This is a genomic window from uncultured Zhongshania sp. (assembly GCF_963975605.1).
In the GTDB taxonomy this organism is placed as follows: Bacteria; Pseudomonadota; Gammaproteobacteria; order Pseudomonadales; family Spongiibacteraceae; genus Spongiibacter; species Spongiibacter aquimaris.
Genome location: NZ_CAXBHN010000010.1, coordinates 57,672 through 114,890, shown reverse-complemented (window position 1 = coordinate 114,890; position 57,219 = coordinate 57,672). Strand labels below are relative to the sequence as shown.

Here is a 57,219-nt window from a genome sequence, read left to right as displayed (position 1 = left end):
GTGGTGATCGCTGGCGGCGGCATGGTCGGCGCTAGCTTGGCCCTGTGTCTTGATAAATTTAGTCAGGCGGGACTGCGCGTTTTGGTGGTAGAAAATTTCCCGCTGCCGCCGCAGGGCGAGGGTAAGCCCGCTTATCGGCCCAGCTTTGATGCGCGCTCTACGGCCTTGTCTTTTGGCAGCGCGCAAATTTATGAAGAGCTGGCGGTGTGGTCGCTGCTTGCGGAACATATTTGTGCCATCTCACAGGTTCATGTGTCTGACCGCGGCCATTTTGGCAGCGTGTTAATGAGCGCAGAAAGCCAGGGTTGGAGTGCCTTAGGTTACGTTGTTGAAAATGCCTGGCTTGGCAATGTTTTGCTCAATCAATTGCGCCAGAACACGGCGGTGGAATTTCTGTCACCGGCCTCGGTAGAGTCTGTGGTGGTGTCGCAGTCCTATGCGACTTTGAGTGTGCGTGAGGGCGATTCACTGCGAGAAGTCACGACCCAGTTAGTTGCCATTGCCGACGGCGCTGATTCTGGCTTGCGCACTCAGCTTGGTATTGGCGCAAGTGTTGACGATTATCACCAGGTCGCAGTGATCGCGAATGTCGCGACGGAAAAGCCCCACAAAGGCTGTGCCTACGAGCGTTTTACCGAGCGCGGGCCGCTGGCCTTGTTACCGCTGTTAGCCGATGAGTCTGGTATGTCCCGCTCTGCATTGGTGTGGACCTTTCCCGAAGCCATGGCTGATGAAGTTGCAACGTGGTCGGACGAGGAATTTTTAGCAGAGCTGCAGCGCAACTTTGGCTATCGCTTGGGCCGCTTGCGCAAAGTCGGCCAGCGCAATGCTTTTCCGCTGCGCTTAATGCAAGCCGATGAGCAGGTTCGTGGCCAAGTAGCGGTGCTGGGTAACGCTGCCCACTCACTGCATCCGGTGGCTGGGCAGGGCTTTAATTTAGCGCTGCGCGATGTGGCGTGCCTGAGTCGCTTGGTGGCGACTGCGCACAGTCGCGGCGAGAATCTCGGTGATTTAAAATTATTGCAGAAATATATCAATAGTCAGCGTGGCGACCAGTTGGTGACCACGACTTTCTCCGATCAGCTCACCGGCATTTTCAGTAATCGTAAGCCGATGCTCAGTTTGTTTAGAAATCTCGGTCTTTCTATGCTGGATGTCACCCCACCGGCAAAATCACGTTTTGTAGCCAGAGCAGCGGGCATTTTGCCCGGTGCCGCAGCGGAGTAATGCGGATGTCGGCAGAGAATATTGCTGATTTTGATTTAGTGATTGTGGGGGCGGGCATGGCGGGTGCCGCGCTGGCGCTGGCGGTGGCGGATTTGCCGATAAAAGTGGCGCTGCTTGAGGCGCAGCCGGTGCGCGAAGGCTGGCCGAAAATTGAAGACAGCGTTTTCGATTTTGACGCCAGAGTCAGCGCGCTTACCGAGGCCTCACGCGGTTTTTTAGACGAGCTAGGTGCCTGGTCCGATATCGTTAGTCGGCGGGCCTGTGCATACACCGATATGGAAGTGTGGGATGGAGAAGGCACCGGCCGCATCCATTTTGCGGCCAGTGAGGTTCGGCGTCCCGCCCTCGGTCATATCGTTGAAAACCGCTTAATCAATGCCTCTCTTATTAATAATCTGCGCGAAAACGGGCGCGTGAAGTGCTACTTCGGCGCTCCTGTCGAAACCATGGACCGGCAGCCAGGCCTCGTAAATTTGAGTCTGGCGGGTGGCAAACTTATTCGCAGTCCGGTGGTGGTTGCCGCCGATGGCGCCAATTCTAAGATTCGTGATTGGGCTGGCTTTGTTACCCGCGAGTGGGATTACCATCACCACGCAATTGTGGCGACGGTTGAAACCGCGCAGCCGCATTGTAAAACCGCTTGGCAGCGATTTTTACCTGAGGGGCCGCTGGCATTTTTGCCCCTGCCTGATGCCGCTGGTGAACAGCGTTACTGCTCCATTGTGTGGTCGGTAAAACCTGAGATTGCAGCACAATTGATGCAGCTTGATGACGATGATTTTTGCCGCGAGCTGGCCGCCAAATTTGAACATCGATTGGGAGCGGTGGTGGCGAGTAGTCGCCGTTTTAGTTTTCCGCTCAGGCAGCGCCATGCGGCGGACTATGTCTGCGACGGGGTAGTCTTACTTGGCGATGCTGCGCACACGATTCATCCTCTAGCCGGCCAGGGCATTAATCTTGGCTTTCAAGACGCGATGGTCTTCGCCGAAGAGTGTCGACGCGCCTGTGAGCGTGGCTTGTCGCTGGCAGATAATGCGGTGTTAAGTCGCTATCAGCGCCGGCGCAAGGGCGGCAATTTGGCAATGATGGCCTTGATGGAAGGCTTTCAGCATTTGTTTGAAACCCCTGCCATGCCCCTGCGATTGCTGAGAAACACCGGTATGCGCTGGCTGGATGCGGCCCTGCCACTTAAAAGACAAATCATCGCAAAAGCGATGGGTTTGTCTGACAAGCCGTAAGGTTTTTCTTAAGCTATTGCACCAACTCCCAGTGACGCCTTGATTAATTTGGATCTTAGGCGGCATTTAGTAGTAATAAATCGTGGAATACATTGAGATATTTAATGATAATAATTATCATCTACGCCCGAAATTTTTGTGTAGAGGCTTGGATAATGCATAAAATCGCGCTGCTTTTTTTGGCGACACTGGTATTGGCCGCCTGCGGTAATAGTGAGCCGCCTGCCGCAAAAGGACCGGAACTGGTTGTTTATAGTTCGCGTATTGAACAGCTTATAAAGCCTATTTTTGATGATTTTACTAAAGAAACGGGCATTTCTATCCGCTATGTGACCGATGAGGCGGGCCCGTTATTGGCGCGTTTAAAAGCAGAGGGAGAGAACTCGCCCGCCGATATGTTAATCACTGTTGATGCGGGAAATCTTTGGCACGCTGCCGATATGGGAATTTTGCACGCGGTTCAGTCTGAAACACTGTCGGTAAATATTCCGCCTGCCCTGCGTGACGAGCAGGGACGCTGGTTTGGTGTGTCTATTCGCGCCCGCACCATTGTTTATGCAACTGACCGCGTTAAGCCGGAAGAGCTGGCGGGTTATGAAGATCTTGCCGATGAAAAATGGAGTGGGCGTTTGTGCCTGCGTACGTCTAAGAAAGTGTATAACCAGTCGCTTGTTGCCAGCATGATTTCGGCCTTCGGTGAAGAAAAGGCTGAGCAAATTGTCGGCGCGTGGGTAAATAACTTGGCGGTGCCACCGTTCTCAAACGATGTAAAAGTGGTCGAGGCTATTGAGGCGGGGCAGTGTGATGTTGGCTTGGTGAATACCTATTATCTCGCCCGCATGCTAGTTGAAAACCCCGAGTTGCCGATAGGTTTGTTCTGGGCTAATCAGGGTGGAGAGGGTGTTGCAGCGAGAGGCGTACATGTGAATGTTTCCGGGGCGGGAATCACCAAGGCGAGCAAGCATAAAGAAAATGCCCTGCGATTACTGGAGTGGTTGTCTGGGCCTTCGGCGCAGTATGATTTTGCGCACTTAAATCAGGAGTATCCGGTTAACGATAAAACCGCGCCTTCTGAACTTATCAATCAGTGGGGCAGTTTCCGCGCCGATACGATGCCTTTGAGCGAGGCGGGTCGCTTGCAGGGCGACGCCATTAAATTGATGGATCGCGCGGGATATCGCTAAGTGCCCGATAAGCCACGGCCATTGTTCGCATCCCAAGAGTTTGCTTTGTCAGAGGCCGGTGGCGCACCGCGTCGATCGGCCGCTGGTCTATGGTTATTGCGATTAATTGGTGTTGCCGCTGTGCTCGCAGTGATGGCGCCGATCTTGGTCGTGGTGATGAGTTGGGGCTCGGCGCAAACTGAGGTTTGGCAGCATTTAATTGCCACTCAGTTGGCCAGCTTATTATTCAATACCTTGGTGCTGTTGGTGGGCGTGGCAATACTGGTCAGCGTGTTGGGTATTGGCTTGGCGTGGCTGACGGTGATGTGCGAATTTCCCGGCCGCGCGTGGTTTGAATGGCTGCTAATGTTGCCCTTGGCGGTGCCGGCCTATGTGATGGCGTTTGTTATTCTTGGTGTTTTTGATTTTGGTGGGCCGCTGCAGAGCTTTTTGCGGCTGCAGTTTGGTCAGCAATACGGCAGCATGGATGTGCGCAATGCACTGACTGTCATTATCGTTTTCTCTTTAGTTTTGTATCCCTACGTTTACATGCTGGCGCGAAGTGCCTTTCTTTCGCAGAGCAGCGATACCACCGAGGCGGCGCGGGTACTGGGTTGCAATCCTTGGCAGGCGTTTTATCGCGTTGCGCTGCCGATGGCGAGACCGGCCATTGTGGCGGGCGTGAGCTTGGCGATGATGGAGACCTTGGCGGATTTTGGCACCGTCGCGGTATTTAATTACGACACCTTTACCACCGCCATTTACAAGTCGTGGTTTGGTTTTTTTAATATTCAAGCCGCCGCACAGTTGGCCTCGATACTGCTGTTGTTTGTGGCGTTAACCTTGTTTGCGGAGCGTCGCTCCCGCGGTGGCCGCCGTTTTGTGCAGGGTGGACGTTTGCAGCATCGCTACCGTTTTGCCGTGAAGCCGGTAAAAGCGTGGGCAATGACCATATGCTGTAGTGTGGTGTTGGCGCTTGCGTTTGTGTTGCCGGTTTTCCAGTTGCTGGTGTGGGCGGTCGATGAAGGCGTCGCGCAACTTAATCAGCGGTTTTTTGAATTGCTGCAACACACGGTGTTATTGGCTGGCCTCGCCGCAGCGATCACGGTATTTTTGGCGCTAGTGCTGGCTTTTAATCGTCGCCAATTTAAGCGCGGCGGTTTTTTTAGCGTGGCGCAGCTGGGGTACGCCCTGCCGGGCTCGGTCTTGGCGGTGGGTATCATGCTGTCGTTTACGTTTATTGATAACCAAGTTTTTATCCCTGTTCAGCGCTGGTTAGGCATGTCACCGGTGCCGGTGCTAGTGGGGTCTATCGCAACCCTGTTGGCTGCTTACTGGATTCGCTTTTTAGCCGTCGCTAGCGGCCCCTTGGAATCGTCTTTAGAGCGTATTCGTCCCAGTTTACCTGAGGCGGCCCGCACCTTGGGTGCCAATGGCAGCGAGCTCGTGTGGCGCATTTATTTGCCGATGCTGAGGCCCGGTTTATTGACGGCGATGGTCTTGGTGTTTGTGGATGTGATGAAAGAGATGCCCGCGACTTTATTGCTTCGTCCCTACGGATGGGACACTCTAGCGGTACGAATTTACGAGATGACGGCAGAGGGCCAGTGGCAGCTTGCGGCATTGCCCGCCTTGGCCTTAGTAGCGGCTGGATTAATCCCGGTAGTAATCAGTATCCGTCGCAGTCGTCATTGAGCACTTTGTATTTGTCGAGCGCGGCGTTAAAATGCGCAAATCTAACGAATCGTCAGCAGAGGACGGCCATTAAATGAGCAATACCCCCAGCGAATTAAAATATGCTAGCAGCCACGAGTGGGCGCGCCTTGAGTCAGACGGCACGATTACTGTAGGAATTAGTTACCACGCTCAGAACGCCCTTGGTGATGTGGTGTTTATTGAATTGCCAGAAGTAGGTGCGGAGTATTCGCAGGGTGATGAGGCGGCGGTGGTCGAGTCCGTCAAAGCGGCATCGGATATTTACGCGCCAGTATCTGGTGAAATCATCGAAGTGAACGACGCTTTGGATGAAAGCCCTGAAACGGTCAATGAATATCCCTACAGCGACGGTTGGTTTTTCCGTATGCAGCCCTCTGATTTAAGTGAGCTAGATAACCTGCTTGATGCAGAGGCTTACGACGATCAGTGTGAGGAGTAGTTTCAATTTTGCGCGAAAAGCCCGGCATTGACCGGGCTTTTTTGTGGGCGAAATTAATTTCTAAGGCTGATAACCGGCCAGCCAGCTGCTAACGCTGCTGCGCGCAGCGTATCGTCAGGGTCAACGGCGACGGGGTGATCAACTGATTTTAACAGTGGTAAATCGTTGTGGGAGTCACTGTAAAAGTAGCTGCCGCTGAGTGAGCGGCCTGTGTCTGAAAGCCAATGTTGCAGGCGGATCACCTTGCCGTTTTGGAAGCAGGGTATACCGCTGGGTTCGCCGGTGTAGCGCTCGTTGATAATTTCGCCTTCGCTGGCTAGCAGCGTGGTTACACCTAAGGCTTCGGCAATAGGTCTGGTGACGAAACTATTGGTGGCGGTAATAATCATAACAAAGTCACCGGCATCGCGGTGTTTCTGGAGTAGCGCATCTGCCTTTGGCAGCCTGAGAGGTGCAATGTATTCAGCCATAAAATTGGCGTGCATCGCGGCCAGCTCTTGGCGATCGTATTTGCTTAGCGGGCTTAGGGCAAAACGCAAATAGGCGTCTATATCGAGCCCGCCTTGCTGGTATTGTTGATAAAACTTGTCGTTTTGGGTTTTAAACTCGCCGCTGTCGACAATACCTTTGGCTACTAAAAACTCGCCCCAAGCATGGTCGCTATCGCCGGCGAGTAAGGTGTTGTCGAGATCGAAAATTGCCAGGGCCATGTAAATCTCCAAAAAGGCGGCTTGCCAAGGCGGCATAGCATAGCGTTTGGCGAAAGCATTTTCATCTTTCTATCGTGTTGTTGGTAGAGTGAATTCCCAGGGTCGGGAATTTGTGGAACAATAGAAAATGGAAATAAAATCAAAACAATAGGTGATGTAGTGATTGACTCGGATGGATTTCGTCCCAACGTTGGCATCGTGCTTGCAAATGAGCAGGGTCAGGTGTTGTGGGCGCGCCGTGTTGGTCAAAGTGCGTGGCAGTTTCCGCAGGGCGGTATTCACGAGGGCGAATCGCCAGAGGCGGCCTTGTATCGGGAGTTGTACGAGGAAGTTGGTTTGCGTGAGGATGACGTAAGCCTACTCGCCTGCACACGCGGTTGGCTGCGCTACCGTCTGCCTCAGCGCTTAATTCGGCGCGACAATAAACCGCTGTGTATTGGCCAGAAGCAAAAATGGTTTTTACTGCAAATGAAGGCCGCTGACACCAAAGTCAGTTTTAATTGCGGCGACAAGGCCGAGTTTGATCATTGGCAGTGGGTCAGTTACTGGTATCCTCTGGGTCAGGTGGTTGCGTTTAAGCGAGAAGTGTATCGGCGCGCCATGAAAGAGCTGGCCCCGCGACATGCTCGCCTAGTGAAAGATGCCATGACTGGTGAATTACTATGATGCTAGAGGCGCTGCGCAGTATTGTTCAGGCAGTTAATGCTGCCGGTAATTTGCAGTCAGCCTTGGACATTATTGTAAGTCGCATCGCTGAAGTAATGGGCACTGAGGTATGCACGGTATATTTGCGAGACCCTGACTCTGGGCGCCTGATTTTTATGGCAAACCAAGGTTTAAATCCGGATCTCATTGGTAAAGTCAGCCTTGGTCCCGATGAGGGTTTGGTGGGGCAAGTTGCCCGTCGCGAAGAGCCGGTTAATTTGGATCACGCGGAAAAGCACCCCAATTTCCTATATTTGCCCGGCATAGGTGAAGAGCAGTATCACTCCTTTTTGGGTGCCCCCATTATTCACCAGCGTACGGTGATGGGCGTTTTGGTTGTCCAGCAGAAAGACAGCCGTCGCTTCGATGAAAATGAAGAGGCATTTTTAGTTACTATGTCGGCGCAGCTGGCGGGTGTTATCGCTCATGCTCGCGCGACCGGCTCGATTACCACCTCTCAGAATGCCGTCGGCGCAACGGCGTCGTTTAAAGGTATCGCCGGTGCAACCGGGATAGCCATTGGGCGCGCCGTGATCGTTGCACCAATAGCAGAGCTGCACTCGGTGCCGAGACGGCAGAGCGATGACCCACAGCTTGAGTTACAGGCATTTCAGGCCGCTTTGCAGGCAGTGCGAACAGATATTCACGCGCTGAGCGAAAAATTACTTACCCAGTTACCCGCTGATGAGCACGCCCTGTTTGATGTGTATTTACGCATTATTGATGACGGTACCTGGGCTGCTGAGGTCGTTAAAAAGATCAATGAAGGTGAGTGGGCGCAGGGCGCTCTAAGCCAAGTGATGTCTAGTCATATCCGCACCTTTGAGATGATGGAGGACGCCTACTTCAAGGAGCGCGCCACCGACATCAAGGATTTGGGGCGGCGGGTGTTGGCGTATCTGCAGACCAGTGATGTTGAGCCAGCAGAGTATCCAGATAAAACCATTTTAGTTGGCGAAGAGTTAACCGCTTCGATGTTGGGAGAGGTACCGCGAGAAAAACTGGTCGGCATGGTGTCGGTGCGTGGCTCTAGCAATTCTCACGTCGCTATTTTGGCGAGAGCAATGGGTATACCCACGGTAATGGGTGCCGCTGATTTGCCATATACCCAAATTGAAAATGCCAATCTGATTGTTGATGGCTATTCCGGGTATGTGCACTACAACCCATCCGCCGAGGTTTACGAGCATTTTCGCTCGGTGTCGGAAGAAGATCAGGTTCTCACTCAAGGCCTAGAGGCATTACGCGACCTGCAAAGTGAAACCCTGGACGGTCATCGTATGCCGCTATGGGTGAATACAGGTTTGATGGCGGATGTGGCGCGCTCATTAGATCGCGGCGCCGAAGGCGTTGGCTTGTATCGAACTGAAATTCCATTTTTATTGCGCGAACGTTTTCCTAGTGAGGAAGAGCAGCGGGCAATCTATCGCGAGCAATTAATCGCCTTTGCGCCGCTGCCCGTTACCATGCGTACCCTCGATATCGGTGGTGATAAGGCCTTGCCGTATTTCCCCATCGAAGAGGAAAACCCCTTTTTAGGCTGGCGCGGCATTCGCGTTACCTTGGATCATCCCGAGATATTTTTGGTGCAGGTTAGGGCGATGCTCAAGGCCAGTGAAGGGCTGAATAATCTGCGCATTATGTTGCCGATGATTAGTAATGTGCAGGAGGTGGATGAAGCCTTAGAGCTTGTGCGGCGAGCCTACGAAGAGCTGGTTGAAGATGGCTGGGATATCACTTTGCCGCCTATAGGTGTCATGGTTGAGGTTCCGGCCGCAGTCTATCAGGCGCGGCAATTGGCGCGGCGGGTTGATTTCTTGTCAGTGGGTTCAAACGATTTAACCCAATATCTATTGGCGGTGGATCGCAATAATACCCGGGTCGCAGATTTGTATCATGCCTATCACCCCGCGGTGTTGAATAGCCTGCAGCAGGTGGTGGATGCGGCGCATGCGGAAGGTAAGCCGGTGGGTATTTGCGGTGAGTTGGCCGGTGATCCTGCGGCGGTTCTGCTGTTGATGGCGATGGGCTACGACATGCTGTCTATGAATGATAATAGTTTGCTCAGGGTGAAGGCGGTAATCCGAAGTTGCCGATTTGATGACCTTGAGGGGTTATTGGGCGCAGCTATGCAGGTCGATACTGCTGACGAAGTAAAAGCATTGCTGCGTAGCGCGATGATTGATATTGGTATGGAGCGCCTGCTGCAACCGGTTGGTGCTTAGCTTTAGCCATTCGGGCGCGCTGTAAAGTGAAAATGTTGGAGCGTTTCTTGTTGTGAAGCGCTTATCGCATACTGTTTTTCCCAGACATCCCAGCGGCCATTGTCACTCGCGATCACAATGCTGCTTGAGCGGGTGCCATAGCCGTCAAAACTAACAAAGCGACAGGACAATGCCTTGTGTATCTCGTCGTCGCTAACGATGGTTGGTGTCTTATCTTGCAGTAAGTTGAGTAGTTTTTGAGGGCTGACGTGCTCTGCCATCAATTCGCTCATGTCCTCGCGACCTTTTATGGTTTTCGCATTTTCATCGCTGCGCGGAATATTGCCAATGGCGTAAACTCCCGGGGCTAATGTTTGCCAGCCCGCCTCGACATTGTTGATATAGCAAAATGAATTGCCGTCGCTGGCGATGAAGTTAAAGGGGCGGTATTGGCTTTTCTCAGACTCTAGTTGCTCGGCAAATTGACTGCTGCTTTGTGTGCTCAATAGAAAGTCTTTTACTAAGTCACCGCGGCTGCGGTCGCCGCTGGCGACAACTTCGCGCAGGTTAGTCACCGCTGCAAATCGACCTAGGCGGCTGACACCCAACCAGCTGCCGCCGAATTCTAAATCTCGACCCGCTAATATTTCAGGGTGCTCGGGCCAAAAGTTGGCGGCGAGGGTGGGGCGCTGGAAGAATTCGTCCCGGTTGGCTGCGACGATGAGTGGGTGCTCGGGATCATTTTGCCAGCTTAATAATATCAGGCACATTGCTTCATTCGCTGTTTTTTGTAGGGTTTGGCCGTCATAATAGCAGCTTTGCGCGAGACTTCGGCGGCATGATTTTATTGGTTTATTTGACCGTTGGCGCGTTTGCGGGCTTGGCCGCTGGCTTGTTCGGTGTTGGCGGTGGCTTGGTTATTGTTCCCGCATTGGTTGTCTGTTTTGGTTTATTGTCGGTGGCGCCAGAGGTGTCAATGCAATTGGCGGTGGGTACCTCGCTCGCAACGATTGTGGTGACGTCGATTAGTTCGGTGCGGGCCCACCATAAGCTGGGCAATGTTGATTGGCTGTGCTGGCGAAGTTTGGCTCCAGGTATCGCGATTGGTGTGGTGTTTGGTGTGGCTACCGCGGCAACGCTTTCTGGTGCGGCGTTAAAGTTAGCCTTCGGCGTATTTAGTCTTATTATTGCCGCTTACATGGGCTTGGGTGCGGTGCCGGCGGCATCGCGCCAGCTTCCTGAAGCCTTGGGTTTGGCTGCAGTTGGGGGTGGTGTAGGCTACGTTTCTGCGCTGTTTGGTATTGGCGGAGGCGCCTTAACTGTGCCGTATTTGACGTGGTGCAATGTGCGTATGCAGGCGGCGGTGGCAACCTCCGCCGCTTGCGGCCTGCCTATTGCTTTGGTGGGGTCGGCAAGTAATATGGTGGCCGGTTTTGGTCATCAAGATTTGCCCGCCTACAGCTTTGGGTATGTCTATTTGCCGGCGTTTATCGGTATTGTGTTGTTGAGTGCGCCCTTCGCTAAGCTAGGGGCGATATTGGCGCAACGACTTTCGGCGCGACGTTTGAAACAGTGTTTCGCGCTGTTTTTGTTATTTGTTGGTGGTCAGTTCATTTGGGGAGCGCTATAAGGCATGTTGATACATCCGGGTTTTGATCCTGTGGCGGTAGAGATTGGCCCGTTGGCGATACATTGGTATGGGCTAATGTATTTGGCGGGTTTCGCCGCGGCGTGGTATATCGCCAAAAGTCGAACAAAGCAGGCTTGGAGTCCGGTGAATGAGGCTCAAGTTGAAGATCTGATTTTTTACGGCGCGGTGGGTGTTATCGTTGGTGGCCGGTTTGGCTACGTGCTGTTTTACAATTTCCCGCAGTTTTTACAAGACCCTCTCTGGTTGTTCCGCGTGTGGGAAGGGGGAATGGCTTTTCACGGTGGCTTGCTAGGTGTGGTTGTGGCGGTGGCGTTGTACGCCCGCCGAATTCAGGTGCCGGTTGCGTCGCTTTGGGATTTTATAGCGCCGTTAGCGCCAATCGGTCTCGGTTTGGGGCGCCTGGGGAATTTTATTGGTCAAGAGTTGTGGGGGCGTCCCACGGATCAACCTTGGGGCATGTTGTTTCCGCGCGATCCAATGCAGCTGCCAAGGCATCCGTCGCAGCTCTACCAATTTATGCTCGAAGGCGTCGTGTTGTTTTTGATTATATTTTTGTTTACCCGCAAGCAGAGGCCCCCCTATGCTGCCGGGTCTTTATTTTTGCTGTGCTATGGAAGCTTCCGCTTTCTAGTGGAGTTTGTTCGAGAGCCGGATAGCCATATTGGTTTTGATATGCTTGGTTGGATGACGCGTGGGCAGGAATTGTCGCTGCCTATGATTGCAATTGGTGGCGGTCTGCTGATTTGGACTTACACGCGCTCAACCGTGAAAGGTGGGAGATAGTATGCAGCAGTATTTGGATTTATTGCGCGATGTGCGTGATAACGGCACTGACAAGGGTGATCGCACCGGGGTGGGTACGCGATCGGTGTTTGGTCGACAGCTCCGGTTTGACTTACAGCAGGGTTTTCCGCTGTTGACCACCAAGAAAGTGCATTTGCGCAGTATTATTAATGAGCTAATTTGGTTCCTTGCAGGCAGTTGCGATAACAATTGGCTGCAAGAGCGCGGTGTCAGTATATGGAATGAGTGGGCATTAGAAAACGGCGATCTTGGCCCCATTTATGGGAAGCAGTGGCGCAGTTGGGTATGTCCGGATGGTTCAACTATCGATCAGATTAGCGAGGTGGTGGATATGATTCGCCGTAAACCCGACTCTCGCCGCCTGTTGGTCAATGCGTGGAATCCTGCCGATCTTCCGGATGAGTCGCTTAGCCCCCAGGAAAATGCTCGGCGCGGGAAAGCCGCATTACCACCCTGTCATACCTTGTTTCAGTTTTACGTGGCTGAAGGGCGCTTGTCTTGCCAGCTCTACCAGCGCAGTGCAGATTTGTTTTTGGGGGTACCGTTTAATATAGCCAGTTACGCACTGCTGACCCATATGATTGCTCAGCAGTGCGACCTTGGGGTGGGTGATTTTGTGCACACTTTCGGTGACTGCCACCTGTACCAGAATCACCTCACCGACGATATTGTAGAAGAGCAGTTGCGCCGCAAGCCTCGGTCACTGCCCCAGCTCGTCATCAAACGGCGTCCGGCATCGATTTTCGATTATACGGCAGAGGATTTTGAGTTTGAGGCTTACGATCCTCATCCGGCCATAAAAGCCCCGATAGCGATATAAGAAGAGGACGAGTAGTGGTTACTGTTTCACTTATTGTCGCGATGGCAAAAAACCGCGTAATTGGTGTAAATAATCAGTTGCCATGGCATTTGCCGGCGGATTTAAAGCATTTTAAGGCCACAACGATGGCAAAGCCTATTGTGATGGGGCGCAAGACGTGGGAGTCGATAGGTCGGCCACTACCTGGGCGCTCTAATATTGTGATTAGCCGTCAGCCAGGGTATGTCGCAGAAGGCGCTGCGGTGGTCGATGATTTAGCCGGTGCTTTAGCGCTGGCGCGCCGCGAAGCCGAGTTGGCGGGGCTTGATGAGGTGTTTGTTATTGGTGGTGAGACCATCTACCGGCAGGCCTTGCCGGAGGTCGCCAGAATGTATGTAACTGAGGTTGATGTCAGTCCGGAAGGGGATGCTTGGTTTCCAGAAATTGAACTAAATCAGTGGGCAGAGGTCGTTCGCGAGTGTTACCCAGTAACGGAAGATGGCAAGCCGGCCCATTGCTTTCTGACATTGCAAAGAATTTGAATAAATAAGTTATATTTAAACGGTCACAGTACATGCTTGTTTTGCTCTCGATGGCAATTTCCACTTATTGAGCGTTACTTAGTTAGTGGGCGACGTTACCGCTCTTCACGAAAACGTAACTCTTCAACACATAAAACAGGCAAGAAATTTTATATTACGAAACATTTAGTTTTGTCGTTGATTCTTACGTTTGCACATGATTAAAATAAGCCCCGCTGTATGAAAGCACGGTCTTACGACTGGCCGTACGGCTGACAGAAGATAATAAGCTCTGCTTTCACTAAACGTCCCAAATAGGAAAAGCAATTCCCATGAAAACGCAACGATTGAAAACAATCGCGCTGGCGGTCAGTGTGGCTGTAGGTATGCTGGCGGGATCGCCGGCCTATTCAGCTGATAAGACTGCTGGGCAAGAACCTGCCGCGGCGCCAGTTAAGCCCTTAATTCCAGTAAGTACCGTTCTTGATGTTGGTATCAAGAGAACTTCAGCAGCAAAGCAGTCACAAGTTAAAATTGATCGCCTTGCAGCCGAGACAGGTGATTTGCTGCAAGACTACAAAACAGTGATGAAGCAAGTAGACGGCCTACGCGTTTACAATGCCCGTCTTGAAAAGCAGATCGCTGGTCAGTTGAAGCGTATTGCCGGTCTGGGTCGCTCTGTTGATGAGGCGACTATCATTCAGCGCCAAATCACCCCATTGTTGATCCGCATGATTGACGGTCTTGAGCAGTTTGTTGCTCTGGACGTGCCATTCCATAAAGAAGAGCGCGAAGAGCGTGTTGAATTCTTACGCACCAATATGGATCGCTCGGATATCACTATCGCAGAAAAATTCCGTCAAGTTCTCGAAGCCTACAAAATCGAAAACGAATACGGTCGTAAAATTGATAGCTACAAAGGTGTTGCTTCTGTAAACGGTGCAGACCGCGAAGTTAACTTCCTGCGTATCGGTCGTATTGGTTTGATGTATCAAACAACTGACGGCGAGCAATCAGGTGCTTGGGATCAAGACAAGCGTGCATGGGTTGAGCTGGATTCAGGCGATTACCGTGGTGCTATTCAGAAAGGCCTGCGTATCGCTCGCAAACAAGCGTCGATCGATATCATGAAACTCCCGATTCCGGCTCCGGAGGCTGCTAAATAATGAAACGTAATCTATTAAAAGCTGCTGTGCTGGCTTTCAGCGGCGCGATTGCCGTTGCAGCTATGCCGGCGATGGCTGAAGATGCTAAATCGCTCGACGAATTGTTGAAAATGGTTAAGCAGGGCTACGCCACTGACGCTCGTGAAAACAAAGAGCGTGAGCAACGTTTTGCCGCTGCTCGTTTCGATCAGCAGAAAACTCTTGAGGAAGCTAAGCGTACTTTGGCTGCCGAAGAAAAGCGTTCTTCTGATCTGGAAAAAACATTTGAAGAAAACGAATCAGTTATCGTTGAGAAGCAGCGTCAGTTGAAAGAGCGTCTAGGTACATTGACTGAACTGTTCGGTCACTTGACGTCTACAGCGGGCGACCTTCGTTCAAACTTCCTATCTTCTATCATCAGTGTTCAGTTCCCTCAGCGTGAACAGTTCGTTGACGATTTGATTAATAAAATGGCTGGTGCTGAAGAGCTGCCAAGCATTGAAGAGATCGAGCGTGTATGGTTCGAATTACAGCGTGAAATGACTGAGTCTGGTCGCGTTGTTAAATTCAAAACGCCGGTAACTAGTGCTGGCGGAGAAAGCGCAGAACAAGAAGTGGTACGTGTTGGTACCTTCAATATGGTTAATGCGGACGGTGAATACTTACAGTACATCTCAGAAACGGGTGCACTTGCGGTATTGTCACGTCAGCCTAGCGGTCCATATATGGGCTGGGCTGAAGATCTCGCGGGATCTACTTCAGGCATGAGCGCGTTCGGTGTTGACCCTACAGGTCCGACAGGTGGTTCTTATCTAGCGGCATTGATTGATAGCCCGACTCTTACCGAGCGCTGGCATCAAGGTGGTGTGGTTGGTTATGTAATTACTGCAGTTGGTGCCTTAGCGATGTTGATTGCTATCTGGCGCCTGATTGTTCTGTCTATCGAAGACATGAAAGTTGCCAGTCAGTTGAAAACCACCAAAGCAAATACTAACAACAGCCTTGGCCGTGTGTTGAAAGTGCATGAAGATAATCCAACTATGGATCCAGAAACGCTTGAGCTGAAGCTTTCAGAAGCAATTCTGAAGGAAACTCCACGCTTGGAGAACTCGCTCAACTTGCTGAAGATCATTGCTGCGGTAGCGCCTCTTCTTGGTCTGCTCGGTACTGTAACCGGTATGATTATTACCTTCCAAGCTATTACTATCTTCGGTGCAGGTGATCCGAAAGCAATGGCCGGCGGTATTTCTGGTGCACTGGTAACAACAGTACTCGGTCTGGTGGTTGCGATCCCAACAGTTCTGCTGCACACCTTCGTTAGTGGTCGTGCCAAGAAGATTATCCATGTTCTTGATCAGCAAACTACGGGCATCATTGCCGAACACACGGAAGGTCACGCGGGGAATTAAGCGATGTACCTACTGAATGAATGGATCGAGATTATCCGTAGATTCATGGATTCGGGCGGCGACGTACTTTGGGCCATCGCCGTCCTAACTTTCCTGATGTGGACGCTCGCTCTAGAAAGACTTTGGTATTACAAATTTAGCCTGTCGAAAGACGTCAATGGTGCTATTGGCACTTGGGAGAAGCGTACAGAGCGCAAATCCTGGAATGCCAAGCAGATTCGCGAGAAGTTGGTATCTCAAGTATCACTTAAAATTAACGCGAGTTTGCCAATGATCCAAACAATGGTGGCTCTATGCCCATTGTTGGGATTGCTGGGTACAGTTACCGGTATGATTGAAGTGTTTAACATCATGGCGGTAACCGGTGGCGGCGATGCGAAGTCGATGGCTGGCGGTGTTTCAAAAGCAACAATCCCGACTATGGCGGGCATGGTTGCCGCTTTGTCAGGTGTCTTTATCAATACTTATGTAAAGAGTATTGCGGACCGTGAAAGCGAACTTTTGAAAGACCATCTGACAACAGATCATTAAGAGAGCTAACATGAGAAGGAATAAAAGAGGCGGAACAGAGGATAATCCCTCTGAAATAGACTTGACGCCGATGCTCGACGTTGTGTTTATCATGTTGATCTTCTTTATTGTAACGGCGTCCTTTATTAAGGAAGCTGGTGTCGAGGTGAACCGCCCTGACGCGTCAACATCAACTAAGAAAGAGAATGTAAATATTCTGATTGCTGTAACAGCAACCAATGAAATATGGATTGATAAGCGCCGGGTTGATAAGCGCGCAGTTCGCTCAGTAGTTGAGCGTATGCACGCAGAAAATCCTAAGGGTGCCGTAGTTATTCAGGCTGATAAAGCCTCGAATACTGAAACGGTTACTGCGGTTATCGACGCCAGCCGGTCGGCAGGTGTATACGATGTTTCATTGGCCACTGAAGACAGCTGATCAATATGAATATTCGACTACTTATAGGTGCTGCATTGGCATTTGTGGTGACGGCATCGCTGTTCATCCTCATGCCGTACCTTATCGAGATGGCTGATAAAACGCTGGACGAAAAGCCGCGTACAAAGCTAGCCGATATACAAATGCCTGACACCAAAATTGAAACAATGAAAGACAACAAGCCCGATAAGCCGAAGGAGCCTGACGAGCCGCCACCGGATATGGAGCAACCTGAGATGGAAGACATCAATCCGAATTTGGATGTTGTCAATATGACGCCTTCTCAATCTGTTGATTTGACTAATACTGCCGGCGGACTTTCTGCTTCCGATGGTGAGTATTTGCCGATCGTAAAAGTTGCTCCAATTTATCCGCGACGCGCGCAAAGTCGTGGTGTGACAGGTTATTGCACAGTTGAATACACTGTGACAAAAGCTGGTACAACTCGGGATATCGTTGCGGTTGATTGCCAGCCTGCGGGCTATTTCGAGCGCGCTTCTGAGAAAGCCGCAGAGAAGTTTAAGTACAAACCGCGTGTGTCCGACGGCGAGCCTATCGAGGTGCCGGGCATACAAAACCGGTTCACTTATGAGTTGGAAAAATGATGTCTGATTATCACTCGAGCACTAAATCGTTGCGTCCAGTGTTGGTCAAGCTGGGTTGTTCTATCGCTCTCGGTGTAGCTACCGTGTTTGCCATGCCAATTGTAAGTTCATCCTTACAGCCAATGCTTGGCGGACAGAGTGTGGGCATTGCTCACGCTGCTGAGAGTAAAGATAAACCCAAGCGGAGCACACGTAGAACGCCAGCTATCCGCGCTAAAATTTATGAAAAATTAAATGCAGCGCAAGAAGCGGCAGACGCGAAAAAATATAACGAAGCCGTCAAGCTACTCAACGACCTTCGTGATACAGAAGGGCGGAACTCGCTGAATAGCTATGAGCTTGCCAACCTCTATAATATGTATGCGTTTATCTACTTTACTCAGGAAAAGTATGATTTGGCGCTTGATGCATATCGTAACGTGGTAAAGCAGCCGGATATTCCGGAAGCGATGGAGCTAAATACAAAATACACCATCGCTCAGCTTTACTTTGTTAAAGAGGATTACAAGGGCGGCGTAAGCACTCTGTTAGAGTGGTTTAAGGCAAAGCAGGCTCTAGGCGAAGATCCGGGTGCTGGCGCGTATGCGCTTTTATCTCAGGGTTACTACCAGCTCAAAGATCTTGACCGCGCCCTAAAGTACATTGAAGTTGCTATCAATGACTACACTAGCCGCGGAAAGATACCTAAAGAGCAGTGGTGGGGTTTACAGCGCTACTTATATTATGAAAAGAATGATATCAAGCGCGTAACGGCGATTCTTGAAGAAACGCTCAAGCATTACCAGAAAAAAGCCTACTGGCTGCAGTTGTCTGCAATGTACAACGAGCTGAAAATGGACGAAAAAGCGACTGCAGCAATGGAGACCGCTTACACCGAAGGTGTTCTGGAAAATGATAAAGAGCTAATTAATATGGCCTACCTCTTCCTATCTCAGGAAGTGCCATATAAAGCAGCTAAAGTGCTTGATAAGGGTATTAAGAAAGGCGACATCCCTGCGACTTCTAAAAATCTTGAGTTACTTGGTAATGCATGGCGCCAAGCGCAAGAATTGAAGAAGGCTATTCCAGAGATGGCAAAGGCCGCGGAGAAATCGGATAAGGGCGAGTTGTGGTCGCGCTTGGGTAATATCTACCTTGATAACGATGAGTTCGATAAGGCTGAAAAAGCCATAGAGAATGCATTTAGAAAAGGTGATATTAAACGACCAGACAATGCTTATCTTGTACTTGGTATGGCTCGCTTTAACCTTCAAGAGTATGAAGGAGCGCGTAAGGCCTTTAAGGAAGCGGCAAAAAGTGAAAAGTCTGCAACTTACGCAAAACAGTGGATGGAGTTCATGGCGAAAGAGCTTGAACGCCAAGAAGCTCTAAAAGATGGCTAATTTAGCATCAGCGTACGTCGAAAAGGCACCTTAGGGTGCCTTTTTTATGCTCGATAGATAGACGAATCTGTTTTCACTTCCTATAGTTTTAATACAGCATCTTTCTTTGTCAGAGCAATAAGTTGTATGCATCATCAGAAGGCTAAGGTTATAAAATTGTTGTGGGCCGCCCTGGGGCTGTCGTTGGCTGCTGGGCTGCAGGCCGAAGACGCTCTGGACTTGGATGAGCCTGAAGCTGGGTTTTTTAGCCGTACCTTTGATCGAGCGGAAACGACTAGGGATAATTGGTCTGAGCGCTGGATTGACTTTGCTGAGGGTGTTGACTACTACTTCAGTAAAGAAAACTCACCTCCGGAATATAAAAACGAAAGCTATGTGAAGCTCCAGCTTAGAGAAACGTGGGAGGAGCACGGCGAGATACAGACAGATGTCAGAGTGAAAGCTAAATTTGATCTTCCTAATACTCAGCGTAAAGCAAAAGTCTTTTTCAGTAGTGACGAATACACCGAAAACTCCTTAGAAGAGCGAGTGAGAAGTAATTCAACAGGCGAGCGATTTCGGCGGAAAGAGTCGGTGTCAGGCATCGAGATAACGCCGGATGATGAATGGAATAAGTGGAAGCGATCAGCGCGAATCGGTATTAAGCTTCGCGCGCCGCTGGTGACGTTTGGACGATATAGGTTAAGGCGCCCGATGGAGCCGTGGGGGGAATGGCTCCCTGAGTTCACCCAGGAGGTCTGGTACTTTAGTGACCGCGGTTGGGGTGAGACCAGCGAGCTTGAAATATTAAGGCCAATAAATGAGCGATTTGGTTTAAAGTATTTTACGGTGCTCGAGTTTGAGGATCAGAATGACTATTTTGAAAATGTCCATGTACTATCTTTAAATCAGGGGCTTTCGGATAAGTCTGCCTTGGAGTACAGGGTTGGCTCAGTTTTTTCGACGGAATTCCGAACCCAAATGACCGCGTATTTTTTTGGAAGTAGTTATAGTTATAAGCTACACGAAGACTGGGTATTCCTTACCGCTAGCCCTGAGGTGTTCTTCCCTAAAGTCGACGGATGGAATGCCGAAGCCAGTTTTACGATTAAGTTAGACGTATATTTTTCACAATAAAAGCACATACTGTGCTTATGAGCTTGTATGTTGCTGGTGTCGCGACTTCGACCTTGTTGTATATTGCTCGTCACAGCGCCTTTGTTCTTAGTTGGCGCGATGTATGCTAGGTAAGCAATCAACGAAGTTATCGCTTATTTCTCAAATTGAATTACACAGGCTTGAGGCTTGGCTCATACGTAAGTAACGCGTAGCGAGTCTGTAAAGTAAGCCATCTACATTGGTGTGTAGCCAATTTTCCCTATGTTCCGTTGCGGGAGGTGGGCTTCGAAATTTTTACATGGTATTTGAAATATAAACGGACGTTGACGTATATGCGGTTTTCGCAGGAGAAGTAATGACAATTCGAGTGGCCATTCATCACAAGACGTATTACACATTTGATCGTCTGGTAAATCTTTCGCCGCATGTAATACGCTTGCGTCCTGCTCCACATAGCAGAACGCCGATTCATAGCTATAGCATGAAAATTGTACCCGAGGCACACTTCTTAAACTGGCAGCAGGACGCGTTCGGCAACTACCTCGCGCGGTTGGTGTTTCCTGAAAAAACAGATAAATTTTCGGTCGAAGTTGAAGTCCTCGCGGACATGACGGTTATAAACCCATTTGATTTCTTCGTGGAAGAATACGCTGAAAAATTTCCGTTTTACTATAAAAAGCAGCTTAAAAAAGAGTTGGCCCCTTACCTAGCCAAAGAAAAACAGGGGAAGTTATTCAATAAACTATTGAAATCAGTTTCTACCACAAAGCGCCCAGTTAATGATTTTTTGGTTGAGGTGAATCAGGTTCTCGAAAAGAAGATTGAATATTGCCTGCGTTTTGAGCCCGGTGTGCAAGAGCCAGAGGAAACACTCGAGCTTGCGAAAGGTTCCTGCCGGGACTCCGCTTGGTTGGCAGTACAGTTATTCAGGCATTTGGGTATCGCCGCACGATTTGCCTCTGGGTATTTAGTGCAGTTAACGTCGGATGAGAAGTCGCTCGATGGGCCTAGTGGTCCGGAGGAAGACTTCACTGATTTGCACGCTTGGTGCGAAGTGTATATTCCAGGCGCTGGCTGGATAGGTCTTGATCCAACGTCGGGCTTGTTCGCCAGCGAAGGACATATCCCCTTGGCTTGTACTCCTGATCCCGTATCTGCTGCACCAATTGAAGGTTTCACCGACGAGTGTGAGGTTGAGTTTGACTACTCCAACGTCGTTGAGCGTGTTCATGAAGATCCGAGGGTCACTAAGCCATACAGCGATGATCAGTGGGCGGATATTTTGCTGCTCGGAGAGCAGGTGGATAAAGATCTAGTGGCAAACGATGTCCGCCTGACGATGGGCGGTGAGCCTACTTTTGTTTCCATCGATGATATGGAGTCAGCGCAGTGGAATATTGATGCCCTTGGTGCTGAAAAGCTAAGCTTGGCAAAAACCTTATTATTGAAGTTACGGAATCACTTCGCACCTCAGGGCTTGCTGCATTACGGGCAGGGAAAGTGGTATCCGGGTGAAGAAGTGCCGCGCTGGGCGCTGGGTTTATTCTGGCGCAAAGACAATGAGCCGCTGTGGACAAGCCCAGAACTGTTGGCGCGGGTAGATAAGGATTATGGCCACAGTGTAGCAACGTCTGAGCAGTTTGCATTGGGCTTGGTCGACAAATTAAGTTTGGCCTTAGATTACGTGCAGCCGGCTTATGAAGACGCTTTACACTATCTTTTACAGGAGCAAAAAATACCCAAGAATATTGATATTCTTGCCGCCAAGATTAGTGATGATTTAGGTCGACGCCGATTGGCTCGGCTGTTAGAGCAAGGTTTTAAAGATCCAACGGGTTATATTTTGCCGCTGGCTTGGGAGCCAGTCGCGGGTGAGTGGGCAAGTAGCATTTGGAATGTAAAGCGTGAGCGACTTATTTTATCGCCGGGTGACTCGCCAATGGGCTTGCGATTGCCGCTAGGTGATTTGCCTGAATTAGAAGAGCCTGATATACAGCCGGATCGAGATCCTTTCGAAGAGCGCAGCCCCTTGCAAGCGCGTCATGAAATTCACTTCCCTAGTGAAGGCAAAAGCCCAACGCCCCAACGGCTGCAAAGCGCGTCTAAAACTGTGGCAGAAAAGTTGAAGTACGCTCAACCCTTGATTCGAACGGCGATGTGTATTGAGGCAAGAGGTGGAAAGGTTCATATATTCATGCCGCCATTGCACAGTCTCGAGCACTATGTCGAACTAGTAGCCGCGATTGAAGAAACGGCTAAAGAGCAAAGTGTGCCAGTAATTCTGGAGGGCTATGAGCCGCCACGTGATCCGCGGATACAAAAGCTGCTTGTCACGCCGGATCCTGGGGTTATTGAGGTGAACGTGCATCCTACCTCTAGCTGGAGGGAGTTGGTGGACAACACCACCGAACTGTATTCGGCGGCGCGTGAGTCTCGTCTCGCGGCGGAAAAATTCATGCTCGATGGCCGTCATACCGGTACCGGTGGTGGCAACCATATTACTTTGGGGGGGGTAACGCCGAGTGATAGCCCGATTCTGCGGAGACCTGATTTACTGCGCAGCTTAGTGACGTTTTGGCAGCATCACCCAAGTTTGTCGTATATTTTTTCCAGTGCCTTTATCGGGCCGACCAGTCAGGCGCCGCGTGCCGACGAAGGTCGAGATGAAATGATGTACGAGATGGAAATTGCCTTCCAGCAAATGCCCGATGGTCTGGCAGATCAGCCTTGGTTGGTGGATAGGTTGATGCGCAATTTGCTTATTGATATCACGGGCAACACCCATCGCGCCGAATTTTGTATTGATAAATTATATGCGCCGGGGAGTGCGACTGGGCGTTTAGGCTTGCTTGAGTTTCGTGGTTTTGAAATGCCACCGCACAGCCGTATGTCGTTGGTTCAAGCACTTTTGATCCGCACCTTGGTTGCCCGATTCTGGAATGAGCCTTACAAAAAGCCACTGGTTCGCTGGGGCACGGCTCTGCATGATAAATTTATGTTGCCACACTATTTGTGGCAGGACATGAAGGACGTCGTCGCCGATCTAGAGCGGGCAGGATATCCTTTTAAAGCGGATTGGCTGCTGCCTTTTGAAGAGTTCCGTTTTCCGCACTACGGTCGTGTCAAACTCGACGAGATTGAAATCGAATTGCGTTGGGCGGTTGAGCCTTGGAATGTGTTGGGTGAGGAAATCGGTAGCTTTGGTACAGCACGCTATGTGGATTCCTCGGTTGAGCGCTTGCAAGTCAAGCTAACGGGTTTAACGGATAGTCGCTACGTGCTGGCCTGCAATGGTCGTCGTGTGCCATTGGCTAACACTGGGCGACACGGAGAGTACGTTGCCGGTGTTCGCTATCGCGCCTGGGCGCCACCGTCGGCACTGCACCCAACTATTGGTGTGCATACGCCGTTGGTATTTGACTTGATAGACACTTGGACTGGCCGCTCGGTGGGCGGTTGTAGTTATCATGTTTCGCATCCCGGTGGTCGAACATACGAAACCTTCCCGGTGAATGCCTTTGAGGCAGAGTCTCGCAGAGGGAATCGTTTCAGTACAGTGCAGCATACGCCGGGGCCTTATACGCCAAGACCGGATCTAGATGCTGTGCGTGAGTTTTTCCCTGAACCACCTCGGCCTATGGCGCCACCGCCGGAAGAGTCGCCAGGCGAATACCCGCACACACTAGATTTACGCCGCAAGCCTAATTGGATCGGCTAGATTGGTATGCCGCGTTAAGTTGCCGCAGCGTCGAGTCTGGCGCTGTGGCAGGTTTTTACCTTCCCCTCCAGATGGATGACTCTCTGCGCCAAGGAACTCCGGTACTATCACTTAGTTGTTACTAGCGAGAATAATAATATGTCTGACAAACTCGATTACGTGAAAACCCGGCGCGAAGACGTCGATGAGATTCCCCTGAAATGGCAGCGGCTTATTCAGCGGGTGGTGAAGCATTACACTCGATTCAATGTCTGGGTTTATAAAAAGAGCAATGGACGGTTATTAAAGAATTTTCCGGGCGGCTACCCAATTTGTATTGTCGGGATGACTGGACGTAAGAGTGGTGAGCGGCGAGAGATTGCTCTCATACATCTGCCCTGGGGTGACAAAAAGTTGTTGGTTGCGTCGCAGGGTGGGATGGAAAAGCACCCTCAGTGGTATTTTAATATTGCGGCTAATCCAGAGATCGACATTATGGTTGGTGGCGACCAGCGCTCGTATGTTGCCAGCCAGGCAAGCGATGACGAAAAACGCGAATTGTGGCCGCATCTATTAAGTCTCTACCCTGATTTTGATGAATACCAAGCTCGCACTGATCGCGATATTCCGGTTTTCATTTGCTGCGAAAATTAAAGAAATAATAAAAATAAAGGAAAGACGATGCTTGAATCTTGCGAACAAAATGCGCAGCAAACGCGGCTGGCATTTCACGGGATTGTTATTTTATTTCTCGGCTTGCTATCGGGTATAGGATTTTCCTATGCGGCGGCCACGACGGACGTTAGCTCCGGCGCATATGGCGCCTGGCGATTTGCGCATATGGAAGGCATTCTCAACGGCTTGCTAGTCCTTGCAATCGCCGGTGTATGGCTAAAGTTTGAGCATGGTGCGAGGTCTATGACGGTGGCCCGCTGGCTTTTGGTGTTGGGTTGCTATGCCAATATTATTGGGCCGATTATCAATGCGCTATTTATTGCCAAGCGCCTAATTGTTCCAGAAACTGGACTAGAAGCTTTTGTGGTTTATGGCTTTTATATTCCGGGAACCTTGCCGATTTTTGCACTCGTGATTTTTCTTGAGAACCTGTTTAGGCGTATTCGCAGTTCATAATGGTCAATCGGCCACGTTTTAAAATTGCGTGCAGTGAAAGACCTGCGGGCGTTCAATTTTATTAATGGTGTTGTCGCGCTGCGTTTATGCCCAGATTGCCTTTAGTCATGGACAGAAATTAAGCGGTAGCTCACATTTCCAGCTTGTTTGTCTTTATCGATGCGCCAGTTGCTTGGCAGTGCGGGGAGTGGCTCGTCGGTGGCGGTCTCAATGTAAATAAGGGTGTCATTTGGCAAAGATTTGCGCCCGAGGGTCGCGATGGTCGGAGCCAGTAAATCTTTATGGAATGGTGGATCCAAAAAGATAACCTGGTGATTTAGCGCTGTGTTGGCAAGATATGCCTCTGCGGTTTGGCAGTGTACGGACGCTGTCGTGCATTTTAGGGTGCCGAGGTGTTCGCGTATTTGTCGGCAAGTGATGGTGTCGGTTTCGATAAAATCGCAGTGGGCCGCGTGGCGGGACAGGGCCTCTAGTCCTAGTGCGCCGGAGCCAGCGAATAGGTCGAGGCAGTTTGCGCCGTGGAGATGGGGGCCTAGCCAATTGAAGAGGGTTTCGCGAATTCGATCACTGGTCGGACGAAGTCCTTCCGCCGCCTGAAAGTGCAGTTTTCTGCTGCGCCACTGCCCGCCAATGATTCTCAGCATGCCTTGTGCTTCTTTACTGTGATGGCCTTGCGGTTTGCGCATGGGTATTCCGGTGCCAGTTACTCAGAGAAATGGTAGGATAAGGCTTTTATTTTTGCTGTAAACCTTACCTCGGAATTTAAATACCCGCATGACAGATAACGCCACACCCTCTGAACTAGAATCGGAACAAAAAAAGAAGGGCTTATTTGCCCGTTTTAAAGAGTCTTTTATTGGCTCGGAAGAGGATCAGGCGGCACTGGCGGCGGCTGAAGGCTTTATCGACGATGCCGAGATAGCCCCGTGGCAGCACCTTGAATTGTCGCCAGAAGAGCAGGCGTCCTTGCTGGTTCGTTTCCGCGAAGGCCTCAGTAAGACCGGCGCGCAGCTTGGCGAAGGCATGGCCAATTTGTTTCTCGGTCGCAAGGAAATCGATGATGAGCTGCTGGAAGAAATCGAAACCCATTTGCTGATGGCGGATGTTGGCGTCGATGCAACTCAGCAAATTATTACTAGCCTGACTAGCCGAGTGTCGCGCAAAGAATTGAATGACCCAGAAGCCCTGTATGTGGCTTTGCAAGAAGAGTTGAGCGTTATGTTAGCCTCAGCTGAGGAAGAGCTAGTCATCCCCATTAGTGATAAGCCCTATGTGATCTTGATGGTGGGTGTTAACGGCGTGGGTAAAACTACAACCATCGGCAAGTTGGCTAAGCAGTTTCAGGCCGGCGGCCGCTCGGTTATGTTGGCGGCGGGCGATACCTTTCGTGCGGCAGCGGTGGAGCAGCTTCAAGTGTGGGGCGAGCGCAATGAGGTCCCTGTGATTGCACAGCACACTGGGGCGGATAGCGCATCGGTGTTGTTTGATGCGTTGCAGGCAGCGCAGGCCAGGGATGTTGATATTTTAATAGCCGACACCGCCGGTCGTCTGCACAACAAAGACAACTTGATGGAAGAATTGAAGAAGGTGGTTCGGGTGCTCAAGAAGCTTGATCCCGATGCGCCTCATGAAGTGATGTTGGTATTGGACGCCGGTACCGGTCAAAACGCGCTGTCGCAGGCTAAACATTTTCAGCAGGCGGTTGGGGTCACAGGTCTGACCTTAACCAAGCTGGATGGCACGGCCAAGGGGGGGATCGTTTTTGCGATTAGCAAACAGCTTGGTATTCCAATTCGTTTCATCGGCGTTGGCGAAGGTATTTTAGATTTACGGCCCTTCCGCGCTAATGAGTTTGTCGGTGCCTTATTTGGGTGGCAGCAAAAGCAATGATTGAATTTGATCAGGTCTGCAAGCGTTACGAAGGCGGTTATGAAGCGCTTACTAACCTGAGTTTCCATATTCCCCGTGGCGAAATGCGGTTTTTAACCGGCCACAGTGGCGCCGGTAAAAGCACCTTGCTAAAGCTGATTATGGTGATGGAGCGGGCGAGCTCGGGGCAGGTGATTGTCGGTGGCCGCAATTTATCGCGCCTGCCAGCGCGTCGTATTCCAGAGGTACGCCGAGAGGTGGGGGTGGTATTTCAGAATCACCAATTATTGTTTGATCGCACGGTATACGACAACGTCGCTTTGCCTCTGATTATTGCCGGTTATGGGCATCGCGATGTAGGCCGTCGTGTTCGGGCGGCCTTAGATAAAGTGGGCTTGCTGGATAAAGAGCGCAAAAACCCTATTACTCTTTCTGGCGGTGAGCAGCAGCGAGTGGGTATTGCCCGCGCTGTGGTGAATAAGCCCGCCTTATTACTTGCTGATGAGCCGACTGGTAACCTCGATCCGCAATTGTCAGCAGAAATTATGCACTTGTTTGAGCAGTTCAAGCAGGTCGGCGTAACGGTGCTCATTGCCACCCATGATTTGGGGCTGATAGCACGCATGCCATATCGGCTACTGACCTTGCGCAATGGGCAGTTAGTGACGGCAGGGGGAGATAGTGATGTCCCCCAATAAGCAGAATAAAATGAACAAGCGTCGTTTGGGCAAGCTAACAGCGCCACCGGGTAAAAAGGACGTGAAGGGCGCGCGCAAGCACAAAACCAGTATCGGTGATCGCTTTGCGGGCTACCGCAGTCATCACCAGCAAGTGGCGCTGGATAGTCTGCGGCGCTTGGTAGCGCGACCTGCGACCTCATTAATGACGACCCTGGTAATTGCCATTGCCCTCGCATTACCGGCGGGCTTGTATATAGGGTTGAATAATATTGATGCGGTGAGTGATGGCTGGGAAGGCGCTGCCCGTATTTCTTTGTTTTTAAAGCCCTCTGTCAGTGCTGAGCAGGGCGAAGGTTTGCGGCGTAATATCGCCGAGCGCGAGGCAGTGCTGTCGGCAGAATATATCTCTCCCGCCAGTGCCTTGGAGGAGTTTCGCGCCAGTTCCGGTTTTGGTGATGTACTCGATCAGCTCGACACCAATCCGCTACCGGGTTTGATTGTAGTAACGCCGCGGGAAGCCAATGTGTCTGCCGATGCTGTCACGGCCTTGCAGGCCGAGCTTAGTCAGCTGGCTGAGGTCGACCTCGCTAAGCTCGATATGGAGTGGCTGCAGCGTCTGAATCGCATCACAGAGCTAGGTCGACGTTTAACCTTGGCGCTGGCTGCGATGCTGGCAGTGGGTGTGCTCCTTATCATTGGCAACACCATTAAATTGGCGATTGAGGGGCGGCGCGACGAAATTCTAGTGGTTAAGCTGGTCGGTGGCACCAATGCCTTTGTGCGTAGGCCCTTTCTGTATACGGGGCTTTGGTACGGCTTAGGTGGCGGATTGATGGCGTGGCTTTTAGTGCAAAGCGGGCTGTTGTGGCTGCGCGGGCCGATTGCCGATTTGTCGCTTTCTTACCAGAGTGACTTCCACCTATTGGGTTTAGGCTTTATAGATACTATATTACTGTGGTTATTTGCGTCGCTGTTAGGCCTGCTGGGCGCGTGGCTGGTGGTGGGGCGAGAACTGCGTGCAATCGAGCCGCGCTAGCGCCATTTGGGCTGGGGACTTGAACTTTACTGCGTTTGGTACTCTAATAAGCAGCGGTGTAAAACCGCGATTCATCAATAAATTCTAGGAGGATGTGCAATGAGTAGTCATTTACAGCCGATACAACAGCTTGTACCGGGTGGTGATCTCTCTGCATATATTCAGTCCGTTGGCAGTATCCCTGTGCTTAGCGCAGAGCGTGAGCGTGAGCTGGCGGAAGATCTTTTCTACCACGACAGTGTAGAGGCTGCGCGTCAGTTAGTTATGTCGCACTTGCGCTTCGTGGTGCATATTGCCAAGAGTTATAAAGGCTATGGTTTGGCGCAAGCTGACCTAATCCAAGAAGGCAATGTTGGTTTAATGAAGGCCGTTAAGCGTTTTGACCCCGAAAAAGGCGTGCGCTTGGTGTCATTTGCTGTCCACTGGATTAAAGCTGAGATTCACGAGTACGTTTTGCGCAACTGGCGCATTGTGAAAATTGCCACCACCAAGGCACAGCGCAAATTGTTCTTTAATTTACGCAGCGCAAAGAAAGAGCTGTCTTGGCTGAGCAATGATGAAGTGCACTCTGTTGCCGCGGATCTAGGCGTCGATGTAGCGGAAGTACGCAGAATGGAAGGGCGTTTAAGCTCCGTTGATGTGGGTTTTGATGCCGACACTGACGACGAGCGCGGTCCAGTTGCACCGGTTCACTATCTTGAAGATCGCAGTGCAGACCCTGCTTTACTACTGGAGTCTGACAATCTGGAAGAGAGCAACCACCAGAGCCTGTCTTTGGCATTGTCTGATCTCGACGAGCGCAGCCGTGATATTCTGCAGAGCCGCTGGTTAACTGACAATAAGGCGACCTTGCACGATTTGGCAGATCGCTATGGGGTTTCAGCTGAGCGTATTCGCCAGCTAGAGCAAGCGGCGATGAAAAAGCTGCGCGTAGCCATGGAAGCTTAGCGCTAAATACCCTCTTTAAGTTGCAATAAAAGCCCCGCACTGCGGGGCTTTTGCATTTTTAAGCCTTTAATTCCAATGCACTTCGACAGCTGGCTTTTTTAAGACCGCGGAGATCCGTACAATAGCGACCATTAATGGATAATCTGGGCAGACATATGGCATCCCTAACGCTTTTGCTAGCGGCGATTCTTGGATTTCTTGCGGTTGGCTTGGGTGCCTTTGGCGCCCACGGATTAAAGGCGAGTTTGTCTGCGGACATGATGGCGGTTTATCAAACCGCCGTTCAGTACCATTTCTATCACTGCTTCGCACTATTAATTGTTGGGGTGCTAATGCACATCGGTGTTCAGCATACGTCATTAAAAATATCGGCTGTGCTGTTCTTTGTGGGCGTGCTGGTATTCAGCGGCAGCTTATACGCCTTGGCATTAACCGGCACACGCTGGTTGGGTGCAATTACCCCAATCGGAGGCTTAATGTTTTTAGTGGCTTGGGCGTGTTTGGCCTATTCAGCGTGGAAAGCAATGTAATGACAGAGAATGCCGCACCCATCCGTCGCAAGATTAAAAGTTTTGTTCTTCGTACCGGTAGAATGACTGACGGCCAGCGCCGCGCCTATGAAATCAATCTGGCTGAATTAGGCCTGCAGCGCAGTAGCGGTATGCAAAGTTTTGAGCACACATTTGGGCGCGTAGCGCCGGTGGTGCTAGAGATTGGCTTTGGTATGGGAGACTCCCTAGCTGAAATGGCTGCCAACGCCCCCGAAAATGATTTTATCGGCGTAGAAGTTCACACACCCGGTGTGGGACGCCTGATGTACTTGGTGCAAGAGGCCGGTCTGACGAATGTGCGTACTTACGAAGATGATGCGGTGGAAGTGCTGGCGCAGTGTATACCTGACAATAGCTTAAGCCGCGTTCAGATCTATTTTCCTGACCCGTGGCACAAAGCTCGCCATCACAAGCGCCGCCTAATTCAGCCACAGTTTGTTCAGACCTTGCGCAATAAGCTTACAGTCGGCGGTGTGCTGCACTTGGCTACTGATTGGGAGAATTACGCTGAGCATATGATGGACGTCATGGCTGAGGCCGAAGGCTATCGCAATATGGCGGGTGCTCGTCAATATTCGCCGCGACCAGAGTATCGTCCCATTACTAAATTTGAAAAACGCGGTGAGCGTTTAGGTCACGGCGTTTGGGATTTGTTGTTTTCTAAGACTGAGTAGCAGAGCTATACGCTCTCCATAAGCATCATTTGTTTGTGATTTAAGCGTGCGGCGTTGTAACAAGCGGGGTGTGGCTTGGTCTTTTTGATGGTGTAGCGCATTTAATAATAACAATGAGAGCCGAGATCATGACAAATCCATTACTATTTTTTGTTGAATTGTCGCGTCAGCCTAAGTGGGTGGTTGTGTGGGTTGCCTTACTTTTAGCAGTAAATATAGCGAGCCTGCTGTTTTGGGACGAGTATGTCGCGAAGATTATATTTGCCACATTTTTAATATCTGCGACCGCGATGATGTTGATGTTCAGTATGGTTGGGTATCAGCGCGTGTTGGGCTTGGCGCACATTTTATGGATACCATTGCTGTATTTTGTCATTAGAGAAATTTCCCTCGCGGAGGGTAGCTACCAAACGTATTTGATCTTGCTCGCCGCCTGTAACAGCATATCCTTGGTATTTGATGTCCGCGATGTCTGGCTTCATTTTCGGTCGGTAGACTAACTTCCCTCATTTGATGATTCACAAGGCACCCATAAACCGCTAGACATAATCACTTTGCAGCGAGCCCATTGTCTAAATGCGCGTCGTGAACAATAGTGTGCTTTGTCAGTGCTGTCGTCACTACCCGCCGCGGTGCGAAATTGTATGCGCCGACCGTCTATGGCCAGCACTTCTCTTACTGCCCAATCACTTCCTCGTTCAGCGTTGCTGTAGTAAAGACCGGCTTCAATTTTTAAAGGTGTTCGTGCCCGCCGCCGAGCGCTTCGCGATGCGAGTTCAAATAAATCGCTTAGATCGTCGGGCGTGATATCAATAAACGAATTCATTTGATGCAGCGCGGCGGCGAAATCCTCCTGCGCAATATCGGGACTAATATGCCGAAATGAGGCCTTAGCGCCAGCGGTCGATGGTGTTTGATGGCGGCGAAATAAGTGGCTGGGATAGCGACGCCATTGAAATAGCGCATTAAATAATATGCCACAGCTGACCAGGGCGATGGTATTTAGCAGCACCGGGAAAACCAGATAGTTATAGCCTAAGTCGATAACGTGACTGCCGCCCGCCACTGCAAAAAGTGCCGTAGCGCCACCCGGCGGGTGCAGACAGCGCAGATGGTACATGGCAAATATGGCTAAACCTACCGCGGCTGCGGCCGCAAAGTCGGGGTTGCCAAGATGCTGCTGGCAGTACACACCAATACTGGCGGATATAAGGTGGCCGCCGATGACTGGCCATGGTTGCGACAGTGCGCCGTGGGGAACGGCGAAAATAAGCACTGCAGAAGCCCCTGCAGAGGCGACGATGAAGAGTGTTGCTGGCCCTGTTAGATAGATATTGGAGATTAGGTAACACAGGGCAATGCCGAAAAAGCCGCCCAGGCCAGACAGCAGCTTTTCGAGCTGACTGGTGGTGTTCTGCTCAATGCCGATGGCCTGGCCGACCTCATTTATAAATTTGCGCATCTGATTTTTACAGCTTTAGGGCGATTATGGTGCGCATGCACCATAGTGAGCCTTATATTGGGGCGCCTATAGTAAAGACTTGCTTTAAATTCGCATAATGAATATATATGATCCTTAATATCAGAAAATCGGAATTAGTGCGTGTTCGTAGCTAGCGTGACCGTTGGAGACCCAGATGGACATTGAGTTAGCTCGCACCTTTTTAGAGGTGATGAGTGCGGGAAGTTTTTGCGGTGCAGCTGAGCGGCTGCATGTAAGTCAGACAACGGTGACTGCTAGGCTGCAGTCGCTAGAAGAAATAGTGGCCTGCCAATTATTTGTTCGCAATCGAAGTGGTGCGCGTTTAACAATCGAGGGCGAGCGCTTTGTTGCCTATGCAACGACCTTGGTGCAAACCTGGGAGTGCGCCAAGGGCGAAATGAAATTGCCACGTGGTCGCGAATCGCGTTTGCGCATAGGCGCTGAAACAAGTTTGTGGAATCCGGTGCTGACTAATTGGGTCGCGTGGTTGCAAGAGTACTGCCCTAGCATCGCGATTAATACCGACGTCTCGGATGCAAAAACACTGCTGACTAAATTAGAAAAGGGCTTTCTCGACGCAGCGATTGTGCATAGGCCGAATTACTTTTCGGGATTTATGGTTGAGCAGTTGTTAGAAGAAAAATTGGTTCATGTGCAAGTACCGACAAAAAACACGCCCAATCTATTTGTCGATTGGGGGCCTGAGTTTAAGGCGCAATACGACGCCGTTCTTCCCCAGCCAAGGCAGGCGGCACTTACCTTTAATTTGGGGCCGCTAGCGTTGCGAGTGATGTTGCACAGCGGCGGGAATGGCTATTTTAGAACGCGTGTTGTAGAGCCGCATTTACGAAGTGGCGAACTAGAGCGAGTAGCGGATTCCCCAGAGTTTACTCATCCGGTCTATTTGGTTTATCGCTCTACGGAACCGTGTCCAGATTTGCACTCTGCGCTAGACGGCTTGCGAGCAGTCGTTCGCGAGGACAGTGAGTGGCATCTTTGATTTTTTAAAATGTAAAAAAATGTAATGCCGTTTTGGTATGGAGTAGGTTTTTATGAGCACGATGTTTCAAGCGCTGAGATTTCCCTGTGGTAAGGAGATGCCAAATAGATTTTTCTTATCGCCACTCACGAACTCTCAAAGTTTTGCCGACGGCTCTCTGTCGGATGATGAAATTAACTGGTTAGAAATGCGTGCCAAGGGCGGCTTTGGATTAACAATGACAGCCGCCGCCCATATTAATAAAGACGGTCAGGGCTTTCCGGGGCAGCTGGGAATTTTTAGTGACAGCCAATTACCTGGACTAAAAAAATTGGCTAAGAAAATAAAATCGCATGGCAGTCTTGCCGTTGTGCAGCTGCATCATGCGGGCTTGCGATCTCCGCGCGAATTGACGGGCTTGGCACCTGTGGCGCCGACGCCATCTGAAAAGTTCGCGGCGAGAGGCTTAAGCCACGGTGAGGTGAAACGTCTAATTGAAGATTTTATACAGGGTGCGGAGCGCGCAAAGAACGCGGGCTTCGATGGTGTCGAGTTACACGCCGCACATAATTATATTATTTGCCAATTTTTAAGTTCTGAATTTAATCAGCGTACCGACGAGTATGGCGGCTCTTTGCAAAATCGCTCAAAGGTACTGTTCGATATAATCACTGGAATTCGCAAGCGCTGCGGTGCAGGATTTTTACTTGGTGTTCGCTTAACGCCCGAGCGTCATGGTATTGAATTAGCGGAAGCGGTAGCAACCGCAAAGACGTTATTTGAAAAGAGAGAAATTGATTTTCTCGATATTTCGGCATGGGATATTTATAAAGAGCCTGCCGATGAATCGCTCCGGGGTCGTAGTTTGTTGTCTTATTTTACCGAGCTAGACCGTGGTGATATACGCCTGGGTGCGGCAGGTAAAGTTTATACTCCAGCAGATATCAAATTTGGTTTAGATGCCGGTTTAGACTTTGTATTAATGGGGCGGGCAGCAATGCTGCATCATAACTACCCATCACTACTTAGTGCGAATAGTGAATTTGCTCCCAATCGCGCACCGGTCAGCAGAGACTATTTGCTGGCTGAAGGTTTAAGTGCTGCGTTCATTGATTATGTAGGCGGCCAGTGGCCTGATTTTGTTTCGTCTTAGCAGGAGAATCGTTGCCCGATATGGTAAGCCTTACGTCTGTAAGTGCTTCAGTGCAATAACCGCTGCCGCCGTTCTGTTTTCAACGTTCAGCTTGCGGAAAATTTGCTCTAAATGTTTATTTGCAGTCCGCGGGCTCATGCTCAGAATGGTGCCGATTTCTCTATTGGTTTTACCGTGGGCAATCCACAGTAAAACCTCTGACTCGCGGTCAGTTATAGGTAGAGCGGAGCGCAGCCGATCAACGTCGGATGGTCGCTCCAAATCGATGAGTTGAAGCAGGTATTCGTCGTTACCGGTTTGGCTTATATAGCGTATTTCCAGTGGTTTATCTGTCGCTTTAATCAATAACCCTTTTTCTTTATTAAAATGCGGTGCCAGCAATTGGCGTAATTGTGTCGGTAAATTTTCGTTTAGCCAGTCGCTGTCTAAACCGGCCTCTTCAAGTAGGTGATAGGCTTGCGGTGTTGCCCATAAGAGGCTGCCATCGGAGGCTGCGGAAAATAGAAATTGTCCGGCGCTATCTAAAGCAACTCTTGCGCTTAAGGTTAAGCGGGCGTTATTTAAATGTGCGCGCATTCTAGCGATTAACTCATCGCCTTTGACCGGTTTGGTGATGTAGTCGACACCGCCGGCGGCAAAGCCCTTAACAATACTTTCGGTATCGCTAAGTCCGGTCATAAAAATTACGGGGATATGCGCTAAATCCCGATTTTCTTTTAATCTTCGGCAGGCTTCAAAGCCGTCCATATTCGGCATCAAGGCGTCCATCAGAATAACGTCTGGCGTAATATTGGCCGCAATGGTGAGTGCTTGAGCACCTTCTAACGCAACCAATACAGTAATGCCTGCTTGATCTAGGGTGTCGTTAAGCATGCTCAGTGTGTCGGGTGAGTCGTCAACAATGAGTACGACATCTTTCTTTCCGCGAGGTGTATTCATGACGTGCTGTTTTCCAATGCATTAATTAGAGCAGTAAACTGAAATCCAGCGGCAAGCCCTTGTAAGGTGTTTAGCGTGGCAGGATCTGCGTTGCCTTGTTTGGAAATATTTTCTAGGCAGTGCTTGATGCCTTTGGCGTAGCCTATTTTTGCTAGCTGAATAAGTTCTCGGCGGTGTTCGTCGGAGAGTGGTGCGTTCAGGCTAACTAGTTGGCCCGCAGCAGAAATCGATGCGGCTCGGTGCTCTTCGGATTCATGCTGCCAGACTATGCCGGCGTGTTTGGCGATGTAATCGAGTACCTGCGTAATTCGAATTGGTTTGAATAAATAGGCATCGTGGGGTGGCACGCCGCTACTTTCTGGTGTCACTTCGGCAGCGTTTGCCGAGATCATAATAATCGTGGCGTGATGAATGCGCTCGCGAATAGCGGCGGCAAGTTCCCATCCACTCATGCCTGGCATGGCGATATCTAATAGGAATATCTTTGGTAGGGGGTCGCAGTAGCGCAGCATATCTAGACAGGTATTGCCGTCAGGTGCTGATATAACGTTAAAGCCCAGCGGGTTGAGCATGTCGCTAAGTAGGCTGCGATGAGTAGGTTCGTCGTCCACAATAAATAGGGTCTGCTCTTCGCCCTCGTAGCCGATGATTTTTCGTTCGCTGGGTGTGGAAACAGCGAGGCGATCGGTGCTGCTCAGCATAAGCGAAACCTTAACTTCACTACCCACGCCGACCTGGCTGTGTATGGCAATGTCGCCACCCATAATGTCGGTTAGCAGGCGAGTAATTGTGAGTCCTAAGCCGGTGCCGGCAATATGCGGTGAACCGGGTTTGCGAACACGTTCAAAGGGCTTAAAGACGCGCTCTATATCGTCGGCGGCAATGCCGATACCGGTATCGTTTATCAGGAACTCGGCGACTTGGTTGCGATAGCTCACTGTGAAATTAACACGTCCTTCCGGCGTATATTTGATGGCATTGGAAATAAGGTTTATCAGAATCTGGCGCAGGCGCTTTTCATCTGTTTTGACGGTTTCGGGGAGTGGCGTTAGGCGGTCAAAGCTAAAGCCAATACCTTTTGCCTGCGCCTGAACTTGAAACATACTAATAATTTGATCTAGCAAATTGCCCAGGTTCACGTCTGACGTTGACAGTTCGAGTCGGCCCGCTTCGATGCGGGAAATATCGAGTAGGCCTTCTATCAAGTCAGCTAAATGTTCGCTGCTGCGTCTAATAACTTTAAGTGCATCAAGTCTATTTTCAGGAATGTTTGGATCTTTTTCTAATAATTGTGCATAGCCCAGTATGGCGTTTAGCGGTGAACGCAGCTCATGACTAATACCGGTGAGATAACGAGTTTTTGCTTGGTTGGCAGACTCTGCAATTTCTTTGGCTTGCTGTAATTGCATATCGGTTTGTTTGTGGGCTTCTATTTCAGTCATTAATAATTCGGTTTGACGCTGGGACTCTTCCTGCGCAACACGCCGGCTATCGTGTACTAAGGCAAACATCCACGCGAGAATTCCCGAGACAATGAGCAGAATAAAAAAGACATTGCTCAGCGCGCTGGCGGCGAGGCTTCGCTCCATACCCTCATCGATGGTGATTTGTACATAAACCAGTGCCAACACACTGGCGATCATAAAACTAATTAAGGTAAAGAGACCGATAAAGTGACCGGTGCGAGTATTGAGTGAGCGAATCCATGCATTGGGTATAAGAAAGCTTAATGCGTTTGTTAGTTGCTCCGCGATGCGTGAGTTTGTTTTGCACATATCATGGCAGCGACTGTCCAGCGAGCAGCACAGTGAGCAGATTGCGCCAGCGTACGCCGGGCAGTGGCTCATGTCTTCACTTTCAAATTGGTGGTAACAAATGCAGCAGCGCAGTGAAATTTTACTGCTGGCCAGCACCGGTTCTCTGGCGATATAGAACTTGCCCTTAGTGAGCCAGCAAATAAGTGGAGCGCAAATGAATGTGCTGCCTAGCGCAATAAAAGACGCTAGCGCCTGTGCGGTTTCTCCGAACTGACCTAGGTGAGCGAGAAAACCTAAGATTGACGAAATTACCATAGACCCCACACCGACAGGGTTGATGTCGTATAGGTGGGCGCGTTTGAATTCCATTGCCGCGGGTCGCAGGCCGAGTGGACGATTAATAACGAGATCGGCGACAAGTGATCCAACCCACGCCAAAGCAATAATAGAGTAGGCGGTAAGTATTTCCTCTAGAACGCGGTAAATGCCAAGCTCCATTAATAGTAGAGCGATGGCGACATTAAATACCAGCCACACAACTCGGCCAGGGTGGTTGTGAGTCAGGCGAGAAAAGAAATTTGACCATGCAATGGAGCCGGCATAGGCATTTGTGACGTTAATCTTCAGCTGCGACAAAATAACAAAAACACCTACTAAGAACAGTGTTAGCTGGGGCGAGCTGCTTAGATAACTAAAAGCAGTTAGGTACATGCGATTGGGGTCAGAAGCTTCGCTAAAGGGGATGCCGTGGCTTAGCGCGAGTACCGCTAAAAACGATCCGATTAAAATTTTAACTGAGCCGCTTATAATCCAGCCCGGCCCCGACGCTATCAGCGCGAGCCACCACCGCTTATTGGGTTTTTCTTGGTGGGGTAGAAAGCGTAGGAAATCGACCTGCTCCCCAATTTGCGCAATCAGCGAGAAAATTACCGCAGAGGCAGCACCGAAGGCGAGAATATTGAAATTGGCGTCACCATCTGGTGGCGTAAAGGCCACCCAATTATGAAAGGCGTCCTCAGACTGAAAAACGATACATATGAGTGGCAAGACCTGCAGTATCACCCACAGTGGCTGAGTCCAAACCTGAAAACGACTGATAAGAGTGATGCCGTGGGTAACTAGCGGTATGACAACAACCGCGCTTATGAAGTAACCATATTTAAGCGGTATATCTAGTGTTAATTCCAAGGCCAGCGCCATGATGGCGGCTTCCAGCGCGAAGAAAATAAACGTAAACGACGCGTAAATTAGCGAAGTAATGGTAGAGCCGATATAGCCAAAGCCTGCTCCGCGGGTGAGCAAATCTATGTCTACCCCGCGCCGGGCCGCGTGATAGCAAATGGGAATGCCGGTTAGAAAGATAATAATACCAACCGCGATTACGGCCGCCACGGTGTTGCTGAACCCATAGCTCAGAGTGATTGCGCCGCCAATCGCCTCGAGCGCAAGAAACGAAATTGCACCCAGCGCCGTATTCGATACCCGCGCCAAAGACCAGCGCCGAGCACTTTTGGCGGTAAAGCGCAGCGCGTAGTCTTCCAGTGTTTCATTCGCAACCCAGCGATTGTATTTGCGGCGAATGCGGAATACCCGTTGCTGGGGGTTCATAAGGGCAAATTCATTTTAATAGGTTCATTACGTTGTTTTGGTCAAGCCAGTTGGCTTTGAGTAAAGCTAACTAGTTAGAAATACCGCTTTGCGGCGTCGGGAGCAGTGCTTTAATTGCCACGCATACATTCCTAAGCAGGATCGATGCCACCATCAGTTAGCAGCGGGCTGCATTCTCGCCAATACAAAAACATACTCACAAGTTTGCCCCAAGAATCTTGACGCTATCTCGACCACCAAGCTGACGGTATACGTCATTTAACTTAGCGGGGGGGAGCATTCGCCTCATGGTGCAGCGGGGAACTTCTAAGGAGACTGTTTGCTGTCAATCAAGCAACCGTAGGGTAGGAGAAGTAACGATGAGTGATAAATCCGATAATCAGCGTTCTTGGGGGCGCCGCAAGGTAGTTCGTGCCCTTGGCGCACTACCGCTGGGTATTATACTAGCATCGCAGTTAAGTTGGGCGGCACCTGCCACCACCACTGGGCAGGCGGTTACCGATGACACTGTCACCGTGGGCATTTTGCACTCGCTGACGGGGACCATGGCGATCAGTGAAACCGGTGCTCAGGAAGCCGAAAAACTGGCCATCAAACAAATCAATGAATCAGGCGGTATTTTAGGTCGTCAAATCAAAATCATTCAGGAAGATGGCGCCAGCGATTGGCCAACTTTTGCTGAGAAAAGTCGTAAGTTATTAGTGAACGATAAGGTGGCAGCCGTATTCGGATGCTGGACATCAGCTTCGCGCAAAGCTGCGCTGCCCGTATTTGAGAAAGAGAATGGCTTGCTTTACTACCCGACTTTTTACGAAGGGTTAGAGCAGTCTAAAAATGTAATTTACACCGGCCAAGAAGCAACCCAACAGATTCTAGACGGTTTGAACTGGGTGGCTAAAGAGAAGGGCGCTAAAACCTTCTACCTAATTGGCTCTGACTACATCTGGCCACGTACTTCCATGAAAATTGCCCGTAAACACATAGAAAACGTGTTGGGTGGCAAAGTTGTGGGTGAAGAGTACAAGCCGCTGGGCGATACCCAGTTTGGTTCGGTGATCAACAAAATCCGCTTGAAAAAACCTGATGTGATTTACGCCGCAGTGGTAGGTGGCAGTAACGTAGCGTGGTTTAAACAGCTTAAAGCGGCGGGTATCCCCTCCAAGAAGCAAACTTTACTGACCATCTCGGTAACGGAAGATGAAGTGTTGGGCATCGGCGGTGAAAACCTCGAAGGCTTCTACTCCATCATGAAGTATTTCCAAAGCCAGGATAATCCTAACAACGTAGCCTTTGTTAAAGCCTTTAAAGAAATGTGGGGCGAAGACAGTGTTATCGGTGACGTAACACAGGCTGCTTACCTAGGTCCTTGGTTGTGGAAAGCGGCAGTCGAGAAAGCCGGTACCTTTGATGTTGATGCGGTTGTTAAAGCATCAGAAGAAGGCGATATCGAGCTAACTACCGCACCAGAAGGTTATGTGAAGCTGCATCCTAACCACCATCTTTGGAGTAAGGCGCGGGTAGGTATGTGGAAGAAAGATGGCCAAGCAGAAGTGGTCTACACCTCTGAACTGATCGAGCCAGATCCATTCCCAGAAGGTTATCAATAAGCCCTAGGGCTTCTCAGAAAAATCTTAGCAATACCGGCGAGCAGCAATGCTCGCCAAGCTCTTCACCGAATTCATGCAGTGGAACAGCAGCAGTGAAAAGAATATTGAATTACTTTTTAGCGGAGGCTAAGTAATGGGCGGTTATAGCTACGACGAGTTAGGCGCGATCTTCGCAATGCAGGGCTTCGCCGGCATCAGCTTGTTCAGCGTACTGTTGCTGATGGCCTTGGGACTCGCAATTATTTTTGGGCAGATGGGGGTTATCAATATGGCCCACGGCGAATTCATGGCCGCGGGGGCATATACCACCTATCTCATCTCTTCTCTCACAGAAACTTATATTCCGGCATTTATGCCCTACTATTTTGTGTTCTCGATAGTGGCGGCCTTCTTAGTCGCCGGCACATTGGGCTATCTAGCAGAATTTGTCTTGATAAGGCATCTCTACAAGCGCCCTTTAGATACGCTGTTAGCGACCTGGGGTTTGAGCTTGATTATGCAGCAGTCCTACCGGTCGATCTTTGGCGCCCGGGAAGTGAGTCCCACTTTGCCGGATTGGTTAATGGGAGCTTATCCTGCCACCGATATGATCGATATTCCTATTAATGGCATGTTTGTTCTGGGCTTAACCATATTTACGACCTTGGCAGTGTTTTATCTGATGTTTAAATCCAGTTGGGGTTTGCGCGTTCGCGCCACCACTCAGAATCGATTAATGGCTGGCGCGGTGGGTATCAATACTAAAAAAGTTGATCGCTATACCTTTGCGCTGGGCTGCGGCATAGCGGGCATGGCGGGTGCGGCATTTACCACTATCGCGTCTACGGGGCCCACGACGGGAACCTTGTATATCGTCGATACGTTTATGGTTGTGGTGTTCGGCGGTGCGGCCAGTTTGTTCGGAACCATCGCGTCGGCATTCTCAATTGCACAAGCACAATCAATCCTCGAGTTCTTTATCAGTGGATCAATGGCCAAAGTCTTTACCTTGCTCACCTTGGTAATAATTTTGATGTTCAAACCTGAAGGCTTGTTTGCCAGCAAGGTTCGCCGCTAAGGCGAGCCCTGCTCAGAAACAGCTAGATCGGTTGTAAATTATTAGGAGTTAACGATGAGCTTCGTTTACGAAAAATTATTTGGCGATAAAAAAGGCATGATAGGATTCTGCATCCTCGCGGCGCTAATCCTGGTTGTCTTTCCACTTTTCCTGGATTCTTTTCGATTGAATTTGGTCGGTAAATATTTAACTTACGCGTTTGCGGCGGTGAGTTTAGTCTTGCTCTGGGGTTACGGTGGCACCTTAAGTTTGGGTCAAGGTATTTTCTTTGGTATTGGCGGTTACGCCATGGCGATGTTTTTAAAGTTAGAGGCCTCGTCGCCAGAAAATACCGCCATTCAGTCAACCCCCGGTATTCCCGATTTTATGGACTGGAATCAGATTACCGAACTGCCCATGTTCTGGGTGCCTTTCAATAGCTTTACATTTACCGTCATTGCTGTGCTCGTGGTGCCAACCATATTTGCATATATCATTGGCGCGGCGATGTTTAAGCGCCGAGTCGGTGGAGTTTACTTCGCCATTATTACCCAGGTTATCTCCGTTATTCTAACGGTATTAATTGTTGGTCAGCAGGGCCTGACTGGCGGTATTAATGGCATCACGGACCTGCGTACCTTGAATGGCTGGGATATCACCTCCGACAGCGCAAAAAACTTATTCTACTTTATTAACTGCTTTCTTCTTCTTGGGGTAATCATAGCGTCACGCTTTATCTTAACCAGTAAGTTTGGTCGCCTACTGCTAGCGATGCGTGACAAAGAAGATAGGGTGCGTTTCTCGGGCTACGATGTCGCCAACTTCAAAATCTTTATTTTCTGTTTCGCCGCGATGATATCAGCGATCGGCGGTGCGATGTTTACTCTGCAAGTTGGGTTTATGTCACCGTCCTTTGTCGGCATTGTGCCCTCTATTGAAATGGTGATCTTTGCCGCCATCGGTGGGCGTATGTCTTTAATCGGCGCAGTTTACGGCACCTTGTTGATTAACTTTGGCAAAACCGCATTTTCCGAATCCTTTCCAGAACTTTGGTTGTTCTTAATGGGCGGCTTGTTTATTGCCGTTGTTATGTTCTTTCCAAACGGTTTGGCTGGCTTGTGGGAGGACTACGGCCATCACATCACTAAACGTTTTGCCTTCCTTAAGCGCATTTTTGCTAAGGGCAAAATCGAATCGACAAGCGTTGATGGCAAGCTCGAGGGGTCTAACTAATGAATATGTCTACCAACACAGATTTTACTCTGGCGATTGAAGATCTAACGGTGTCCTTTGATGGCTTTAAAGCCGTTGATTCATTGAGCTTCTATCTTGATAAAAATGAACTCCATGTGGTTATTGGTCCAAACGGCGCAGGTAAAACTACGGTATTGGATTTGATTTGCGGAAAAACCAAGTCCACCTCAGGCAGTATCAAATTTTTAAATAAAGAACTCACCAATTTGTCTGAGCACGAGATCGTTCGAGCGGGCGTGGGCCGTAAATTTCAGACGCCTTCGATCTACGAAAATCTCAGTGTGATGGAAAATCTCGAGATCTCCTATCCTCGCGGACGCGGTGTTTTTGGTTCGTTGATGTTTAAACACGACGATGAAGTGCACAGCAAGATCATGGAAGTGGCTAGTCAAATCATGTTGGTCGATTTCTTGGATACCGAGGCGGGGTTGCTCAGCCACGGCCAAAAGCAGTGGCTTGAAATTGGTATGTTGCTGATACAAGACCCACAGCTATTAATGCTAGACGAGCCCGTTGCTGGCATGAGTGTAAAGGAGCGCGAGCAAACGGCAGAGTTGCTTAACAAAATTAGTCAGGGTCGCTCGGTGCTGGTTATTGAACATGATATGGAGTTTGTGGCGCGTATTGCCCACAAGGTCACGGTATTACATCAAGGTAAAATTCTCGCCGCAGGTGAAATGGAAGAAGTGCAAAAAGACCCTAAGGTGATTGAAGTGTATTTGGGTCACTAAAAAGTTAAGCAATCGTTTGCGACACAGGCTGCTACGGTGAGGTGAAATAGGTTTATGTTAAACGTATCTAATTTGAAAGTGTGTTACGGCCAGAGTGAAGTTATTCACGGCTTGGATTTTACCGTGCCGAAAAATGAGACGCTTGCCATCATGGGGCGGAATGGCATGGGCAAAACCACGCTGTTTAAATCATTGATTGGTATTCTGCCCACATCAGAAGGCAGCATCAGTATTGACGGTGTTGATGTCACCCAAAAGGAAAGTTTTCAGCGTGTCGAGAGCGGCATTGCCTATGTGCCGCAAGGGCGAATGATATTTCCGTCGTTAACAGTACAGGAAAATATCGAAACCGGTATGGAGGTCTCAAAGCTTAAAAAGATTCCCGATGATATCTACGCTCTGTTTCCGGTATTGGCAGAAATGCGCAAGCGTAAAGGCGGAAACCTTTCTGGTGGTCAGCAACAACAGTTAGCTATTGCTAGGGCATTAGTGACCAATCCTAAGGTATTGTTGCTAGATGAGCCCACCGAAGGGATTCAGCCCTCCATTATTAAAGATATCGCTAATGTCTTAAATGAAATTAAAAAATTGCGGGACATTACTATCATCGTGTCTGAGCAAGTTTTGAGTTTTACCATGACGGTCGCAGATCGCATTATTGTGATCGACAAAGGCAACTTTATTCATGAAAACCTGCGTGAAGAAGTCGATACCGACAAAATAAAGGCCTATTTGTCAGTGTGATTATTCAGCAGTGCCCGTCGACTAATTTCTTAGCAATAGGAGGTAAAGATGAGACACGGTGATATTTCCAGCAGCCCAGATACGGTCGGTGTCGCTGTCGTCAATTACAAGATGCCGCGGTTGCACACCCGCGAGCAAGTTTTGGACAATGCCCGCAATATAGCGGACATGATTAAGGGCATGAAGATCGGTCTGCCCGGCATGGATCTGGTGGTCTTCCCTGAATACAGCACCATGGGCATTATGTACGATAACGAGGAGATGATGGCGACGGCGGCCACCATTCCCGGTGATGAAACCGCCATTTTCAGCGCGGCTTGCCGTGAAGCCAAAACCTGGGGGATATTCTCACTGACCGGCGAGCGTCACGAAGAGCATCCTCATAAAGCGCCCTACAACACCTTGGTGCTAATCAATGATCGGGGCGAGATCGTACAAAAGTATCGCAAATGTATTCCGTGGTGTCCGATAGAGGGTTGGTATCCCGGTGACAGAACCTATGTCAGCGAGGGCCCCAAGGGAATGAAAATAAGCCTAATTATTTGTGATGACGGCAACTACCCAGAAATCTGGCGAGACTGCGCCATGAAGGGCGCCGAGCTTATTGTGCGCTGCCAAGGTTATATGTATCCGGCTAAAGAACAGCAAATTATGATGGCCAAAAGCATGGCCTGGGCAAATAACTGCTACGTTGCGGTTGCTAATGCCAGTGGCTTTGACGGCGTGTATTCCTACTTCGGTCACTCTGCCATTATTGGCTTTGATGGCCGCACACTGGGGGAGTGCGGAGAAGAGGATATGGGCGTGCAATACGCCCAATTGTCAGTAAGCCAGATTCGCGATGCGCGGGCCAATGATCAATCACAAAACCATTTGTTTAAATTACTTCACCGCGGCTACACCGGCGTATTTAATTCCGGCGATGGCGACAAAGGCGTTGCCGATTGCCCCTTTGATTTCTACCGAAGTTGGGTTTTAGACGCAGAGAAAACCCGCGAGGATGTAGAAAAAATAACTCGCTCGACTATCGGTGTCGCAGATTGCCCAGTGGGCGAACTGCCCTACAAAGGCAAGGAAAAAGAGGCCAATTAGCAGATGATCATTTGCTTTAATCACTGAAGTAGCTGTCGATGCCCTATATCAATGACCGTCTCGCTGCAGAGCACGACGCCGCCGAGCAGAGAGATTATAAGCGCTCAACGGCTAGGCAATCACGGTTCTTGTTTCAACCTGAAAAAGTAATGCAATTGCTTCGCAAGCGGATTGTTGGACAAGATGGTGTATTGGCTGCTATCGACGATATGCTCCATGTTGTGAAGGCCGACATCGGCAACAAGCAGCGCCCGCTGTCTGTCATGATGTTTTTGGGGCCAACAGGCGTAGGGAAAACAGAGACAGCGAGGCTGGTGGCGGAAGGTATTCTCGGCAGTAGCGATGCGCTTTGTCGCATCGATATGAATACCCTTGCTCAAGAGCACTACAGTGCGGCATTAACAGGTGCTCCACCAGGCTATGTTGGCAGCAAGGAAGGCCAAAGTTTGTTGAATAACGACGCTATCGCGGGCAGCTTTAGTTTGCCAAGCGTTGTACTTTTTGACGAAATTGAAAAGGCCAGTGATGAGGTGATTCGAGCACTATTGAATGTCTTGGATACCGGCAAGCTACTGATGGCCTCCGGCGTAAAGGAGATCGACTTTCGCAATAGCCTCATTTTTATGAGCAGCAATGTCGGCGCGAGTGACGTCGACGCTTTTCGATCCCAGCGCCATCATTTTTGGGGGCGGGGCAAGCAAGAGCGACGTATTGTTGAGCGCGCCCTGCATAAAAAGTTTGATCCTGAATTCATAAACCGTATAGATGCAATTTTGTCATTTCGGCATTTGCAGCGAGAGCATTTGTTCAGTGTTCTAGATCTTGAGTTAGCGAAATTACAACTGCGACTGGAAAAGCGTCAGGTTGCGCTGCAGCTAGATCTTAACTGTCGAAACTATCTAGTTGAAAAATATGATGCGCGTTACGGTGCCAGGCATATTGCAAGGCGCTTACGTCGTGACTTGGAGCCGGCGGTAGCTCGCGCTATGCTGGCTAAGCCAGACGAGCGCGAGTTTATTGCCTTTATTCAGAATGAGCGCATAGTGGTTGAAGCGCTACAATAGACTATCTTGCGAGCTACCTATTTTTGCTCTGGGAAGATGAGCTTCGTGGTATCAAAGCCCCGATCTGCTGACATCCGTTTAAACTTCTCGATTAGCTCAGGTTTCACAGTTGGCGTTCGTGATAGCAGCCAGAGATATTTGTGATTCGGGCCGGAAATAAAGGCGTATTGATAGTCGTCATGGTCGAGTTCAAATACCACATATGAGCCGTAGAATGGCCCAAAGAAAGATACCTTTAAATATGCCTCAGTGTCGGCATTAACAAAATAGGCTTTGCCTTCTGCTTCTTTCCATATATTGTCTTCGGCAAAAAAACCGCGATTAACAACTAAAACACCGCCATCGTCCCGCAAACTATATTCCGCCGTTACCTGGCTGAGACCCTCTTCAAAAGAATGATCAAGTCTGGCGACCTCATACCATTTACCTAAATATTTATTGAGTTCAAAACCCGACACGGGTTTTACCCGCTCAGGCATGCCCAAGCATGCGCTAAGGAGTAGGGTGCTTAGTATTAGCAACGTCTTTTTCACGTGATTCACCTGGGTCAATTTTCTAAAGAAGACCGAAAAATTCTATACGTCGAAACATCGTATAAAGATGATATTGAATTAACTTTCCGGGCGTCTAGTTGTGTGTATGGGGCCTGCTGAAACTAGCTATATGCGTTTTTACATTGCTAAGAATACGTCATTTAACGTAGCGCCAAGGGCAATTAACTAATACCCGTATTGTCCGTGATTACCGATAGTAAGGCCATGGCAATCACTGTGTTGAGTCATATCGGGCACTAGGCAAGATATAACAATAGTTTCGTGGTGTTGTCTCGAATTTTCTATGACTGGTCCGGAGAAGAACGATGGCTGAAACAATCATCAAAGTAGACTTGAGTAAATCGGCATACGACAACGACATGATCCACAACCGTTGGCATCCAGACATACCAATGGTGTCAATGGTTAAGCCCGGCGACGACTTTAAAATTGAGTGCGTAGATTGGACCGGCGGCCAGATCAACAATGATGACTCCGCCGATGACGTGCGCGATGTCGATCTAAGCAAAGTGCATTTCTTGTCTGGCCCAGTGGGTGTTGAGGGGGCTGAGCCCGGCGATTTATTGGTAGTGGATATTTTAGATATCGGCACCTTCGAGGAAAGCCAGTGGGGTTTTAATGGATTTTTCTCAAAGCAAAATGGCGGCGGATTTCTAACCGAGCATTTCCCAGAGGCGCAAAAGTCAATTTGGGATTTCAATGGCATGTTCACCAAATCTCGTCATGTTCCCAATGTGGAATTCGCGGGTTTGATCCATCCAGGTTTGATTGGCTGTCTGCCTTCTCGTGAAATGCTGGACGAGTGGAACACGCGCGAAAAAGGTCTGTACGATACGGAGCCTGATCGTGTTCCCGCATTGGCCACCTTACCTTATGCTGATACTGCGCACATGGGGCGTATGACTGGCGATGCAGCAAAAGCAGCCGCCGCCGAAGGCGCCCGTACCGTGCCGCCAAGAGAGCACGGTGGCAACTGTGACATTAAAGATTTATCGCGCGGTGCCAAAGTGTATTTCCCCGTGTATGTCAAAGACGCTGGTTTGAGTGTGGGCGATCTCCACTTTAGTCAGGGCGACGGCGAAATCACCTTCTGCGGCGCTATTGAAATGGCCGGTTGGATTCACCTGCGGGTCAATTTGATTAAAGGCGGTATGAAGAAATACGGCATTAAAAACCCGATCTTTAAACCCAGCCCGATCACGCCTAAGTATGACGACTATCTTATTTTTGAAGGTATCTCGGTCGACGAGGGTGGCAAGCAGCATTACCTGGATGTGCATATTGCCTATCGCCAAGCCTGCTTAAATGCAATCGAGTATATGACCAAGTTTGGATATAGCCGAGCGCAGGCCTATACCATACTTGGGGTCGCGCCGGTGCAGGGACATATCAGCGGTGTGGTCGACATACCGAATGCCTGTGCGACCTTGTGGCTGCCCACCGATATCTTTGATTTTGATATGCAGCCCAATGCCGACGGTCCCACCAAGATGGTGGACGGCACGGTGGATGTGCCGCTGTCACCGGATCTGTAGCGGTAAAGACGAGGGAAGAGACTGGGCGTGTCCGTGACAAATAGAGTTGCGCAACAGCAACACGGGCACGCCATTTAATAGTTTGGGATGCGTTGATTAAATGCCCTGTGTTAATCATCGCTTTATAGAATGGGAGGCAGGTGATGCCGGTATACGACTACAAATGCAATGAACACGGTTTGTTTCATGAGCTAGCCAGCATGGAGCAAGCAGCAATGCCCTGCGCTTGCCCCAGCTGCGGCAAGCTGAGTGCTCGGGTGATTATGATCCCCCCCGAAGTGTTGGCGATGTCGCCAGCACGACGCCAAGCAATGGCAAAAAATGAAAAGGCAGTACATCAGCCGATTTTTTCAACAGTGGACTACAGGGAAGATCAGGCTCAGCGCCGCGCCCACGCGGCAGCCAAGAAAGGCTGTGGCTGCGGCGACCACACCGCTCACCCGGATCGCAGCAGCCTTCGCCAGAAGGCGATTTATATGGCGGACGGCAGCAAGGTTTTCCCCTCTCAACGACCCTGGATGATTAGTCACTGATGTGATTTTGAATTTCTCCGTGGAAAGGGGCATTGAAGAAATGGCGTCTCGGCGTTGTTTCTTCTTTTTTATTTGCGGTTAGCGAGAACCTGCTAGATATTGTCGATGGTCGGCATTGAGTGAGATACTGGCCGGCGTCCTCACCGCCTAGTCGCAAATTCAAAGTAGCCTTTCATGCAAGACTTCTTACAGTCGCTGTCTTTTTCGTTTTCCATCACCGGCCCGATTTTTGTCGTGCTGCTGCTTGGTATCTATCTAAACCGCACGCATTTTATTAACGACAACTTTATCGAAGTGGGTAGCAAGTTGGTGTTTAACATCACCTTACCTGCATTGATGTTCATAAGTATCAGTCGAACCAGTATCGCTGAATCTGCCAACGTTAAACTAGTGGTATACGGCCTAATAGGCACGGCTGTGACGTATGCGATGTTGGAGCTTTTGGCGCGATTTGCGGTTGTAAAACGTGAAGATCGCGGGGTGGTGGTGCAAGGTGCGTTCCGCTCAAATATGGGCATTATCGGCCTGGCATATTGCGTAAATGCCTATGGTCACGCGGGACTGGTGGCTGCATCGTTTTATTTAGCCTTGGTGACAATTTTATATAATATCTTGTCGGTGTTTACTCTTAATCGCAGCATGAATCGAGATGGTAGCAGCGCCACGTATATTCGTGGCATAGTCGGCAATCCGATTATTCTGAGTATTGTAGCGGCGCTGCCATTCGCGGCTTTTGAATGGCCGCTGCCCAGCTTATTCGTGCGCAGCGGTGAGTACTTCGCACAAATGACGCTGCCCCTGGCCTTGCTCTGCACCGGGGCCAGTTTAAATTTTAAGGCGCTTCGTGCTGATATGAGCAGTGCAATGCTGAGCGCGATTTGTAAATTGTTAGTGGTGCCGATATTACTAATAGGCGGCGGCGTCGCGCTTGGTTTTAGAGACGTTGAATTAGGTGTGTTGGCCCTGATGTCGTCGGCGCCAACCGCAGCCGCAAGTTATGTGATGGTGAGAGCGATGGGGGGGAATTCGGCGCTAGCGGCAAATATTATCGTACTGACCACACTGGGTTCGCTTTTTACCGCTAGCTTGATTATGTTTGTTTTACATGGCTTGGGGCTGCTCTAAGGCTTGCCTTGCAAGCTAGAGAGCTATACGCGTTTTAACTCTTTTTCTACCCAGTTAAATACATCCTGATAGTTCTCGGGCAGCAACTTGCGCAATTCATTCAGCGCTGTTTGCACGGCGCTTTTTTGTGGGTGATTGATGTTGATGTGGCCGAGTTTGCGCCCGGGTCTAACATCCTTGCCGTACCAGTAGCACTGGGTCGATGGAATCTTTAGCCAAGCGATCTCGCGCTCTACGCCAATGATATTTATCATCACACTTTGGCCGCGTACTTCTGGCGCTTTAATCGGTAAATCGCAGACAGCTCGTAGATGCATTTCAAACTGGCTCACGCAGGCGCCAGCTTGGGTCCAGTGTCCGCTGTTGTGAACGCGGGGTGCCAGTTCGTTTACAATTAGTTGTTCGCCAACCCGGAAGCACTCCATGGCCATGACGCCAATATAATTGGCTGAGTCCATGATTTTCCCCAGCATTGACTCAGCCATGGGCTGTAAATGTGCAACCCGGGAAAGCGGCGAAATAGATGCCATCAAAATACCGTTGCTGTGCAGATTCAGCGTCAATGGGTAGAAGACTTTATTGCCGTCTTTGTCTCTGGCGCCAACCAAAGACAGCTCCTCATTGAAGGGGATTTTCTTTTCGGCAATGCCGGTGCCTAACCAGTCGGTGGGGACTTCGTCACCCTGATCTTCGTACAGCCAGTATTGTCCCTTGCCATCGTAGCCGCCTTCGCGACGCTTTAATAATACGTCGGGACCTAATTCTGCATGTAGCGATTCTGCTTTGGTGTTTACCTCGACGGATCGCCATGGCGCAGTGTTAATGCCAAGGGTATCGAGCATGGTCTTTTGATGAAAACGATCCGCGATTTTGCCGAAGATATCCGCATTCATAAAGCCGCATTGTTGGCTCATATGGCGGGTTACTGGGGTGTCTGGCCACTGTTCTCGTTCAACGGTGACAGTGTCGCCGTCAATAATGTTTGGCAGCTGCTCGCTTTCAGGCTCGACCGGCTCAACATTAAGCGCCAGTGGATAAGCAGCCTGCTTTAGCATTGCGCCTAATTGTCCGGCGCCCAGAACCCAAACCGTCGGCATTAGGCGTTCCTCGGATCCGGGTTGTCTAATACATCTTGGGTTTGCTTGGTGCGGAAGGCCTCTAAGCGCGCTGCTAAGTCAGCATCGGTTAGCGCCAAAATTTGGCATGCCATTAAGCCGGCGTTGAAGGCGCCTGCACTGCCGATGGCCAAGGTGCCAACCGCAATGCCTTTTGGCATTTGCGCGATAGAGAGCAAGCTGTCGACACCATTGAGCGCTTTGCTTTGCACCGGTACGCCCAGCACGGGTAAGCGAGTCTTTGCCGCCACCATGCCAGGTAAATGCGCTGCGCCGCCGGCGCCCGCAATAATAACGTCATAGCCACGGCTGACTGCCTGGCTGGCAAATTCCATTAGTTTGTCCGGAGTGCGATGGGCTGAGACCACTTCTACATGGTGCTCGACGCCAAGTTCGCTCATGATCTCGGTGGCTGGGCGCATGGTCTCCCAGTCACTTTTTGAGCCCATGATCAGGGCAACTTTTGCGCTCATTGCTATGCTCTCTTCGCGTGAAAGCGGCGTATTATACGGGAATTCCTGCGATTAGGCCGAATCTCATTATAAATCTCGTCAAAACACCGATTTCAACATGCAAAATACCCCATCGCAAGTCTCGGCGTGCCGGATAAGTTATTGTAATGGCAAGAAAAATATTTCCTGATCACTGCCTGAGTGGTTTGTATATATTTTGCACAAAATCGCATTTTTTGAGTGTTGAAGGCTATCGCGCTATGGTCTGACGGCGAAACCGTCACGTAAAGGTCAGTTAGCGGCTAATTAATAGCGATCTAGTCATGGTGGGTTGCGACTTAGAAGCCGAGCCGTAGACGCTAGTTTAATCATAAATACAGGGGCGAAAATGCACGATACCTTGGCGTTGTTGGAGGTCACAGACTTCCCACCCATTTCCAGAAAACAGCTGGATACCCTGCAAGTTAATCTGGGTTATAAGTGCAATCAGCGCTGTCTGCATTGCCACGTAAATGCAGGCCCGACGCGCACAGAAATGATGGCGGCAGAGACCATCGCCCTTATACCCCAGGTCCTTGCGGCGCGGAATATCACTACCCTTGATCTCACCGGCGGCGCACCGGAGCTTCACGAGCAATTTTGCGAATTGGTCAGTGCGGCGACGACGATGGGCGTTAAGGTCATCGATCGCTGCAATTTAACTATTTTATTTGAGCCTGGTCAGGAAAGTTTGGCGGCGTTTTTGGCGGCGAATAAAGTCGAAATTGTTGCCTCGCTACCCTGTTATTCGCTTGAGAATGTCGACGCCCAGCGCGGCGAAGGTGTGTTTGATAAAAGCATCGCGGGCCTGCAATTACTCAACTCCCTGGGTTACGGTATGCCGGACTCGGGTTTGGTACTGAACCTGGTCTACAATCCGCAGGGGCCTTCGCTGCCGCCCAATCAGCAATCCCTGGAGGCTGATTATCGTCGCGAGCTACGCGCTAATTTTAATATTGAATTTAATAATTTATTTGCCTTGGCGAATATGCCAATACAGCGCTTTGGTTCGACCTTGGTCTCCAAGGGCCAATTCAAGCCTTATATGGAGTTGTTAAAAAATAATTTCAGTGCCGACAACTTGGAATCGCTGATGTGCCGTAATTTAGTTAGCGTGGACTGGCTGGGTAATTTATACGACTGCGATTTTAACCAGCAATTGAGTCTTCCAACCGTGGGTAAATCTGCCAAGCATTTGCGCGATCTATTACGTGTTGATGTTGAGGGGCATGATATTGCCATAGCTGATCATTGTTTCGGCTGCACAGCGGGGCAGGGCAGTAGTTGCGGCGGCGCGTTGTGATAGCTGGGCAAACCATTCCGTAAAAACAAAGAGCGTAAAAACAAAGAGCATAAAAATAAAAGGGGCACAACAATGGAAGTGAAAACAAAATTACTGGTATCGCTTTACTTCGTGATAGCGCTACTGGCATTGCTAACAACGTGGATACATTTACCGGCTTATCTCGGCAGCGGCATTGTTGAAGCGAATATTCAATTCTGGAAGGATGCGCTGTTTAATGCCAACCCTGCGGGAAAATTTTTAGTGATAGATGTTTTATTCCTGGCCTTTGCCTGCAATGTTTGGATGATCATCGAGGGGCGGCGACTGGGTGTGAAATATATTTACGCTTATATTGCCGGCGGAGTTTTAATCGCTATTAGTGTGGCGTTCCCGCTCTTTATGGCCGCGAGGGAGTTAAAGCGGGCCTCGCATGAATCACCGCTAGAGCTGTATAAAATAAAGGTAGTCGATGTCCTTGTTTTGTTGTGCTTATTTCTAGTGACACTGTTCGCCGCTGTTGTTGTTCTATAGAAGTGATTTTTCTCATTTTCTAAGTTGTTGGGAGAAGGTATGCACGAGCTAGTGCAGGACTATTACGGTAAGCAGTTGCAAAGTTCGGCCGATTTAAAAACCAGCGCCTGTTGCGATATTACGTTTATGCCCGAGTGGCTGAAACCGGTATTGGCAAATATTCATGGCGACGTCTTGTCTCGGTATTACGGCTGCGGCTTGGTGTGTCCGCCGGTGTTGACTGGTTGTCGCGTGCTGGATCTTGGTTGCGGTAGCGGCAGAGATGTCTATGCCTTGGCGCAGTTAGTCGGGGCCACGGGTGAAGTCGTTGGTGTGGATATGACTGATGAGCAATTGGCCATCGCCAAAGCGCATCAAGCCTATCACACTGAAAAATTCGGTTTTGATAATGTGCGGTTTTTGAAAGGCTATATCGAGAAACTCGACGAGCTTGGTTTAGAGTCAGGCAGTTTCGATATTGTGGTTTCGAATTGTGTGATTAATTTATCGCCAGATAAAGACGCCGTGCTGCAGAGTATAAAACGGCTATTAAAACCCGGTGGCGAATTTTATTTCTCAGATGTGTATGCCGACCGGCGAGTACCTGATGAAGTGAAAAATGACCCGGTACTCTATGGCGAGTGTTTAGGCGGTGCCTTGTACTGGAATGATTTTATACAAATGGCGAAGCGCCATGGCTTTACGGACTCTAGGTTGGTAGAGGACCGCCCCTTAGACATTACCGACCCTTTGTTGGCTGCCCGCTGCGGGAACATAAAATTTTTCTCGGCGACCTATCGTTTATTTAATATTGATGCCTTAGAAAGCGATTGCGAGGACTACGGTCAAGCGGTGATATATCGCGGTACTATCGCAGAGAGCCCGCATCGCTTTGTATTAGATAAGCACCACGATATTCAAACAGGCAGAGTCTTCACGGTATGCGGTAATACATGGCGAATGCTCCACGATACTCGTTTAGCCCAACACTTCGAGTTTATTGGTGATTTTAGTCGTCACTACGGCATTTTTGAGGGCTGTGGTGTGGCTTTACCGTTTTCTGTAGATGCCTTAAGCGAAGGCGCGCCATGTTGCTAGTAAGCGAGGAGTGAATGGATGTCATTCCTCGCGTTTATTCTCAGTCACTTGTGCGCTGAGCTATGCGTTTCTTAAACTCGGCAAGGTCTTCTTTACGCTCTGAATAGCGGTCGACAAAATACGCTGCGCTGCCGCGTGTTAGCAGGGTGAATTTCACCAGCTCTTCCATCACGTCCACAATGCGATCGTAGTACGAGGATGGTTTCATGCGGTCGCTCCCGTCAAACTCAAGCCATGCTTTGGCGACCGATGATTGATTGGGTATGGTCAACATACGCATCCAGCGTCCCAGTACCCGCAATTGATTTACCGCATTAAAACTTTGTGAGCCACCGCATACTTGCATCACTGCAAGGGTTTTACCTTGGGTGGGTCTTACGGCGCCGATCGAGAGCGGAATCCAGTCTATCTGCGCTTTCATAATGCCGGTCATGGCGCCGTGGCGTTCTGGCGAGCACCACACCATGCCTTCGCACCAGCTGGCGAGTTCTCGTAATTCTTGCACCTTGGGGTGGCTGTCGTCGGTATCGTCGGGGAGTGGCAGTCCCGAGGGGTTAAAGATTCGGGTTTCTGCGCCGAAGCGCTGCAGCAGGCGGGCGGCTTCTTCGGTGGCGAGGCGACTAAAAGAGCGCTCTCGCAAGGAACCGTACAATAATAAAATTTTTGGCGGGTGTTCTAGGTTGTTAAATAATTTACTGGCGTCGATGGGCTTGAGTAACTCGGCGTCGACGTTGGGAAGATCGTTCATACAATATCCGTTTTTGCTTGTTACTTAAGAGGGAAAGGCGTCGCGGCTGCGATTGACGATGGCGACTAGCGACAACATAACGGGCACCTCAACCAATACTCCAACCACGGTTGCCAGCGCGGCGCCAGACTGTAATCCAAATAGTGAAATGGCGACGGCGACGGCCAGCTCAAAAAAGTTGGATGTGCCGATAAGGCAGGCTGGGCCGGCAATATTGTGCGGCAGGCGCAGTGCTTTGGCGCCGTAAAACGTAATCGCAAAGATGCCGTAGGTTTGGATCAGCAGGGGTATAGCGATAAGCACGATCGCGATGGGGTTTTGCAATATAACTTCCGCTTGAAAGCCAAATAATAAAACGACGGTTGCCAGTAGGCCGCTTATCGAAATGGGTTTTACGCGGCCTAAAAAGTCTTGCAGGCGTTGGTGGTTGTCGGGCTTGTCGAGTGCGCGGCGAGTTAGTACCCCGGCGATGAGCGGTATCAGCACGTAGAGCACAACGGATAGAACTAAGGTGTCCCATGGTACGGTAACGTCGCTAATGCCTAGCAAAAATGCGGCGATAGGCGCGAAGGCAAAGATCATGATGACGTCATTGATAGAGACCTGCGCCAGGGTGTAATTGGCGTCGCCTTTGGTGAGCTGGCTCCAAACAAACACCATGGCCGTGCAGGGTGCGACGCCGAGCAAAATCATACCGGCGATGTATTCGCTGGCGGTCTGCGGGTCAACCCAATCTGCGAAGATCACGCGGAAGAAAAGCCAGCCCAGCGCCGCCATGGTGAAAGGCTTTATCAGCCAGTTAACCACCAGCGTTAAGGCCAGCCCCTTGGGTTTTTTGCCGACGTCTTTAATGGCAGAAAAATCTACCTGCACCATCATCGGATAAATCATCACCCAAATAAAAGCCGCAACGGGCAAATTTACGTGAGCTATTTCCATACTCGCAATAAGTTGAAATAGCTCAGGCATGACGTTGCCAAGGATTAAACCTGCGACAATGCAGAGTCCTACCCAGACGCTTAAATACCGTTCAAACAGGCCCATTAGGTTTTAACTCCGTCGCTGACATTGCTGTGAATTTTCTTTAGAGCAGAAATAAGTTCGGACTTGTCGAGATGTTCTATATCCAGTGCCAGCAGCGCTTGTACACGTGCTTGTATGGAGGCGATGCAGGTATTAAACGCGGCTTCGATGTCGGCATCGCTGCCGGAGAGTTTAGACGGGTCACTTAAACCCCAGTGCACCTTTGGTGAATTACCCAGCCACAGCGGGCAGCTTTCGCCGGCGGCGCTGTCACAGACGGTAATCGCAATATCAATTGCCTGCCCCGCGAAGTCATCCCAGGATTGGCTGCGTAAATTCGCCGTGGAAATGCCCTGTTTGGCGAGGTACTTTAATGAGAGTGGGTGAACTTCACCGGCGGGTTGACTGCCTGCACTAAAGGCGCGGACGCGTGGATCGTCAAAGCTATTCGTGATCGCTTCGCACAAAATACTGCGGCAGCGATTGTGGGTGCAGATAAAGAGTAGGTTCATCTTGTGTCCTTATATTGCATAACCTTGCCTTATGCGCAGTTTGCTGGTCGGCATTGCATTGCTTTGAGCTTTTGGAGACAGACGTGCAGCTGTTCTTTTTGGGCGTTCACGGTGGTGTCCAATATTTGTTTAATCCACGCCGGCAATTGTGGGTGAAGACGGTAATACACCCACTGTTTATCGCGGCGGTCCGTGAGAACGCCGCAGCTGCGCAATTGAGCTAAGTGCCGTGAAATCTTGGGTTGGCTGTCGTCTAGTGCGGCCATTAACTCACATACGCACAGCTCACCTTCGCTGTGGATGAGCAGCGTGGACAGCAGTCGCGTGTCGTCAGATAAGCATTTAAATAGCTGGCTTGGATTCATGGCATTGTGTTTGGTTTGAGACGAGTTGGCTGATTTTAATGTATGTTTGTATATATGTATATCCATATATTAATTTTGGTTCGATCAGCTTGATGTTCTGGTCCTTGCTCTGCTGTGTCAAAATTGCCGTACACTGAGTCCAATAAAATTAGTGTGACTGTGAGATTCGGAATCGAATAGGGGGATTGAAATGGACATGCGTGAACTGGGCCGAACGGGTATCAACGTCAGTGAAATTTGTTTAGGAACAATGACCTGGGGCCAACAAAATACCCAGGAGCAAGCCTTCGAGCAGATGGATTACGCGGTGTCGCGGGGGATTAATTTTTTTGATACCGCCGAAATGTATCCTGTGCCCCCCGTCCCAGAAACCCAAGGTAAGACCGAGGAATATATCGGCGAATGGTTTCGGCAGTGCGGCAAGCGCAAGCAAATTGTTCTGGCGAGTAAGGCTACCGGTCCTGGCCACCCCCATGTACGCGATGCAAAGCCACTTAATCGCAGTGGAATTTTAGAGGCAATAGACG

57 protein-coding genes (2 of these 57 running past the window's edge) are annotated in these 57,219 nt (G+C 50.0%); 44 read left to right on the top strand and 13 right to left on the bottom strand.

Annotated elements, in window-relative coordinates; all coding sequences use genetic code 11:
- From ubiH to gcvH, 5 genes are all read left to right on the top strand, one after another.
- Positions 1-1,227 carry the 3' portion of a 2-octaprenyl-6-methoxyphenyl hydroxylase gene (gene ubiH, locus AAC007_RS10650; protein ID WP_339676634.1) on the top strand. The gene continues 21 nt to the left of window position 1, outside the view, so only the last 1,227 of its 1,248 coding nucleotides appear in the window; the start codon falls outside the window, past its left edge; it ends in the stop codon at positions 1,225-1,227.
- A 5-nt stretch (positions 1,228-1,232) separates the two neighbouring features.
- Positions 1,233-2,465, top strand: a complete 1,233-nt coding sequence (locus AAC007_RS10645; RefSeq protein ID WP_339676631.1) for an FAD-dependent monooxygenase — start codon at positions 1,233-1,235, stop codon at positions 2,463-2,465.
- Between the two features lie 155 nt (positions 2,466-2,620).
- Positions 2,621-3,649, top strand: coding sequence for an extracellular solute-binding protein (locus tag AAC007_RS10640; RefSeq protein ID WP_339676629.1), 1,029 nt, complete (start codon positions 2,621-2,623; stop codon positions 3,647-3,649).
- Entirely contained in the window at positions 3,650-5,323 is a 1,674-nt protein-coding gene (locus AAC007_RS10635; RefSeq protein WP_339676627.1) for an iron ABC transporter permease, read from the top strand. It abuts the gene before it with no gap.
- A gap of 73 nt (positions 5,324-5,396) precedes the next feature.
- A complete protein-coding gene (gcvH, locus tag AAC007_RS10630) occupies positions 5,397-5,783 on the top strand; it encodes a glycine cleavage system protein GcvH (protein WP_219042831.1) in 387 nt (128 codons plus the stop codon).
- A gap of 53 nt (positions 5,784-5,836) precedes the next feature.
- Here the strand turns inward: gcvH and AAC007_RS10625 are convergent, their stop codons facing one another.
- Entirely contained in the window at positions 5,837-6,493 is a 657-nt protein-coding gene (locus tag AAC007_RS10625) for an HAD family hydrolase (RefSeq protein WP_339676622.1), read from the bottom strand.
- Between the two features lie 159 nt (positions 6,494-6,652).
- Here AAC007_RS10625 and rppH point away from each other — a divergent pair, with 159 nt between their 5' ends.
- Together rppH and ptsP are read left to right on the top strand one after the other, a co-directional pair.
- Complete coding sequence (gene rppH, locus AAC007_RS10620) at positions 6,653-7,159, top strand: RNA pyrophosphohydrolase (protein ID WP_295874928.1); 507 nt, start codon at positions 6,653-6,655, stop codon at positions 7,157-7,159.
- On the top strand, positions 7,159-9,423 hold the full coding sequence (ptsP, locus tag AAC007_RS10615) for a phosphoenolpyruvate--protein phosphotransferase (RefSeq protein WP_339676655.1): 2,265 nt from the start codon (positions 7,159-7,161) through the stop codon (positions 9,421-9,423). The genes rppH and ptsP overlap by 1 nt, the downstream gene beginning before the upstream one ends.
- A gap of 2 nt (positions 9,424-9,425) precedes the next feature.
- Here ptsP and AAC007_RS10610 read toward each other — a convergent pair whose 3' ends face one another.
- Positions 9,426-10,172: an NRDE family protein gene (locus AAC007_RS10610; protein WP_339676620.1), complete on the bottom strand. Its 747-nt coding sequence runs from the start codon at positions 10,170-10,172 to the stop codon at positions 9,426-9,428.
- A 68-nt stretch (positions 10,173-10,240) separates the two neighbouring features.
- On the opposite strand from AAC007_RS10610, the gene AAC007_RS10605 reads away from it, so the two are divergent.
- From AAC007_RS10605 to AAC007_RS10540, 14 genes are all read left to right on the top strand, one after another.
- Positions 10,241-11,032, top strand: coding sequence for a sulfite exporter TauE/SafE family protein (locus AAC007_RS10605; RefSeq protein WP_339676617.1), 792 nt, complete (start codon positions 10,241-10,243; stop codon positions 11,030-11,032).
- 3 nt (positions 11,033-11,035) lie between these two features.
- Positions 11,036-11,836, top strand: a complete 801-nt coding sequence (gene lgt, locus AAC007_RS10600; RefSeq protein WP_295874941.1) for a prolipoprotein diacylglyceryl transferase — start codon at positions 11,036-11,038, stop codon at positions 11,834-11,836.
- Position 11,837: 1 nt separating this feature from the next.
- On the top strand, positions 11,838-12,677 hold the full coding sequence (locus tag AAC007_RS10595; RefSeq protein WP_339676615.1) for a thymidylate synthase: 840 nt from the start codon (positions 11,838-11,840) through the stop codon (positions 12,675-12,677).
- 14 nt (positions 12,678-12,691) lie between these two features.
- Positions 12,692-13,198, top strand: a complete 507-nt coding sequence (locus AAC007_RS10590) for a dihydrofolate reductase (RefSeq protein ID WP_339676613.1) — start codon at positions 12,692-12,694, stop codon at positions 13,196-13,198.
- Between the two features lie 311 nt (positions 13,199-13,509).
- On the top strand, positions 13,510-14,343 hold the full coding sequence (locus AAC007_RS10585) for a DUF3450 domain-containing protein (RefSeq protein WP_295874948.1): 834 nt from the start codon (positions 13,510-13,512) through the stop codon (positions 14,341-14,343).
- On the top strand, positions 14,343-15,731 hold the full coding sequence (locus AAC007_RS10580) for a MotA/TolQ/ExbB proton channel family protein (protein WP_339676608.1): 1,389 nt from the start codon (positions 14,343-14,345) through the stop codon (positions 15,729-15,731). Before AAC007_RS10585 ends, AAC007_RS10580 begins: the two co-directional genes overlap by 1 nt.
- Before the next feature lie 3 nt (positions 15,732-15,734).
- On the top strand, positions 15,735-16,262 hold the full coding sequence (locus AAC007_RS10575; protein ID WP_295874954.1) for a MotA/TolQ/ExbB proton channel family protein: 528 nt from the start codon (positions 15,735-15,737) through the stop codon (positions 16,260-16,262).
- A 10-nt stretch (positions 16,263-16,272) separates the two neighbouring features.
- Entirely contained in the window at positions 16,273-16,680 is a 408-nt protein-coding gene (locus AAC007_RS10570; protein ID WP_219042821.1) for a biopolymer transporter ExbD, read from the top strand.
- Positions 16,681-16,685: 5 nt separating this feature from the next.
- Positions 16,686-17,285: an energy transducer TonB gene (locus AAC007_RS10565; protein ID WP_219042820.1), complete on the top strand. Its 600-nt coding sequence runs from the start codon at positions 16,686-16,688 to the stop codon at positions 17,283-17,285.
- The gene (locus AAC007_RS10560) at positions 17,282-18,667 is read left to right on the top strand and encodes a tetratricopeptide repeat protein (RefSeq protein ID WP_255558216.1); all 1,386 of its coding nucleotides are present in this window, start codon (positions 17,282-17,284) and stop codon (positions 18,665-18,667) included. Before AAC007_RS10565 ends, AAC007_RS10560 begins: the two co-directional genes overlap by 4 nt.
- Before the next feature lie 126 nt (positions 18,668-18,793).
- On the top strand, positions 18,794-19,783 hold the full coding sequence (locus tag AAC007_RS10555; protein WP_339676603.1) for a hypothetical protein: 990 nt from the start codon (positions 18,794-18,796) through the stop codon (positions 19,781-19,783).
- A gap of 337 nt (positions 19,784-20,120) precedes the next feature.
- Positions 20,121-23,483: a transglutaminase family protein gene (locus AAC007_RS10550; RefSeq protein WP_339676600.1), complete on the top strand. Its 3,363-nt coding sequence runs from the start codon at positions 20,121-20,123 to the stop codon at positions 23,481-23,483.
- A gap of 138 nt (positions 23,484-23,621) precedes the next feature.
- Positions 23,622-24,116 carry a nitroreductase family deazaflavin-dependent oxidoreductase gene (locus AAC007_RS10545; protein WP_339676598.1) on the top strand — a complete coding sequence of 165 codons (495 nt, stop codon included), beginning with the start codon at positions 23,622-23,624 and terminating at the stop codon, positions 24,114-24,116.
- Between the two features lie 27 nt (positions 24,117-24,143).
- The gene (locus tag AAC007_RS10540; RefSeq protein WP_339676596.1) at positions 24,144-24,593 is read left to right on the top strand and encodes a hypothetical protein; all 450 of its coding nucleotides are present in this window, start codon (positions 24,144-24,146) and stop codon (positions 24,591-24,593) included.
- Positions 24,594-24,694: 101 nt separating this feature from the next.
- On the opposite strand, the gene rsmD is transcribed toward AAC007_RS10540, so the two are convergent.
- Positions 24,695-25,279 carry a 16S rRNA (guanine(966)-N(2))-methyltransferase RsmD gene (rsmD, locus tag AAC007_RS10535; protein ID WP_339676594.1) on the bottom strand — a complete coding sequence of 195 codons (585 nt, stop codon included), beginning with the start codon at positions 25,277-25,279 and terminating at the stop codon, positions 24,695-24,697.
- 88 nt (positions 25,280-25,367) lie between these two features.
- Between rsmD and ftsY the strand changes: the two genes are divergently transcribed.
- The 7 genes from ftsY (at position 25,368) to AAC007_RS10500 (ending at position 30,851) form a co-directional block, all read left to right on the top strand.
- A complete protein-coding gene (gene ftsY, locus AAC007_RS10530; protein WP_295874974.1) occupies positions 25,368-26,483 on the top strand; it encodes a signal recognition particle-docking protein FtsY in 1,116 nt (371 codons plus the stop codon).
- Positions 26,480-27,160, top strand: a complete 681-nt coding sequence (gene ftsE / locus AAC007_RS10525; RefSeq protein ID WP_339676593.1) for a cell division ATP-binding protein FtsE — start codon at positions 26,480-26,482, stop codon at positions 27,158-27,160. Before ftsY ends, ftsE begins: the two co-directional genes overlap by 4 nt.
- On the top strand, positions 27,147-28,178 hold the full coding sequence (gene ftsX, locus AAC007_RS10520) for a permease-like cell division protein FtsX (protein ID WP_339676591.1): 1,032 nt from the start codon (positions 27,147-27,149) through the stop codon (positions 28,176-28,178). Before ftsE ends, ftsX begins: the two co-directional genes overlap by 14 nt.
- Positions 28,179-28,277: 99 nt before the next feature.
- Positions 28,278-29,126, top strand: coding sequence for an RNA polymerase sigma factor RpoH (rpoH, locus tag AAC007_RS10515; protein WP_295874982.1), 849 nt, complete (start codon positions 28,278-28,280; stop codon positions 29,124-29,126).
- Positions 29,127-29,281: 155 nt separating this feature from the next.
- Entirely contained in the window at positions 29,282-29,656 is a 375-nt protein-coding gene (locus AAC007_RS10510) for a DUF423 domain-containing protein (RefSeq protein ID WP_219042810.1), read from the top strand.
- Positions 29,641-30,351 (top strand): tRNA (guanosine(46)-N7)-methyltransferase TrmB, encoded by a 711-nt coding sequence (gene trmB / locus AAC007_RS10505; RefSeq protein ID WP_339676589.1) that lies wholly within the window; start codon positions 29,641-29,643, stop codon positions 30,349-30,351. The genes AAC007_RS10510 and trmB overlap by 16 nt, the downstream gene beginning before the upstream one ends.
- 128 nt (positions 30,352-30,479) lie before the next feature.
- On the top strand, positions 30,480-30,851 hold the full coding sequence (locus AAC007_RS10500; RefSeq protein ID WP_339676587.1) for a hypothetical protein: 372 nt from the start codon (positions 30,480-30,482) through the stop codon (positions 30,849-30,851).
- Here the strand turns inward: AAC007_RS10500 and AAC007_RS10495 are convergent.
- On the bottom strand, positions 30,848-31,813 hold the full coding sequence (locus AAC007_RS10495; protein WP_339676585.1) for an HPP family protein: 966 nt from the start codon (positions 31,811-31,813) through the stop codon (positions 30,848-30,850). The two genes, AAC007_RS10500 and AAC007_RS10495, sit on opposite strands and share 4 nt — an antisense overlap.
- A gap of 175 nt (positions 31,814-31,988) precedes the next feature.
- On the opposite strand from AAC007_RS10495, the gene AAC007_RS10490 reads away from it, so the two are divergent.
- Both AAC007_RS10490 and AAC007_RS10485 read left to right on the top strand, forming a co-directional pair.
- Complete coding sequence (locus AAC007_RS10490; protein ID WP_339676584.1) at positions 31,989-32,834, top strand: LysR family transcriptional regulator; 846 nt, start codon at positions 31,989-31,991, stop codon at positions 32,832-32,834.
- Positions 32,835-32,886: 52 nt separating this feature from the next.
- Entirely contained in the window at positions 32,887-33,966 is a 1,080-nt protein-coding gene (locus AAC007_RS10485) for an NADH:flavin oxidoreductase (RefSeq protein WP_296434290.1), read from the top strand.
- A 30-nt stretch (positions 33,967-33,996) separates the two neighbouring features.
- On the opposite strand, the gene AAC007_RS10480 is transcribed toward AAC007_RS10485, so the two are convergent.
- Complete coding sequence (locus AAC007_RS10480) at positions 33,997-34,905, bottom strand: response regulator transcription factor (protein ID WP_219042804.1); 909 nt, start codon at positions 34,903-34,905, stop codon at positions 33,997-33,999.
- The gene (locus tag AAC007_RS10475) at positions 34,902-38,270 is read right to left on the bottom strand and encodes an ATP-binding protein (protein WP_339676579.1); all 3,369 of its coding nucleotides are present in this window, start codon (positions 38,268-38,270) and stop codon (positions 34,902-34,904) included. Before AAC007_RS10475 ends, AAC007_RS10480 begins: the two co-directional genes overlap by 4 nt.
- A gap of 359 nt (positions 38,271-38,629) precedes the next feature.
- Between AAC007_RS10475 and urtA the strand changes: the two genes are divergently transcribed.
- From urtA to AAC007_RS10440, 7 genes are all read left to right on the top strand, one after another.
- A complete protein-coding gene (urtA, locus tag AAC007_RS10470; protein WP_339676578.1) occupies positions 38,630-39,877 on the top strand; it encodes an urea ABC transporter substrate-binding protein in 1,248 nt (415 codons plus the stop codon).
- Positions 39,878-40,010: 133 nt separating this feature from the next.
- On the top strand, positions 40,011-40,934 hold the full coding sequence (gene urtB / locus AAC007_RS10465) for an urea ABC transporter permease subunit UrtB (protein ID WP_296434293.1): 924 nt from the start codon (positions 40,011-40,013) through the stop codon (positions 40,932-40,934).
- A gap of 54 nt (positions 40,935-40,988) precedes the next feature.
- Positions 40,989-42,146, top strand: a complete 1,158-nt coding sequence (gene urtC / locus AAC007_RS10460) for an urea ABC transporter permease subunit UrtC (protein ID WP_339676575.1) — start codon at positions 40,989-40,991, stop codon at positions 42,144-42,146.
- A 5-nt stretch (positions 42,147-42,151) separates the two neighbouring features.
- Positions 42,152-42,898 (top strand): urea ABC transporter ATP-binding protein UrtD, encoded by a 747-nt coding sequence (gene urtD, locus AAC007_RS10455; protein WP_219043120.1) that lies wholly within the window; start codon positions 42,152-42,154, stop codon positions 42,896-42,898.
- 54 nt (positions 42,899-42,952) lie between these two features.
- Positions 42,953-43,642: an urea ABC transporter ATP-binding subunit UrtE gene (urtE, locus tag AAC007_RS10450; RefSeq protein ID WP_219042799.1), complete on the top strand. Its 690-nt coding sequence runs from the start codon at positions 42,953-42,955 to the stop codon at positions 43,640-43,642.
- 48 nt (positions 43,643-43,690) lie between these two features.
- Positions 43,691-44,734, top strand: coding sequence for an aliphatic amidase (locus tag AAC007_RS10445; RefSeq protein WP_339676573.1), 1,044 nt, complete (start codon positions 43,691-43,693; stop codon positions 44,732-44,734).
- A 38-nt stretch (positions 44,735-44,772) separates the two neighbouring features.
- Positions 44,773-45,798 (top strand): AAA family ATPase, encoded by a 1,026-nt coding sequence (locus AAC007_RS10440; RefSeq protein ID WP_339676572.1) that lies wholly within the window; start codon positions 44,773-44,775, stop codon positions 45,796-45,798.
- A gap of 17 nt (positions 45,799-45,815) precedes the next feature.
- Here AAC007_RS10440 and AAC007_RS10435 read toward each other — a convergent pair whose 3' ends face one another.
- A complete protein-coding gene (locus AAC007_RS10435) occupies positions 45,816-46,331 on the bottom strand; it encodes a lipocalin family protein (protein WP_339676570.1) in 516 nt (171 codons plus the stop codon).
- Between the two features lie 326 nt (positions 46,332-46,657).
- Between AAC007_RS10435 and fmdA the strand changes: the two genes are divergently transcribed.
- The 3 genes from fmdA to AAC007_RS10420 all read left to right on the top strand — a co-directional run bounded on the left by fmdA (position 46,658) and on the right by AAC007_RS10420 (position 49,545).
- A complete protein-coding gene (gene fmdA / locus AAC007_RS10430; RefSeq protein ID WP_295875030.1) occupies positions 46,658-47,887 on the top strand; it encodes a formamidase in 1,230 nt (409 codons plus the stop codon).
- A 143-nt stretch (positions 47,888-48,030) separates the two neighbouring features.
- Complete coding sequence (locus tag AAC007_RS10425) at positions 48,031-48,420, top strand: FmdB family zinc ribbon protein (RefSeq protein WP_295875032.1); 390 nt, start codon at positions 48,031-48,033, stop codon at positions 48,418-48,420.
- Positions 48,421-48,594: 174 nt separating this feature from the next.
- A complete protein-coding gene (locus AAC007_RS10420) occupies positions 48,595-49,545 on the top strand; it encodes an AEC family transporter (protein WP_296434300.1) in 951 nt (316 codons plus the stop codon).
- A gap of 23 nt (positions 49,546-49,568) precedes the next feature.
- Here AAC007_RS10420 and purK read toward each other — a convergent pair whose 3' ends face one another.
- Entirely contained in the window at positions 49,569-50,642 is a 1,074-nt protein-coding gene (purK, locus tag AAC007_RS10415; protein ID WP_339676565.1) for a 5-(carboxyamino)imidazole ribonucleotide synthase, read from the bottom strand.
- Positions 50,642-51,133, bottom strand: a complete 492-nt coding sequence (gene purE, locus AAC007_RS10410) for a 5-(carboxyamino)imidazole ribonucleotide mutase (RefSeq protein ID WP_339676563.1) — start codon at positions 51,131-51,133, stop codon at positions 50,642-50,644. Before purE ends, purK begins: the two co-directional genes overlap by 1 nt.
- Before the next feature lie 367 nt (positions 51,134-51,500).
- Here purE and arsS point away from each other — a divergent pair, with 367 nt between their 5' ends.
- The 3 genes from arsS to AAC007_RS10395 all read left to right on the top strand — a co-directional run bounded on the left by arsS (position 51,501) and on the right by AAC007_RS10395 (position 54,044).
- Positions 51,501-52,454 carry an arsenosugar biosynthesis radical SAM (seleno)protein ArsS gene (gene arsS, locus AAC007_RS10405; protein WP_339676562.1) on the top strand — a complete coding sequence of 318 codons (954 nt, stop codon included), beginning with the start codon at positions 51,501-51,503 and terminating at the stop codon, positions 52,452-52,454.
- A gap of 72 nt (positions 52,455-52,526) precedes the next feature.
- Entirely contained in the window at positions 52,527-52,967 is a 441-nt protein-coding gene (locus AAC007_RS10400) for a DUF2834 domain-containing protein (protein WP_339676559.1), read from the top strand.
- A gap of 39 nt (positions 52,968-53,006) precedes the next feature.
- Positions 53,007-54,044, top strand: a complete 1,038-nt coding sequence (locus AAC007_RS10395) for a methyltransferase domain-containing protein (RefSeq protein ID WP_339676557.1) — start codon at positions 53,007-53,009, stop codon at positions 54,042-54,044.
- A gap of 40 nt (positions 54,045-54,084) precedes the next feature.
- On the opposite strand, the gene arsH is transcribed toward AAC007_RS10395, so the two are convergent.
- The 4 genes from arsH to AAC007_RS10375 are packed head-to-tail and all read right to left on the bottom strand — an operon-like array spanning position 54,085 to position 56,758.
- On the bottom strand, positions 54,085-54,792 hold the full coding sequence (gene arsH / locus AAC007_RS10390; RefSeq protein ID WP_339676554.1) for an arsenical resistance protein ArsH: 708 nt from the start codon (positions 54,790-54,792) through the stop codon (positions 54,085-54,087).
- 24 nt (positions 54,793-54,816) lie between these two features.
- Positions 54,817-55,836, bottom strand: coding sequence for an ACR3 family arsenite efflux transporter (gene arsB / locus AAC007_RS10385; protein ID WP_339676551.1), 1,020 nt, complete (start codon positions 55,834-55,836; stop codon positions 54,817-54,819).
- The gene (locus tag AAC007_RS10380; RefSeq protein WP_295875055.1) at positions 55,836-56,327 is read right to left on the bottom strand and encodes an arsenate reductase ArsC; all 492 of its coding nucleotides are present in this window, start codon (positions 56,325-56,327) and stop codon (positions 55,836-55,838) included. Before AAC007_RS10380 ends, arsB begins: the two co-directional genes overlap by 1 nt.
- Positions 56,328-56,356: 29 nt before the next feature.
- Entirely contained in the window at positions 56,357-56,758 is a 402-nt protein-coding gene (locus AAC007_RS10375) for a metalloregulator ArsR/SmtB family transcription factor (RefSeq protein ID WP_339676549.1), read from the bottom strand.
- A 124-nt stretch (positions 56,759-56,882) separates the two neighbouring features.
- Between AAC007_RS10375 and AAC007_RS10370 the strand changes: the two genes are divergently transcribed.
- Positions 56,883-57,219, top strand: the start of a protein-coding gene (locus AAC007_RS10370) for an NADP(H)-dependent aldo-keto reductase (RefSeq protein ID WP_339676547.1). Its footprint extends 695 nt past the window's final position; the window shows 337 of its 1,032 coding nt (coding positions 1-337); the start codon lies at positions 56,883-56,885; the stop codon falls past the right edge of the window.

Coding starts and splice junctions, on each gene's coding strand:
- arsH (WP_339676554.1), bottom strand. CDS start 54,792: ATGAACGATCTTCCCAACGTCGACGCCGAGTTACTCAAGCCCATCGAC.
- ftsY (WP_295874974.1), top strand. CDS start 25,368: ATGACAGATAACGCCACACCCTCTGAACTAGAATCGGAACAAAAAAAG.
- purK (WP_339676565.1), bottom strand. CDS start 50,642: ATGCCGACGGTTTGGGTTCTGGGCGCCGGACAATTAGGCGCAATGCTA.
- AAC007_RS10605 (WP_339676617.1), top strand. CDS start 10,241: ATGATTTTATTGGTTTATTTGACCGTTGGCGCGTTTGCGGGCTTGGCC.
- AAC007_RS10510 (WP_219042810.1), top strand. CDS start 29,282: ATGGCATCCCTAACGCTTTTGCTAGCGGCGATTCTTGGATTTCTTGCG.
- AAC007_RS10495 (WP_339676585.1), bottom strand. CDS start 31,813: ATGCGCAAATTTATAAATGAGGTCGGCCAGGCCATCGGCATTGAGCAG.
- ftsE (WP_339676593.1), top strand. CDS start 26,480: ATGATTGAATTTGATCAGGTCTGCAAGCGTTACGAAGGCGGTTATGAA.
- AAC007_RS10485 (WP_296434290.1), top strand. CDS start 32,887: ATGAGCACGATGTTTCAAGCGCTGAGATTTCCCTGTGGTAAGGAGATG.
- AAC007_RS10380 (WP_295875055.1), bottom strand. CDS start 56,327: ATGAACCTACTCTTTATCTGCACCCACAATCGCTGCCGCAGTATTTTG.
- AAC007_RS10580 (WP_339676608.1), top strand. CDS start 14,343: ATGAAACGTAATCTATTAAAAGCTGCTGTGCTGGCTTTCAGCGGCGCG.
- AAC007_RS10490 (WP_339676584.1), top strand. CDS start 31,989: ATGGACATTGAGTTAGCTCGCACCTTTTTAGAGGTGATGAGTGCGGGA.
- AAC007_RS10610 (WP_339676620.1), bottom strand. CDS start 10,172: ATGTGCCTGATATTATTAAGCTGGCAAAATGATCCCGAGCACCCACTC.
- AAC007_RS10445 (WP_339676573.1), top strand. CDS start 43,691: ATGAGACACGGTGATATTTCCAGCAGCCCAGATACGGTCGGTGTCGCT.
- AAC007_RS10395 (WP_339676557.1), top strand. CDS start 53,007: ATGCACGAGCTAGTGCAGGACTATTACGGTAAGCAGTTGCAAAGTTCG.
- AAC007_RS10585 (WP_295874948.1), top strand. CDS start 13,510: ATGAAAACGCAACGATTGAAAACAATCGCGCTGGCGGTCAGTGTGGCT.
- ptsP (WP_339676655.1), top strand. CDS start 7,159: ATGCTAGAGGCGCTGCGCAGTATTGTTCAGGCAGTTAATGCTGCCGGT.
- AAC007_RS10400 (WP_339676559.1), top strand. CDS start 52,527: ATGGAAGTGAAAACAAAATTACTGGTATCGCTTTACTTCGTGATAGCG.
- AAC007_RS10645 (WP_339676631.1), top strand. CDS start 1,233: ATGTCGGCAGAGAATATTGCTGATTTTGATTTAGTGATTGTGGGGGCG.
- AAC007_RS10540 (WP_339676596.1), top strand. CDS start 24,144: ATGCTTGAATCTTGCGAACAAAATGCGCAGCAAACGCGGCTGGCATTT.
- purE (WP_339676563.1), bottom strand. CDS start 51,133: ATGAGCGCAAAAGTTGCCCTGATCATGGGCTCAAAAAGTGACTGGGAG.
- AAC007_RS10440 (WP_339676572.1), top strand. CDS start 44,773: ATGCCCTATATCAATGACCGTCTCGCTGCAGAGCACGACGCCGCCGAG.
- arsB (WP_339676551.1), bottom strand. CDS start 55,836: ATGGGCCTGTTTGAACGGTATTTAAGCGTCTGGGTAGGACTCTGCATT.
- AAC007_RS10375 (WP_339676549.1), bottom strand. CDS start 56,758: ATGGATATACATATATACAAACATACATTAAAATCAGCCAACTCGTCT.
- AAC007_RS10575 (WP_295874954.1), top strand. CDS start 15,735: ATGTACCTACTGAATGAATGGATCGAGATTATCCGTAGATTCATGGAT.
- arsS (WP_339676562.1), top strand. CDS start 51,501: ATGCACGATACCTTGGCGTTGTTGGAGGTCACAGACTTCCCACCCATT.
- urtA (WP_339676578.1), top strand. CDS start 38,630: ATGAGTGATAAATCCGATAATCAGCGTTCTTGGGGGCGCCGCAAGGTA.
- AAC007_RS10475 (WP_339676579.1), bottom strand. CDS start 38,270: ATGAACCCCCAGCAACGGGTATTCCGCATTCGCCGCAAATACAATCGC.
- AAC007_RS10545 (WP_339676598.1), top strand. CDS start 23,622: ATGTCTGACAAACTCGATTACGTGAAAACCCGGCGCGAAGACGTCGAT.
- AAC007_RS10625 (WP_339676622.1), bottom strand. CDS start 6,493: ATGGCCCTGGCAATTTTCGATCTCGACAACACCTTACTCGCCGGCGAT.
- AAC007_RS10480 (WP_219042804.1), bottom strand. CDS start 34,905: ATGAATACACCTCGCGGAAAGAAAGATGTCGTACTCATTGTTGACGAC.
- urtC (WP_339676575.1), top strand. CDS start 40,989: ATGAGCTTCGTTTACGAAAAATTATTTGGCGATAAAAAAGGCATGATA.
- AAC007_RS10555 (WP_339676603.1), top strand. CDS start 18,794: ATGCATCATCAGAAGGCTAAGGTTATAAAATTGTTGTGGGCCGCCCTG.
- AAC007_RS10595 (WP_339676615.1), top strand. CDS start 11,838: ATGCAGCAGTATTTGGATTTATTGCGCGATGTGCGTGATAACGGCACT.
- AAC007_RS10570 (WP_219042821.1), top strand. CDS start 16,273: ATGAGAAGGAATAAAAGAGGCGGAACAGAGGATAATCCCTCTGAAATA.
- gcvH (WP_219042831.1), top strand. CDS start 5,397: ATGAGCAATACCCCCAGCGAATTAAAATATGCTAGCAGCCACGAGTGG.
- AAC007_RS10500 (WP_339676587.1), top strand. CDS start 30,480: ATGACAAATCCATTACTATTTTTTGTTGAATTGTCGCGTCAGCCTAAG.
- ftsX (WP_339676591.1), top strand. CDS start 27,147: ATGTCCCCCAATAAGCAGAATAAAATGAACAAGCGTCGTTTGGGCAAG.
- AAC007_RS10640 (WP_339676629.1), top strand. CDS start 2,621: ATGCATAAAATCGCGCTGCTTTTTTTGGCGACACTGGTATTGGCCGCC.
- rsmD (WP_339676594.1), bottom strand. CDS start 25,279: ATGCGCAAACCGCAAGGCCATCACAGTAAAGAAGCACAAGGCATGCTG.
- rpoH (WP_295874982.1), top strand. CDS start 28,278: ATGAGTAGTCATTTACAGCCGATACAACAGCTTGTACCGGGTGGTGAT.
- fmdA (WP_295875030.1), top strand. CDS start 46,658: ATGGCTGAAACAATCATCAAAGTAGACTTGAGTAAATCGGCATACGAC.
- AAC007_RS10420 (WP_296434300.1), top strand. CDS start 48,595: ATGCAAGACTTCTTACAGTCGCTGTCTTTTTCGTTTTCCATCACCGGC.
- lgt (WP_295874941.1), top strand. CDS start 11,036: ATGTTGATACATCCGGGTTTTGATCCTGTGGCGGTAGAGATTGGCCCG.
- urtD (WP_219043120.1), top strand. CDS start 42,152: ATGTCTACCAACACAGATTTTACTCTGGCGATTGAAGATCTAACGGTG.
- AAC007_RS10565 (WP_219042820.1), top strand. CDS start 16,686: ATGAATATTCGACTACTTATAGGTGCTGCATTGGCATTTGTGGTGACG.
- AAC007_RS10425 (WP_295875032.1), top strand. CDS start 48,031: ATGCCGGTATACGACTACAAATGCAATGAACACGGTTTGTTTCATGAG.
- AAC007_RS10550 (WP_339676600.1), top strand. CDS start 20,121: ATGACAATTCGAGTGGCCATTCATCACAAGACGTATTACACATTTGAT.
- AAC007_RS10560 (WP_255558216.1), top strand. CDS start 17,282: ATGATGTCTGATTATCACTCGAGCACTAAATCGTTGCGTCCAGTGTTG.
- urtE (WP_219042799.1), top strand. CDS start 42,953: ATGTTAAACGTATCTAATTTGAAAGTGTGTTACGGCCAGAGTGAAGTT.
- urtB (WP_296434293.1), top strand. CDS start 40,011: ATGGGCGGTTATAGCTACGACGAGTTAGGCGCGATCTTCGCAATGCAG.